General features: G+C 52.0%; 58 protein-coding genes (2 of these 58 cut by a window edge). 5 read left to right on the forward strand and 53 right to left on the reverse strand.

All coding sequences use genetic code 11. The features are described 5' to 3' along the window. A protein-coding gene (locus JXO50_08105; GenBank protein ID MBN2333052.1) for a ferredoxin crosses the window boundary here: on the forward strand, positions 1–255 show its final stretch. The gene continues 273 nt to the left of window position 1, outside the view; only the last 255 of its 528 coding nucleotides appear in the window; the start codon falls outside the window, past its left edge; it ends in the stop codon at positions 253–255. A gap of 12 nt (positions 256–267) precedes the next feature. Here the strand turns inward: JXO50_08105 and recJ are convergent, their stop codons facing one another. The 21 genes from recJ to JXO50_08210 all read right to left on the reverse strand — a co-directional run bounded on the left by recJ (position 268) and on the right by JXO50_08210 (position 20,212). Then, the gene (gene recJ / locus JXO50_08110) at positions 268–1,986 is read right to left on the reverse strand and encodes a single-stranded-DNA-specific exonuclease RecJ (protein ID MBN2333053.1); all 1,719 of its coding nucleotides are present in this window, start codon (positions 1,984–1,986) and stop codon (positions 268–270) included. A gap of 31 nt (positions 1,987–2,017) precedes the next feature. Continuing rightward, a complete protein-coding gene (locus JXO50_08115; GenBank protein MBN2333054.1) occupies positions 2,018–2,854 on the reverse strand; it encodes a DMT family transporter in 837 nt (278 codons plus the stop codon). 37 nt (positions 2,855–2,891) lie between these two features. Continuing rightward, positions 2,892–3,383 carry a pantetheine-phosphate adenylyltransferase gene (gene coaD / locus JXO50_08120; GenBank protein ID MBN2333055.1) on the reverse strand — a complete coding sequence of 164 codons (492 nt, stop codon included), beginning with the start codon at positions 3,381–3,383 and terminating at the stop codon, positions 2,892–2,894. A gap of 4 nt (positions 3,384–3,387) precedes the next feature. Next, positions 3,388–3,945, reverse strand: coding sequence for a 16S rRNA (guanine(966)-N(2))-methyltransferase RsmD (gene rsmD, locus JXO50_08125; protein ID MBN2333056.1), 558 nt, complete (start codon positions 3,943–3,945; stop codon positions 3,388–3,390). Between the two features lie 92 nt (positions 3,946–4,037). Then, positions 4,038–4,316: a PxxKW family cysteine-rich protein gene (locus JXO50_08130; GenBank protein ID MBN2333057.1), complete on the reverse strand. Its 279-nt coding sequence runs from the start codon at positions 4,314–4,316 to the stop codon at positions 4,038–4,040. A gap of 93 nt (positions 4,317–4,409) precedes the next feature. Further along, positions 4,410–5,018: a deoxynucleoside kinase gene (locus JXO50_08135; protein MBN2333058.1), complete on the reverse strand. Its 609-nt coding sequence runs from the start codon at positions 5,016–5,018 to the stop codon at positions 4,410–4,412. Positions 5,019–5,186: 168 nt separating this feature from the next. Further along, entirely contained in the window at positions 5,187–5,912 is a 726-nt protein-coding gene (locus JXO50_08140; protein MBN2333059.1) for an rRNA pseudouridine synthase, read from the reverse strand. Between the two features lie 11 nt (positions 5,913–5,923). Further along, a complete protein-coding gene (gene scpB / locus JXO50_08145; GenBank protein ID MBN2333060.1) occupies positions 5,924–6,496 on the reverse strand; it encodes an SMC-Scp complex subunit ScpB in 573 nt (190 codons plus the stop codon). A gap of 96 nt (positions 6,497–6,592) precedes the next feature. Continuing rightward, positions 6,593–7,429: a segregation/condensation protein A gene (locus JXO50_08150; GenBank protein MBN2333061.1), complete on the reverse strand. Its 837-nt coding sequence runs from the start codon at positions 7,427–7,429 to the stop codon at positions 6,593–6,595. Further along, complete coding sequence (trpS, locus tag JXO50_08155; protein MBN2333062.1) at positions 7,426–8,409, reverse strand: tryptophan--tRNA ligase; 984 nt, start codon at positions 8,407–8,409, stop codon at positions 7,426–7,428. Before trpS ends, JXO50_08150 begins: the two co-directional genes overlap by 4 nt. Positions 8,410–8,467: 58 nt before the next feature. Next, on the reverse strand, positions 8,468–9,121 hold the full coding sequence (locus tag JXO50_08160) for a site-2 protease family protein (GenBank protein MBN2333063.1): 654 nt from the start codon (positions 9,119–9,121) through the stop codon (positions 8,468–8,470). Positions 9,122–9,256: 135 nt separating this feature from the next. After that, positions 9,257–10,600 (reverse strand): phenylacetate--CoA ligase, encoded by a 1,344-nt coding sequence (locus JXO50_08165; GenBank protein MBN2333064.1) that lies wholly within the window; start codon positions 10,598–10,600, stop codon positions 9,257–9,259. A 313-nt stretch (positions 10,601–10,913) separates the two neighbouring features. Beyond that, complete coding sequence (locus tag JXO50_08170) at positions 10,914–11,354, reverse strand: hypothetical protein (protein ID MBN2333065.1); 441 nt, start codon at positions 11,352–11,354, stop codon at positions 10,914–10,916. 260 nt (positions 11,355–11,614) lie between these two features. Further along, entirely contained in the window at positions 11,615–12,070 is a 456-nt protein-coding gene (locus JXO50_08175) for an SH3 domain-containing protein (GenBank protein ID MBN2333066.1), read from the reverse strand. A gap of 94 nt (positions 12,071–12,164) precedes the next feature. After that, positions 12,165–14,042 carry an anaerobic carbon-monoxide dehydrogenase catalytic subunit gene (cooS, locus tag JXO50_08180; GenBank protein ID MBN2333067.1) on the reverse strand — a complete coding sequence of 626 codons (1,878 nt, stop codon included), beginning with the start codon at positions 14,040–14,042 and terminating at the stop codon, positions 12,165–12,167. Between the two features lie 60 nt (positions 14,043–14,102). Further along, positions 14,103–14,705, reverse strand: coding sequence for a 4Fe-4S binding protein (locus JXO50_08185; protein ID MBN2333068.1), 603 nt, complete (start codon positions 14,703–14,705; stop codon positions 14,103–14,105). A gap of 126 nt (positions 14,706–14,831) precedes the next feature. Further along, entirely contained in the window at positions 14,832–16,064 is a 1,233-nt protein-coding gene (locus tag JXO50_08190; protein ID MBN2333069.1) for an NAD(P)/FAD-dependent oxidoreductase, read from the reverse strand. A gap of 260 nt (positions 16,065–16,324) precedes the next feature. Beyond that, on the reverse strand, positions 16,325–16,933 hold the full coding sequence (locus JXO50_08195) for a flagellar brake protein (protein ID MBN2333070.1): 609 nt from the start codon (positions 16,931–16,933) through the stop codon (positions 16,325–16,327). Between the two features lie 17 nt (positions 16,934–16,950). After that, the gene (locus tag JXO50_08200) at positions 16,951–18,375 is read right to left on the reverse strand and encodes a response regulator (GenBank protein ID MBN2333071.1); all 1,425 of its coding nucleotides are present in this window, start codon (positions 18,373–18,375) and stop codon (positions 16,951–16,953) included. Positions 18,376–18,598: 223 nt separating this feature from the next. After that, positions 18,599–18,979, reverse strand: coding sequence for a hypothetical protein (locus JXO50_08205; GenBank protein MBN2333072.1), 381 nt, complete (start codon positions 18,977–18,979; stop codon positions 18,599–18,601). A gap of 9 nt (positions 18,980–18,988) precedes the next feature. Continuing rightward, on the reverse strand, positions 18,989–20,212 hold the full coding sequence (locus tag JXO50_08210) for an FprA family A-type flavoprotein (protein MBN2333073.1): 1,224 nt from the start codon (positions 20,210–20,212) through the stop codon (positions 18,989–18,991). A gap of 448 nt (positions 20,213–20,660) precedes the next feature. Between JXO50_08210 and nfo the strand changes: the two genes are divergently transcribed. Further along, complete coding sequence (gene nfo / locus JXO50_08215) at positions 20,661–21,533, forward strand: deoxyribonuclease IV (GenBank protein MBN2333074.1); 873 nt, start codon at positions 20,661–20,663, stop codon at positions 21,531–21,533. 8 nt (positions 21,534–21,541) lie between these two features. On the opposite strand, the gene JXO50_08220 is transcribed toward nfo, so the two are convergent. From JXO50_08220 to JXO50_08235, 4 genes are read right to left on the reverse strand one after another with little or no spacing between them, the layout of a single operon-like run. After that, on the reverse strand, positions 21,542–22,348 hold the full coding sequence (locus JXO50_08220; GenBank protein MBN2333075.1) for a metal ABC transporter permease: 807 nt from the start codon (positions 22,346–22,348) through the stop codon (positions 21,542–21,544). Between the two features lie 21 nt (positions 22,349–22,369). Then, on the reverse strand, positions 22,370–23,125 hold the full coding sequence (locus tag JXO50_08225; GenBank protein ID MBN2333076.1) for a metal ABC transporter ATP-binding protein: 756 nt from the start codon (positions 23,123–23,125) through the stop codon (positions 22,370–22,372). A 26-nt stretch (positions 23,126–23,151) separates the two neighbouring features. Continuing rightward, on the reverse strand, positions 23,152–23,997 hold the full coding sequence (locus JXO50_08230) for a zinc ABC transporter substrate-binding protein (protein MBN2333077.1): 846 nt from the start codon (positions 23,995–23,997) through the stop codon (positions 23,152–23,154). A gap of 25 nt (positions 23,998–24,022) precedes the next feature. Then, complete coding sequence (locus tag JXO50_08235) at positions 24,023–24,910, reverse strand: class I SAM-dependent methyltransferase (protein MBN2333078.1); 888 nt, start codon at positions 24,908–24,910, stop codon at positions 24,023–24,025. Between the two features lie 334 nt (positions 24,911–25,244). Between JXO50_08235 and JXO50_08240 the strand changes: the two genes are divergently transcribed. Together JXO50_08240 and JXO50_08245 are read left to right on the forward strand one after the other, a co-directional pair. Then, positions 25,245–25,685: a TRAP transporter small permease subunit gene (locus JXO50_08240; GenBank protein MBN2333079.1), complete on the forward strand. Its 441-nt coding sequence runs from the start codon at positions 25,245–25,247 to the stop codon at positions 25,683–25,685. 8 nt (positions 25,686–25,693) lie between these two features. Continuing rightward, positions 25,694–27,016, forward strand: coding sequence for a TRAP transporter large permease subunit (locus JXO50_08245; protein MBN2333080.1), 1,323 nt, complete (start codon positions 25,694–25,696; stop codon positions 27,014–27,016). 80 nt (positions 27,017–27,096) lie between these two features. On the opposite strand, the gene JXO50_08250 is transcribed toward JXO50_08245, so the two are convergent. From JXO50_08250 to JXO50_08270, 5 genes are all read right to left on the reverse strand, one after another. Next, positions 27,097–28,200, reverse strand: coding sequence for a TRAP transporter substrate-binding protein (locus JXO50_08250; protein ID MBN2333081.1), 1,104 nt, complete (start codon positions 28,198–28,200; stop codon positions 27,097–27,099). 129 nt (positions 28,201–28,329) lie between these two features. Then, entirely contained in the window at positions 28,330–29,580 is a 1,251-nt protein-coding gene (locus tag JXO50_08255; GenBank protein ID MBN2333082.1) for an MFS transporter, read from the reverse strand. Positions 29,581–29,685: 105 nt separating this feature from the next. Further along, the gene (locus JXO50_08260) at positions 29,686–30,540 is read right to left on the reverse strand and encodes an amidohydrolase (GenBank protein MBN2333083.1); all 855 of its coding nucleotides are present in this window, start codon (positions 30,538–30,540) and stop codon (positions 29,686–29,688) included. A gap of 136 nt (positions 30,541–30,676) precedes the next feature. Beyond that, a complete protein-coding gene (locus tag JXO50_08265; protein ID MBN2333084.1) occupies positions 30,677–31,471 on the reverse strand; it encodes a hypothetical protein in 795 nt (264 codons plus the stop codon). Between the two features lie 2 nt (positions 31,472–31,473). Beyond that, on the reverse strand, positions 31,474–32,661 hold the full coding sequence (locus JXO50_08270; protein ID MBN2333085.1) for an LL-diaminopimelate aminotransferase: 1,188 nt from the start codon (positions 32,659–32,661) through the stop codon (positions 31,474–31,476). 253 nt (positions 32,662–32,914) lie between these two features. On the opposite strand from JXO50_08270, the gene JXO50_08275 reads away from it, so the two are divergent. Then, positions 32,915–34,426 carry a M48 family metalloprotease gene (locus JXO50_08275; protein ID MBN2333086.1) on the forward strand — a complete coding sequence of 504 codons (1,512 nt, stop codon included), beginning with the start codon at positions 32,915–32,917 and terminating at the stop codon, positions 34,424–34,426. 70 nt (positions 34,427–34,496) lie between these two features. On the opposite strand, the gene JXO50_08280 is transcribed toward JXO50_08275, so the two are convergent. The 23 genes from JXO50_08280 to JXO50_08390 form a co-directional block, all read right to left on the reverse strand. Further along, positions 34,497–34,898, reverse strand: a complete 402-nt coding sequence (locus JXO50_08280) for a cobalamin B12-binding domain-containing protein (GenBank protein MBN2333087.1) — start codon at positions 34,896–34,898, stop codon at positions 34,497–34,499. A 9-nt stretch (positions 34,899–34,907) separates the two neighbouring features. Further along, positions 34,908–36,584, reverse strand: a complete 1,677-nt coding sequence (locus JXO50_08285; GenBank protein MBN2333088.1) for a methylmalonyl-CoA mutase family protein — start codon at positions 36,582–36,584, stop codon at positions 34,908–34,910. Positions 36,585–36,865: 281 nt separating this feature from the next. Then, positions 36,866–38,014, reverse strand: a complete 1,149-nt coding sequence (locus tag JXO50_08290) for an acyl-CoA dehydrogenase family protein (GenBank protein ID MBN2333089.1) — start codon at positions 38,012–38,014, stop codon at positions 36,866–36,868. Between the two features lie 91 nt (positions 38,015–38,105). Next, the gene (locus JXO50_08295; GenBank protein ID MBN2333090.1) at positions 38,106–39,077 is read right to left on the reverse strand and encodes an electron transfer flavoprotein subunit alpha/FixB family protein; all 972 of its coding nucleotides are present in this window, start codon (positions 39,075–39,077) and stop codon (positions 38,106–38,108) included. 8 nt (positions 39,078–39,085) lie between these two features. Then, positions 39,086–39,856, reverse strand: a complete 771-nt coding sequence (locus tag JXO50_08300) for an electron transfer flavoprotein subunit beta/FixA family protein (GenBank protein MBN2333091.1) — start codon at positions 39,854–39,856, stop codon at positions 39,086–39,088. 19 nt (positions 39,857–39,875) lie between these two features. Continuing rightward, positions 39,876–41,015: an acyl-CoA dehydrogenase gene (locus tag JXO50_08305; GenBank protein ID MBN2333092.1), complete on the reverse strand. Its 1,140-nt coding sequence runs from the start codon at positions 41,013–41,015 to the stop codon at positions 39,876–39,878. A gap of 38 nt (positions 41,016–41,053) precedes the next feature. Then, the gene (locus JXO50_08310; GenBank protein MBN2333093.1) at positions 41,054–41,905 is read right to left on the reverse strand and encodes a 3-hydroxybutyryl-CoA dehydrogenase; all 852 of its coding nucleotides are present in this window, start codon (positions 41,903–41,905) and stop codon (positions 41,054–41,056) included. A gap of 73 nt (positions 41,906–41,978) precedes the next feature. After that, a complete protein-coding gene (locus JXO50_08315) occupies positions 41,979–43,259 on the reverse strand; it encodes an acetyl-CoA C-acetyltransferase (GenBank protein ID MBN2333094.1) in 1,281 nt (426 codons plus the stop codon). A 51-nt stretch (positions 43,260–43,310) separates the two neighbouring features. Then, positions 43,311–44,492 carry an acetyl-CoA C-acetyltransferase gene (locus tag JXO50_08320; protein ID MBN2333095.1) on the reverse strand — a complete coding sequence of 394 codons (1,182 nt, stop codon included), beginning with the start codon at positions 44,490–44,492 and terminating at the stop codon, positions 43,311–43,313. 98 nt (positions 44,493–44,590) lie between these two features. After that, positions 44,591–44,824 (reverse strand): CoA transferase, encoded by a 234-nt coding sequence (locus tag JXO50_08325; protein ID MBN2333096.1) that lies wholly within the window; start codon positions 44,822–44,824, stop codon positions 44,591–44,593. A gap of 121 nt (positions 44,825–44,945) precedes the next feature. Continuing rightward, positions 44,946–45,569: a hypothetical protein gene (locus JXO50_08330; protein ID MBN2333097.1), complete on the reverse strand. Its 624-nt coding sequence runs from the start codon at positions 45,567–45,569 to the stop codon at positions 44,946–44,948. 63 nt (positions 45,570–45,632) lie between these two features. Further along, the gene (locus JXO50_08335) at positions 45,633–47,933 is read right to left on the reverse strand and encodes a molybdopterin-dependent oxidoreductase (protein ID MBN2333098.1); all 2,301 of its coding nucleotides are present in this window, start codon (positions 47,931–47,933) and stop codon (positions 45,633–45,635) included. 22 nt (positions 47,934–47,955) lie between these two features. Further along, positions 47,956–48,855, reverse strand: coding sequence for a polysulfide reductase NrfD (gene nrfD, locus JXO50_08340; GenBank protein ID MBN2333099.1), 900 nt, complete (start codon positions 48,853–48,855; stop codon positions 47,956–47,958). After that, the gene (locus tag JXO50_08345; GenBank protein ID MBN2333100.1) at positions 48,843–49,463 is read right to left on the reverse strand and encodes a 4Fe-4S dicluster domain-containing protein; all 621 of its coding nucleotides are present in this window, start codon (positions 49,461–49,463) and stop codon (positions 48,843–48,845) included. Before JXO50_08345 ends, nrfD begins: the two co-directional genes overlap by 13 nt. A 28-nt stretch (positions 49,464–49,491) precedes the next feature. Continuing rightward, positions 49,492–50,436 carry a hypothetical protein gene (locus JXO50_08350; protein ID MBN2333101.1) on the reverse strand — a complete coding sequence of 315 codons (945 nt, stop codon included), beginning with the start codon at positions 50,434–50,436 and terminating at the stop codon, positions 49,492–49,494. Positions 50,437–50,488: 52 nt separating this feature from the next. Next, on the reverse strand, positions 50,489–52,456 hold the full coding sequence (locus JXO50_08355) for a 4Fe-4S dicluster domain-containing protein (GenBank protein MBN2333102.1): 1,968 nt from the start codon (positions 52,454–52,456) through the stop codon (positions 50,489–50,491). 725 nt (positions 52,457–53,181) lie between these two features. Then, entirely contained in the window at positions 53,182–53,610 is a 429-nt protein-coding gene (locus JXO50_08360; protein MBN2333103.1) for an amino acid-binding protein, read from the reverse strand. Positions 53,611–53,664: 54 nt separating this feature from the next. Then, complete coding sequence (locus JXO50_08365) at positions 53,665–54,213, reverse strand: 2-oxoacid:acceptor oxidoreductase family protein (GenBank protein ID MBN2333104.1); 549 nt, start codon at positions 54,211–54,213, stop codon at positions 53,665–53,667. Beyond that, positions 54,210–54,974 carry a 2-oxoglutarate oxidoreductase gene (locus JXO50_08370; GenBank protein ID MBN2333105.1) on the reverse strand — a complete coding sequence of 255 codons (765 nt, stop codon included), beginning with the start codon at positions 54,972–54,974 and terminating at the stop codon, positions 54,210–54,212. Before JXO50_08370 ends, JXO50_08365 begins: the two co-directional genes overlap by 4 nt. 5 nt (positions 54,975–54,979) lie before the next feature. Then, entirely contained in the window at positions 54,980–56,038 is a 1,059-nt protein-coding gene (locus JXO50_08375) for a 3-methyl-2-oxobutanoate dehydrogenase subunit VorB (GenBank protein ID MBN2333106.1), read from the reverse strand. Beyond that, on the reverse strand, positions 56,031–56,255 hold the full coding sequence (locus tag JXO50_08380; GenBank protein MBN2333107.1) for a ferredoxin family protein: 225 nt from the start codon (positions 56,253–56,255) through the stop codon (positions 56,031–56,033). The genes JXO50_08375 and JXO50_08380 overlap by 8 nt, the downstream gene beginning before the upstream one ends. 55 nt (positions 56,256–56,310) lie before the next feature. Continuing rightward, positions 56,311–57,375: a branched-chain amino acid aminotransferase gene (locus JXO50_08385; protein MBN2333108.1), complete on the reverse strand. Its 1,065-nt coding sequence runs from the start codon at positions 57,373–57,375 to the stop codon at positions 56,311–56,313. A 153-nt stretch (positions 57,376–57,528) separates the two neighbouring features. Beyond that, on the reverse strand, positions 57,529–57,671 hold the 3' portion of the coding sequence (locus tag JXO50_08390; protein ID MBN2333109.1) for a DUF4301 family protein. It continues 1,429 nt past the right edge of the window; 143 of the gene's 1,572 nt are visible here — the last part of the coding sequence; its start codon lies off the right edge, out of view; it ends in the stop codon at positions 57,529–57,531.

Here is a 57,671-nt window from a genome sequence, read left to right on the forward strand (position 1 = left end):
CATTGCGGCTATTGCGGCTATCAAAACTGTGGCGCCTGCAAGGAGGCTGATGGCCGCTGCAACTTCAATATTATTGATCTTGGCATTGCCCTTGGCTCAGCGGTATCTGTTGCCGCCTTGCACCATATTGACAACCGGATCATGTTTTCTTTTGGCAAAACAGTCCTGGAGATGGGTCTGCTGCCGGAAGAAACCAGAATCGCCTATGGCATTCCCCTGTCAATCTCCAGTAAAAGCCCGTTTTTTGACCGCTGAAAATGCCAGCTGTCAGCGGATATCTTTAAGGTTGAGCTGGATGGAACGGCTGCCATTCCAGACATTGATCTGAGGGGTAAAGGCGAGGTCAACCACGTCGTCAGACTTGACATTCCGATCTCCCATGGAGAAGCCGATGGCATTGACACTTGCGGTACGGTCGTTTACTGCAAGACGCAGATGATTTTTACCGACAATTGTTGCCCGACCGACCGTCACCCCTTGGGCCGCAAAAACCGGCACCGGATTGCCATAACCAAAGGGTGCCAGCATCTCCAAGTCCTGTAAAAGTTTGAATGATAGATCCTGCAAACGCACCTGGCCGTCAATCTCCAGCTGGGGCTGCAGTTCCCGCTGCTGCATTGCAGCCCCGACCCTGGCATCAAGATGATCACGGAAATCAGCCAGATTATGTTCCTCAATGGAAAACCCCACGGCCATTTGATGGCCGCCGAATTGCTGCAGATAGGCGCTGCTGCCGGTGATCAGCTCAAGGAGATTGATTCCGGGAATACTGCGTCCTGATGCCTTCCCCATCCCCTCGTCATTAAGACTGATCAGCATGGTCGGTTGGAAATAGCGCTCAGCTATTTTAGAGGCAACAATACCAATAACACCTTCATGCCAATCGGCTGAAGCAAGAATGGTAACATGCGTACCTCCATGCTGGGGATCAAGGAACAGCTGACTGTCGATCTCAGTATAGATCTTACTCTCGATCTGTCGCCGCTGGAGGTTGAGCTGCTGCAACCGGTCAGCCAGCTCAGCCGCCAGCAGGGGATCACTGGTGAGCAGCAGCTCCAGCGCATCCTCAACAGAATCGAGCCGGCCGGCGGCATTCAGACGGGGAGCAAGCTTGAACGCAATATCATGGGCAGATATCGTGGTTTCCTTTTTTACCTGACTGACCTCCAGCAGGGCATTAATGCCAACCCGGTGGCCAGCAGCCAGTTCCTCAAGCCCAAAGCTGACAAAAATACGATTGACGCCGACAAGGGGCACCACATCCGCCACCGTACCCAAAGCAACCAGATCAAGATAGCGACGCAGATTAATTTCAACGTGAAGCCGGCCGGCATCTCGTAATGCTCGCCGGCAGGCAATCAGCAGGTTGAATGCAACGCCAACCCCAGCAAGGTTTTTTTCCGGATAGCTACATCCTGGCTGTTTGGGATTAATGATCGCGCAGGCATCGGGAAGCAGAGCAGGCGGTTCATGGTGGTCGGTGACTATCGTATCCATATGGCGGCTGCGGGCAAAAGCCACCTCATCACAGTTGGAGATGCCGCAGTCAACGGTAATCAGCAGGGTAATCCCCTGATCGGCATAGTTCTGCAGCGCCGCCAAGTTCAAGCCATATCCCTCCCGTAGCCGGGAAGGAATGTGGCAGGTTATCTGCATGCCTATCTGACGGAAAAACTGCACCAGCAGAGTGGTTGATGAAATGCCATCAACATCATAGTCGCCGTAAACAAGAACTTTTTCCTGGCGCTCCAAGGCCTGCATCAGGCGGGCAACAGCCTTTTCCATCCCCTTCATCAGGTTGGGATCGGGAAGGTGAGTCAGCGAGGGGAAAAGAAACTTTTCAATCTCCTCCGCCTGATGCAAGCCACGATGCAGCATAACTCCGGCGACGACTGGTGAAATCCCCCATTGTGCGCCGATACTTTCCGCCTGTTTACTGGAGACAACAGCACAGTTCCAGAATGGCTGGTAATTTTTTTTACTCATGCAGTTACCCTTGCGCAAAGTATCCATTCTCTTACCTCCGGTATCCTTTCCAAATGACCAGAAAACCGGCGGCAAAAATCAGCAAGCCGCCAATACTGCTCCCAGCCTGGGGAATCTCTTGTAAAACCAGAGCTCCCAGAACAATCGTACTTACCGGTTCGAGATAGCCAACGACAGCGACGTGCTGGGCTTTGATAACCGACAGTCCGGAAACATACATGAGAGGGGCCAGGGAGCAGTGAATTATGCCCAGCAACAAGACAATGATCCAGTCCACAGGTGGAGTATGAGAAGGCTGCCCGAGAACCACCAGAGGCGCGGTAATCAGAACAATAAAAAAAGCCTGCCAGAAAGCAATGGACACCGGTGACAGCCCCCTGGTAAGTTTTTTGGCCACCAATAACGTGGCGGCATAGGCAATGCCGGAAACAACACCGCAACCGATCCCCAGCGCAGAAGAGTGGTCGGAAAAGAATTTCATGCCCGGGGCAAGAATCAGAAACAATCCCGCTAAGGAAAGGGGTAGGGATATGGCAGTCCAGCGATCCAAAGATTCGTTGAGAAAGAAGGGGGCAAACATGGCAACAAAGACCGGAGCCGTGTAATGACTGAACACTGCATTAGCAATGGTGGTATAACGTATGGCGGAAAAATAGAAAAATAGATTGAGCAGCAGAAAGAAAGCCAACAGCAGTATGGCGCGATAGCTTTCTTGGAGATCGGGCATCAGCTTGGCAATGGCCGGGGGATGAAGACGGGCAAAAACAAGCAGGAACGGCAGAGAAAAAAGTGAGGAAAAAAAGATCACCTGTTGCAGCGGCATCACCATTATTTTAATGATTATGCCCCAAGAGCTCCACAACAGCAAAGCAAGAATTACCTTGAGATATGCCTTACCAACACGCTTATTTAACAGAATGTTTTTCCTTTATCTTCTTTTCAACCAGGGGATGAACCAGATCGGTAACCGTTCCCCCCAAAGAGGCGAGCTCCTTAACGATGCGCGAACTGACATACATATAGGTATCTTTGGACATCATGAAAAACGTTTCCACGCTGGGCGCCAGCTTACGGTTCATTAAGGCCATCTGGAATTCGTATTCAAAGTCGGAAACCGCCCGCAAGCCGCGAATGATGGCATGGGCATTCATTTTCTGCACGTAATTAATCAGCAGCCCGTCAAAGGTTGCCACTTTAATTTTAGGATTATCGGCAAATATCTCACCGATCATCCACATGCGTTCTTTAATCGTAAAGAGACTTTTCTTGTCCTGGTTGCAGGCGACTGCCACCACCACTTCGTCAAACACCTTGGCGCCACGACTGATAATATCGATATGGCCATTGGTTACCGGATCAAACGAGCCAGGGTAGACAGCGATTTTGGTGCAGGACATGATATTACTCCTCTTGGCAGATCATGAAGGTCACTGAGCTATGGCCATAGCGTTTCACTTTCCAGACCATCAACGGGGGGCAGGGACTAACGGAATATCGGTAATCATGCTCCACAACCAAAACCCCATGGGGAGAAAGGATCTTTTCTTTCGCGATTAAATACAAACAACGATCCTGCAAACCGGACTGATAGGGAGGATCCATGAAAATCAGATCAAAGCGTCGGTTAACGGCCCCCTGGGCGGTGATAAATGTACTTGCCGGCGCATGAACAACATGCGCCAGGTCACTGAATCCAGCCCTTTCAAGATGTTGTCGGATCATCGTGCAGCATCGGGCTTCACGGTCGACACACCATACTTCGGCAGCTCCCCGGCTCAATGCTTCAAGAGTCATGATCCCGGTTCCGGCAAACAGATCGGCCACCACAGCTTCCGTTAACCGTTCCAGCCCCAGGACATTAAAAACAGCTTCACGAACCATTGATTTAGTAGGCCGGACGCCGGCAATGGTCACTTCTTTGAGATACAAACCCCGTCTTTTTCCACCGGTAATCCGCATGGTTCCAGCTTAACATCCACCCGTCAAAAAAAAAGGCAGAGGCTTGCGCAGACTCTGCCTTATGAACATCATTCAGCCAGGGGCGCTAGAAACTATCTACCACCACGCTTGGAAGCTTTTAAAGGGTTGATCTTCTTCTTAATCTCTTCAACATTACGTTTGACATGGGTAGCCATGACACAGATACCGCTCTTCCACTTGGCAGCCGGATTGGGAAAGGTTAGGCAATAGGTGGTGTCTTCAACGGTAACCACCTTCGCACATCCCTCGCACTGCTCAACGACCGGATGGCATTCACCATCTTTATAGGAACAACCCGCAGGCTTCATCAAAAAGCACTCATGCCCTTTACGCACAGACTGGCAAATCATCAATATACCTCCAACTTCTGGTTCCCGATAAGTAATTTATTAGGCTGAACTATTTACTGGATTCTCCCGTCATTGTCAAGAATCTTTTGCATTTCAGATGTATTTTTCAATAACCTGACGCACATCAAGCATATCGACCAGATTATGCACATAGTCAAGCTCATCGGTGTTGATAACCACCACTTCTGACAGGTTGTAATCGGCTATCCACTCATCGTAAAGCTGCATCAGCCGCTTCAGGTAGCGCGGCTTGACCTGCTGCTCAAAAGGACGTCCACGGAGCTTGATTCTTTTCCTTATCGTCCGGTAGGGACACGTAAGATAGACCAGCAGGTCGGGAGGAGCAAGGGTTTCGAGCAAAGAAGAATAGAGGTCGTAGTAGGTGTCAAAATCCTTTTTTTTCAGCAAGCGTGACCGATAAAGATTGCGCGCGAAAATTTCAGCATCTTCATAAATTGTCCGATCCTGAACCACTGAGCTGGTAACATCTGCCAGCGCGAGATGACTTTTAAACTTCTGGGTCAGGAAATAAACCTGTGACTTGAAGGCCCAGGTCTTCATGTCCTGATAAAAATCTTTCAGATAAGGATTGGTGCCATACTGCTCATAGTAGGGCGTCAGGGGATAGTGTGAGCACAGGAATTCAACCATGCTTGATTTTCCCGCGCCCATAGTCCCGGCGACAGCGATAAATTTTTTCATGGCAACTACAATCCTTTACCGGTACCGGCGGCTAGGATAAACACCGCACCTAGATGGAATTTTCCTAAAGTTAACATAATATATCTTATCAGACTCTAGCGAAACAGGTGAAACTGCAAAAACATCACATCATAGCCTTAATCAAAGACGTCACAAGCAAAAAAAGTATTAAAGCCCTACTGACTGCCGGACCCTTTGAACCTCGTGAAGCGTGAGCTGACGGTACCGGCCCGGAACAAGGCCGGTCAACGATAAAAATCCGATCCTGGTCCGCACCAGTTTGACCACCCTGAAACCCATGGCCGCCAGCGTCCGCCGGATTTGCCGGTTTCGTCCTTCACGCAGAACCATCTCGAGAATGCTGCGGCGCCTGCCGGCTTCCAGCAGCTTTGTCCGATCCGGTTTCGATATGCCATCTTCAAGCATAATCCCCCGAGCCAGCCGATCCATATCCTGGGAAGAAAAATAGCCGGCAACAGTCACCAGATAGGTTTTTTCCAGCTTATAGCGTGGGTGCATCATCCGATGTGCCAGCTCTCCATCGTTGGTACACAGCAACAGCCCGGACGATTGATAGTCAAGGCGGCCGACCGGATACACCCGGTCACCAATTCCGGTCAATAAATCGGTAACAATTTTCCTGCCCTGGGGATCATCAAGGGTAGTAAGATAACCAGCCGGTTTATGAAGGATGAGATACCGGCGCTGCTGGCCGGTGACTTCCAATTGCTGGCCAGCAACAAGAATCGTGTCTACGGCAGGATCAGCCCTGGTTCCCAGCTCGCGCACCACCTGCCCGTTGACCGTGACGAGACCCTGGACAATCAATTTTTCAGCCTGGCGCCGGGATGCCAGGCCATAAGCCGCAATAATTTTTTGCAAGCGATCCGCCATCCGGCTCCCTTTTACTGGCCGTCGAGCAAGGGCAGTTCTTCGTGGGGATACAAGTCACCAAAGGAATTGATATCAGGCAGGCTTGACAAGCTGGCAAGATTGAAAATCTGCAGAAATTTATCGGTGGTGACATAGAGGAGCGGTGAACCTGGAACGTCTTTTTTGCCACGGATGGCAATGAGCTCTTTGACCAGCAGCAGGCGGATGACCCCGGAGGCATCAACCCCGCGGATGGCTTCAATTTCTGGTCTGGTGATCGGCTGCCGATAAGCAATGATCGCCAGGGTCTCCAGTGCCGCCCTACTGAAGCGAACAGGTTTGCCGGCATTGAACTTGCGAATCCAGGAAGCGTTGTCCAGCTTGGTCACAAAGCGAATTCCACCATCAACACGCTGAATAAGAAACCCCCGGCTACGAAGGCGATATTCCTCCTCCAGCTGACTGACAGCCTCGTCCAACAATTCGCCATTATCATCGATCTCAAGCAATTCATGCAGGTCACCAACAGCAACGGGCTCACTGGAAACCAGCAACAGGCTTTCAACAATATCTTTTATCTGCCGCAGCTCTAACGTGCTGCCCATAGGGCCCCTCCGCACATGACATTACGTTCCGTTCCGCCACCCAAAACCGTCCGCACAGGAAGCTCCAAACCCGCGGAGTTTAACAACCGAAGCAGCTTACGTGCCGGCATGAATGGTCAGCGGCTGCAACGGCGATTCCTGAGCCAGTACTACTCGCTTCTGGCGGCTCATCTCCAGCAAAGCAAAAAAGAGGCTGACTAAAAATGGCCGGTCGGCATGCAGCAGCTCAACCAATTGGGCAAAAGGAATGGATGACTGTTCACCTAAAACCTGGCTGACCTGCTGAAAAATATCATCAAGATCAACAAGTTCCTGGGTAATTTCAAGCTTCTCCTGCCGCTCCTTCTGCCGCTCACAAAGCTGCAGAAAAGCAGCCAGCAAATCACTCAAACTGACAGCATAACGTTCTTCGGCCACCGTCCCGCCTTCGCCCCCCTCCCCAATAGCCTCCTGAACGGCTGATTCAGCCGGCGGCGAAAAGGTATCCCAGCCTGATAGTGGCTGTCCAGCGAGATATTCAGCACCTTTCTTGTAGAGTTCATAGGATTTCAGCCGGGCAATGATCTCTCCCCGGGGGTCCTCTCCCTCTTCAGCACCATCATCCTCATCGACGATCTGCTGCTGCAGCAAAACCCGTGACTTAATCTGAATCAGAGTTGCGGCCATAACCAGATATTCCGAAGCCACCGTCAGGTTTAGCTCACCCATCAGCTCCAGATAGGCCAGATACTGCCTGGTAATAATAACAATGGGAAGATCTTCAATGGCTACCCGGTTTTTTCGTACCAGAAAGAGGAGCAGGTCAAGGGGACCTTCAAAACTGTCCAGCAAAACATAAAACTGCTCCTCCAAGGCATACAAGGCCCGCTGATGGGCAGGAGGGAAGAAAGGTAAATGGGTGGTATCCGTAGAATCGGAAGACAAGGTGGTCATATTTTCATGCCGTCGCGCACCTTCTCCATGGTTGCCACGGCAATGCTGCGGGATCGGGCAATACCGTCGGCAACAATCTCATCCACCAGTTGCGGGCGGACCTCATAATAGCGCCTTTTTTCCTGAACCGGCTCAAGGTGACGCATCAGATTCTGCATAAGGATTTTCTTGCATTCGACGCAGCCAATGGCAGCCCTGGGGCATTCCCGACGAATCCTATCAACCTCTTCACCACTGGAATAAAGCGGGTGCAAAGGAAACATGTTGCATACATCCGGGTCGCCGGGGTCTTTGCGACGGGCCCGCTGGATATCAGTCACCATCTGGCTGACCTTGTTACGAACCGCCTCTTCATCGTCAGCCAGGAAGATGGCGTTCTGATAGCTTTTACTCATCTTCCTGCCGTCCAACCCCATCAGCTTCGGCACCTCGGTCAGGATCGGCTCAGGAATGGGAAAAATTTCACCGTACAGGTAGTTGAAGCGGCGGGTTATTTCCCGGGTTAATTCCACATGGGGCAGCTGATCGACACCGATGGGAACCAAATTAGCCATATAGATAATAATATCAGCAGCCTGGAGAACCGGATAGCCTAAAAACCCATAGGTGGCCGTTTCATCACTCTTCTGTTCATCCTGGCTGTCCTTGAAAGTAGGATTGCGCAGCAGCCATGACAGCGGAGTTATCATCGACAGCAAAAGATGCAGCTCGGCATGCTCCTTGATCTGCGACTGGATAAAAAGGGTTGCTTTTTGTGGGTCAATGCCCACACTCAGCCAGTCAATAAACATATCCCGGGTACTTTCCCTGATAATCTCAGGATGCTGAAATTCACTGGTCAGCGCGTGCCAGTCGGCAGCAAAAAAGAAACAATCATATTTCTCCTGAAAATCAAGCCAGTTGGTGAGCACGCCGTGAAAGTGACCCAGATGGAGTTTGCCGGTGGTCCGCATACCCGAAAGAACCCGTTTTTTTTCAATCGCCATAAACCGCATACCTCAACCATGATATCACTTATTACTATATAAATAAATAGAATTAAAGGAGTTTTACGCCGATCATCATCTGGGCGGAAAAAGAAATAAGCGGCACAATAACCAGTTCGATGACATTGCTGAACAGGAGAAGCATGACAATCAGGAACCCGTAAGGCTCAAGACGGATGAAGATGGCTTCGGAGCTGGCTGGCAGCAGATTTGAGAGGATTCGGCCACCATCAAGGGGAGGAATCGGAATCAGATTGAAGAAACCCAGCGCCAGATTAATGACCACACTGGCCTGAGCCATCATAATCATCGGCATTATTACCATCTCCCCCACCCGTGCCCCCACCACGGTCAGCGGGATGCTGGTCAGTACATGGTAGAAAAACGCACTGAAGGCTGCCAGCAGCAGGTTGGCTGCCGGCCCGGCAACGGCAATCCACAGCATATTGCGCCGCGGATCTGCCAGATTTCCCGGGTTGATGGGAATCGGCTTGGCCCAACCAATCATGCGGGTAATGAAAAAAACCGCCGTTCCCAATAAATCAAGATGGCGCAGGGGGTTAAGGGTCAATCGACCAGCCCGACGGGCCGTATGATCACCAAAATAATCAGCAACATATCCATGGGCTACCTCATGGATGGTAACAGCCATTAAAACCGGCACCGCCATAATGGCAATCTGCTGCATTATTCCTTGCATATCCATCTCATGCTCTCCTGCTGAAGTCGCTGCATACCTATCAAAAAAGGAGATTTCCGTCAATGAGCATCTTGCGGCCGGCAGCGATAGTCAAGCAGATTATAATGAGTCCTGGATATCTTGGTTCATCTGCAATATGTGTTACAATTCCTGATCATCATAGCGGTGATCGATGACCCGTTCACTTTTGCGCTCGGTGCGAGGAAGGCTCTGATAAGCAACCACTTCCACCCGGCAGGTAACCATAATTTTCCGTCTGATCTCATTGACGATGGCGGTTGCCGTACGGCTGCAGTCAACCTCACCGGCACTGGGATTTGCTTCCACTTTGATCAGCATCTCATCACGGCCGTCCGGCCGTCGATCAAGGAAAATCTGGTACTCACTGGAAACTTGTGGAAACAGGGAAAGCAGTTCATCAATCTGCCCCGGGTAGACATTGACCGCTCGATATTTAAAAACCATGTCTGTCCGGCCAAGAATCCGGTCGTGGCGGGGAAAGGGAGAACCACAAGGACATTGCCCTGGCAGCAGACGGCTGACATCCCGGGTCCGGTAGCGAATCAGGGGCGCTGCCTCTTTTCTCAGGGTGGTAACCACCATCTCCCCCATGGTTCCACTCGGAACCGGCTCCAGGGTATGGGGGTCAATAATTTCAACCAGATAATAATCGGACCAGTAATGGATTCCCTGGTGACAGGAACAATCAAGACCGGTACCAGGTCCGTAGAGTTCAGTCATTCCGGGGATATCAAAGACATCGTCAACGCCGAGCAGCTCCTTGATGCGCTGCAGCATGGCACGACTGCTGCGTTCCGATCCCAGGATAACTTTGCGCAAATTCAGTCGATCACGGATTCCCCGTCGATGGACCTCTTCTGCCATGAGCAGACCCATGGACGCCGTACAGCAGAGAACTGTTGACTGAAAATCAATGGCCAGCTCACATTGCATATCCACATTGCCCGGCCCGGTGGGAATAGCCATCGCCCCAAACAGCTCACAGCCTCTTTGGAAACCGGCACCGGCAGTCCATAAGCCGTAACCAACTGCAATCTGGACCCGATCGCTCACCGTTAAACCGGCCATTTCATAGCAGCGGGCAAAAAAGTGTCCCCAGTCCGCAAGATCTTTCTCGGTATAGGCCATAACCTTCTTTTTGCCGGTTGTTCCCGATGAAGCATGAATCCTAACCACTTTCTCATAAGGAACCGACAGCAGCGGGAAGGGATAACCCGCACGCAAATCATCCGCTGCCGTAAAAGGCAATTTGGCCAAGTCCCCTACTCCCTGAATATCACTTGGCTCGATCCCGGCACTCTTAAAACGTTGCCGGTAAAAGGGCGAATGCTCATACACATGGGCTATCGTCCACCGCAGACCCCGTTCCTGCAGTTTTAGCAAGTCATCGGCAGAATAATTGTTCATAAAACGTTGATGCACGCTCTCAACCTCCGGATACAATAACAAAAAGCTGTGGATCATCATGCGTCCACAGCTTACAGGCATATAAAAAAGCCATGGACACCACTCCCTTAAGAGGATTGTCCATGGCCTAACTGACTATTTCCAGGTGGCGGACAACCCTTCAGGAATTGTAACGCCACCACCAATTATCGTTGATCACTTTCCCCCACCATCCCCTCGGCTACTGAAAGAATGCCCCCTCCCCAAGCACCCGGCAAGGAACATCATCCCATAACCAAATTCACCGGTCATGTCAAGGGGATTTCCCCGGCCGGACATTAATCAGCGCTTACCAGAAAAATGCCCGCAACGAACGACGGCCGAGGAAAAACTAATAATACAATATCTTATCTGCGCTGGCCAGCGCTTCCCAGGCATTCGGCAGCTGTACAGGAACAATGAAGTCTTCAATATTTGCGGTATCATCCACGGAGGTGGCAAAGCCGCCAATAACATGGAATGTTGCGCACAAGGCAATGGTAACCCCCAGCTGCTCCTTCTGAAAACGGGCCATCTGCTCCAGGTTGTCAGGCAGATCAGCAGCTGAAAGGCCTTCCAACTGTGACGCAATCAACTCTTTTACTTCGGCCGGAATAGCCAGCTTGGCCAGCTCGCCTTTCTTTGCCATGGCAACCGCAGATGGACCATAAAAAATGGTAACATTGGGGACATTCCCCAGCTTTTTAGCCAGAAAGGCAACGACATAGCTGGCATATTGATTGGCGGCTTCGGTGGTGTTGACAATGAGCAACAAATTTTTCGTTTCCAACATGTTACCATCCTCCTTTTTTCAGTTACAGATTGATAAAAACCCTATTAGCCGAATGGGTTTCACCATACGCCCATTTTCGACCAAAGTCCATGGTAAAAAGCCCTATCTCAGCCGATATTATTCCTGCTCTCCCCTCTAACACCCTAAAAAGGCGCCATGATGTCATCCGACATTTGTCTCAAAAAGCTGGCTTGGAAAATGGCTATACCACCTGCGGACCTTATCTCCCTAGCATGGCAACTGACGGCGGCACCCACTGCTCACCAGACAAGGCTTTGGTAAATCCAGCCTAGATCCCCGTCGGGGTGCTGTACTTTGATCCAGGTATCTTTTTTAGCGATAATTTTAAAGGCAACACCACGATCGGCGGTAAAAACGACCTGATTGCCGGTTCCCGGGCCGGAGCGGATATTGCACTTATCCTTGACGGTAATAACCGTTGGGGTCGAACTGATAAGCTGTCTGTTGATCCAGCCGGTATCTCCCTCATAATCGCTGAACTGGCACCAGGAGCCAGATTTCTTGACAACCTGGAGAGGATAATAATAGCCTACCTGCCAGATAATGTCGTATTCGCTTCCCGGACCTGAGCGGATATTGGCCTTGGGAACCGTGACTGAAAGGCGCTCGGCGTGCACTGCCACTGGCAGGATAAAAAACAGGACACTAAAAAACAGAACAAAAACAACAGATTTTTTCAGTTGCAGAAAAGCCATTCCTCCTCCATGAAAAAACAATAACCAATCATACTGGGAGCCAGCGCCAGCATTTCAGGACCACCGGCACAGCCGATATATCCTCCTCAATCATCTACACCTGCCGATATGGCAGCCCCAGAGCCTTGCGTTTGCCCTCAACATGGCGTTGGATTAGCAACGCCGCTTTTTCAGGATCAGGCTCTACCGCAAAGGTTGCCCCCACCACATCGCTCAGTCCCGAGGTCAGCAGATTGACGACATTCATACTGCCGGTAATCGGCGGCATCGGCCCCAAAACAGTGAAAACACCGGAGGCAACAAAGTAGGCACCGATGGAAACCGCTTTTTCCGAGTACCATTCAGGTGCCGCCCCCGCCAGCGGGAGATCACTGATATCCACCTGCAAAGCATCGGCCAGCGCAGCGGCCAGCACCAGGATACGAACGTTATCCACACAGCTGCCCATATGTAAAACCGGCGGAATCCCCAGGGTCTGGCAGACTTCCCGTAAGCCTGGCCCGGCATATGCTGCCGCTTCAGCCACCTTGAATCCGGCTTTAGCATTGGCAACTGCGGCACAACCGGTATCAACCACCAGATAATCCTGCTCAATAAGCCGCTTGGTCAGGGTTACGTGGCCATAATCATGCTTGATTTTAGGATTATTGCAGCCAACAACCCCCACCGCCCCACGGATTTTACCAGCAGCAATGGCATCAATCAACGGCTTCGGGGTGCCACCCAGAGCGGCAATAATTGCCTCAACGGAAAAGCCACCTACGGAAGGAGTCGGCGTCACCGGAATATACGTTTCTCCTCGCTGGGAAAAATTTTCAATCGCCTTACGCACCAGATCCAGTGCTAAGCGGGCAGCATTATCAGGATGAAATTCATGGTGTTCCATCCCCGGGAAGCGGGCTTTGTCGCTGGTACTGATCATCTTTGTATGGTAGCAGGGAGCCAGGGCACCAAGGGAAGGCATGATGCACTGGTAATCAACAATCATCATCTCCACGGCCCCGGTGCCTACCACCAGCTCGGTCATCAGGTGGTTGCCGGCCACCGGGATGCCATGGCGCATCAGCAGCTCATTGCCGGTGCAGCACAAGCCGGCAAGGTTAATACCCGCCGCTCCCTTTTCCGCTGCCAGAGTCAGCATTTCTTGGGATTCACAGGCCCGCATAATCATCTCCGAAACCACCGGGTTGTGACCGTGGACAATGATATTAACCTGATCTTCCTTGAGAACCCCGACATTGACCTGGTTGGAATTCGGTTGGGGAGTACCGAAGAGGATATCTGATACCTCGGTGGCAATCATGGAACCGCCCCAGCCATCAGAAAGGGCATTACGTAGACCATGGAGCATCAGGCTCTGCCAGCCGTTGTCCACCCCCATGTGGGTACGGTGCATCATCTCCGAAGTTTCCCGATCGATGCCCCGGGGAGCAATGCCGATTCTTTTCCAGAGCTCCTGCCGTTTTGCCGGTGCCCGGCCAGCCATGGTCAAATACCCCTTGCGGGTACCAAACTCATCCTGCATGGCGGCAGCCAGATCACCGGCGATCGCCAAAGCATTCCTGCCCTCGGTTTCAACACCGTATTCCCGGGCCACCCGAAGCAGTTTTTTCTGGTCACGAATAGCATAGCCCGGAGCATTATCAACAGCCACATCAGCCAGAACCTCCACCAGGTCCCGGCCATGGTCGGAATGGGCTGCTGCACCGGCGGCAATCATCCGGCCAAGGTTGCGGGCAACAATAATATCCGCATCTGCCCCACAAACGCCCTTCTGCGGTCCTTCGCCAAACGGATCAATCCGGCAAGGCCCCATGGCGCAGACGCGGCAGCTCAACCCCATCTCACAGTAGCCGCATTGAGGAGTTTGATCAGCCAGCCGCTCCCAGACGGTTTCCACCTGATCATTGGCCATTTTCTGCAGCAGCAACTGGCCGTCCCTGGTAATGGTTCTATGATCATATTTGCCCATGATTTCCTCTCCTTTTTTGTCATTGACTACAGCGGTTTTTATCATGGATGAACCGATAAACTAGCGATCCTCAAGAGAATGGAGACTTTTTTTCATCTCGAGCAACAGTGCAACCCCGGCCGCTGGCGGAAACTGCTGGTCCACTGCGGCCGATACCGAGCGGGCCACGACAGCTGTTTTCCTCTTCAAAGCATCAGCAGACTCTTCAAAGGTCAGGGCGCCTGTCTTGCAAACCTCAACACAGGCAGGCAGCAGCCCATCCTGCTGCCTGACAATGCAGTTGTCACATTTAACCGCGATGGTTTTTTCTGCCGGCGCCAACCAGTCCTGATGATAACGGATGACGCCGAAAGGACAGGCCATGGCACAGGACGCACAGTTGATACAGCGGTCAGGGTCAATGAGGACGGTGCCGCTCTCCGGGTCACGAAATATCGCCCCTGGCAGACAGGCCAGTAAGCATGGTGCCGGGTCACAGTGGCGGCAACGGTTGGGAAACCCCTCCCCCGATAACCCAGCACCCACATGAACTCTTGGTTTCGGCAATGGCATTTCACCAATGGCTCGGTGCATCTCTTTGCTCTGTGAATGGGCGGTGGCACAGGCAAGCATGCACTGCATGCAGCCAACACAACGCTCAGGATGAACTTGAACTTGCTTCATCGTATCCCCCCCTTTAGCAGCAGTGTTGCACGAAGAACGCTCAACCGTTTTCACGGCAAGCGGTCAATACATACTTTCGCTTACGATTGTTCCATCAGTGCCAGCAATTTTCCACTGAAATTGAACTCACCATAACAGCGAACGAACCTGGAAAGTGGAATCCAGCAGCTTCTCTTTTGGAATGGTCAGCGGCAGTCCGCGACGGATAAGGGAAAACAACACCCCTCCCTGGGCAATATCATTAATCAGAATCATACCAACCAGCCGGTCATCGCAAAAAACCATCTTTCGATACTGCCGGCGGCGAGGCATGAGAGAGCTGATAATGGTATAGCGCTTGTCATCGGCCGGGGGGGCAACCAGACCGGCAGTCATGACGTCGAGGGAAAAAATGCGGATAACATTCCGACTGACACTTCCCCGGTAGCATACAGGCCGGCCGGCCATATTCATCCCCGCAGCAATTCCCTGATCAACGGCTTCCGGCCAGATAGCATTCAGAAAACGACAACGGCGGGCAAGGTCAACCAGTTCAGCCACATCACCGGCAGCATATATACCGGGAAAAGAGGTCTCCAGGTGTTCATTGACCACGATTCCCTGGTTGACTGCAATGCGGTCAGCTGAAATAAACTTACAGGCAGGCGCCACCCCCTTGCCGACAACCACCAGTTCACACGGAAGTTCGGTTCCGTCTGCAAGAGCTACGGCATTGACCTTGGCATGACCGGCAAATGCATGTACTTGGCTGCCAACCAGAATCCGCAGGCCATGGTTCTGGAGTTCATGAAGAATCATGTGGCCAGCGGTTTCATCCACCTGCATAGCCAGGGGATAAGCGGAGCCAATCACCATGCTGACATGCAGCCCGCGGCGCAACAGTGCATAAGCAGCTTTAAAACCAACCAGGCCGCCGCCAAGCACCACCGCCCTGTGAACTTGGGGGACGATGGTCAGCATTTTTTGCACATGGGTCAGGGAACGCAGAGGAAAGATATGCTGCAGACCGCTGCCAGGAACAGCAACGCTACGGGGATCGGCACCGGTGGCAATCAGCAAACGGTCGAAAGGAATGATCAGGCCAGCAGCCGTGCTAACCGTACGAGTATCGAGGTCAATGGCAACAACCCGCTCATCGAGTACCGGTCGGATACGCAATTCATCATAAAAGTTTGAGGACCGGATCGGCAGCTGATCCTCGGAGATTGTCCCTTCAAGGACACTACTGATCATCGGACGACAATAGGGAAGTGAATTTTCGGCGGCCACCATGGTAATGGTGCCATGAACATCTTGCCGGCGGATGGCCTCAGCGGCACTGATTCCGGCAATCCCGTTACCAATGATCAGGTAGTTCATCGGCTGCTCCGGATTGCGGTTGGGAAGGAGGAGAACCACCCTTTCCCGGGAAGGATCTCCTGAAGAACCTATGTATTACCCCTGATGGGAAAAAATTTCAACCGCTTTATCCCCTGACACCCTGTTGATCGACAAATTTAGGGAGCAATTGTTCACCGCCGGCGGCGCCTATCATAACGCCACCCCTAGTCATCTAGTGCAGAATAAGGAATAAACGGAGAATAAAAATAGCTCTGTAAGGCAGGAGAACAACTGGTAACTCAAGCACCGGCAGTGGCTAGAAACTTATAAAGCTTAGCTTTAGGCATACCCTCTAACAAGTTGAATTTAATTCCTATTTTCACAGAATCATCATGCATGACTGTTCGCACAATGCCGGCAAGCAAAAGCTCTTCAACCACTCCCGGCAGGCAAAAGGAAATGCCCACCTCCTGGTCAACCGCAAGGGCATTGTTGACCCCCTCCAACTCGCTGTTTTTCATGGCCAGTTGACAACCGCCTTTACTGATATCGACAATCCGGCAATCAAAAAACAATTTACCCGTTTGCAGGCGGGCCGGCAGATAACAGTCAATCCGGGCAAAATTACGCAGGTTATGATCTTCAATGGCTTCGGGATAGCAGATAAAGAGAAGAGGGGCCGGGCTGTCGATCACCCCCATGACCTTAGATTTAAAACCAAAAACACTGCCCCGGTGCAGATATCGGACCACCAGGGAACGGTCAAGAGTAAAGAGTGCTTTGGGATCAGCAGCTGAAGGCAGTTTGACAATCATATACCTGCCCTCTTCCATGCCCACCAGAAAACTTTTGAAACGTCCCGGCGTATTATTATCAAGCTGGATATGTAACGGTGTATAGAGTTCCATGTCAGGCTATAATATTGTCAGCTGAGAGCTGCAATACCTCCCCAGCCATCCACTCCTTCTCTTTTTTCATTGTGCCAGCATTCCAAGAACTGGAGAAAAATAGGGATACATTCAGGGCAAAGCTGGGTGCCTTTCGCCTCTTCAATAATCTGCAAAGCTTTTTCCAAGGGCATACCTTTACGATAGGGACGATCACTGGTCAGAGCATGGAAAGTGTCACCGATGGCAATCATCCTGGCCCACAAAGGGATGGCATCCCCCTTCAAGCCATCAGGATAGCCCTTACCGTCTATTCGTTCATGGTGGTGGAGAACCATGGGGATGATTGCCGCCAGACTGGGTACCGGCCGCAGGATATCAGCACCGACCACCGGATGTCTCTTGATCATGTCATATTCTGCGTCGGTTAATTTTCCGGGCTTAAGGAGAACCTGATCCATGACCCCGATTTTGCCAATATCATGGAGTGTTGCCCCCAGATGGATGATTTCAATTTCCTGAGTGGTGAAATTCATCAATCTGGCCATCCCAACGGCAATTTCGGCCACTGCTTCAGAATGTCCCTGGGTATAGGAGTCACGTGCTTCCAGAGCACAACTCAGACTGGTAATGCTTGCCAGCATCAAGCTTCGCTCTGTTTCCAGCCTTTCCTTCTCTTTATGCAGTAAAAGCAATTTATCCGACAGCAGCTTTTCCACCGTAATAACCAGCTGGTCAAGATTGAACGGCTTCACCAGGTAGGAATCAGCTCCCAACTGCAGCATCCGCCTCATGATCGGTCGCTGGTTATTGGCACTCATAACAACAAAAGGAATAGCGGCGGTCAGGGGATCAGCATGAACCGCCTGACAGAACGACAGACCATCCATTTCTGGCATATCAATATCACTGAGAATCAGGGATGGCAAAGTGGTTCTGAGGGCATCTAGCCCCTTCCTGCCGTTTTCAGCTGTTACCACGGTAAAACCGGCTTCGCTAAGCCCCTTGCGGACAATCGAGAGGATGGTTGATGAATCATCAACCACCAGGATGGTTTGGTCACGTTGAAAGGTAGTCTTATAGAGTAGCTTTTCAATGGTTTGAAGAATTTTCTCCCTGGCTTCGTTTTTCGATAAATAGGCGTCCGCACCAGCCAGAAAACCCTGATCAATATCATTTTCATCATCCAACACGCTGAGAATAATCACTGGGATATGGTGGCGAGAAGGGTCATCCTTGATCAAACGACACATCTCCAGACCATTTTTACAGGGCATCTCAACATCAGTAATGATCAGATCAAAGTGTTCCGTCAGGGCCTTTTTCAATCCTTCCTGACCATCACCGGCATGAACAATCTCCACATCCATCATTTTCAACAGTTGTTTAGTTAAAGCATCCCTCACCACCATACTGTCATCAACTATCAAAATACGGCGGATCTTGGGGCTATAGGTTTTCATTCAGATTGAACTCCTTGAACCGATGCATTCGGCTGTTGCTGCAAATACCCACCTGAGGGCAGACTGCTTTCTACTTATCGGCACAAAATCAGATCTCTTTAGCGTAAATGAAGGCGCTGAGGGAAGGGCTTAACAGGAGACGCCAATGAAAAACCAGCGATTCCCGCGGCAAGCCGCAGAAAGCGCTGGTCACCAGCATAACGCTCAGAAAGGTGAAGGAATATCAGGAGGCAAAGAGGGTCCAATAAATAACGCCATCCTCGCCCTTGAAACCACGCAAAAGTTCCATATGCCTGAGGATGGCAAAATTTTTCTGCAGTTCCTTAAGACCAACGGCCAATTCTTCGGCCAAAGCCACCGGCGTAATGGCCTTTTTATTCGTAATAGTCTCCACCATCTGCTGTTGAATAGGCAGCAAATGAACCTCGGTAGTCAGCTTTGCCTGTTTTGCCGAATGCACAGCCCAGGGATCGCAGGCTTTCAGCGGCGACACAACATCCATATAGCAATCTTCACAGAGCTCCCGGTTGTCAAGCTCCACCAGATCATCGGCACCACACTGAGCCCCGCAGCGATCGCAGGGCATTGTATCTTTTTGCATCATTTCCTCCATTCAGTTAGAAACCGGACAGGCACAAGGGTTGGTAATCCGTATGGCCAGTGCATCGGCCATCATTTGCAGGGCTTGCACCACCTCGGCATCCGGCGCGCCATGGCCGACGACTTCCGGCTGGACAATCTCGGCTTTCATATCCTGCAAATACGCCTCCACTTTAGGCAGGATATTGACATTCCAGCTGTTTTGGGTAAAAACGCCTACCGGATAGCCGGTCTTCTTTTTGCTTTTAAACAACATCAGATAGTATTCCAGCCTCGGGTAGATGTTGGCATCGTAAGTCGGAGCACCAAAAACTATGCCACCGGCATTAAGCATCTCACCAAGGACAGCCCCCGGCTCTGCGGTTGCGGCGTCGAAATAGGCAACCTCCAGACCTTTTTCCAGCAGCCGCTGTTTGACCACCTGGCCCATCCTGTGGGTATTACCCCACATGGAACCGACAACCATAACCACCTTCTGCCCTCTTTGGTTGCTGGCCCACTCCTGGTAGCGGCTGATAATCGCCATGGGGTTTTGACGATAGACCGGTCCATGGGAAGGACAGAGGACAGAAATTCCCATCCCCCCCTTCACCCATTTATCAATGGCCTTAACCACATGCGGCAGGTAGGACGCCACGATGGTTCCCAGATAGCGTCTCGACTCCGGCCAGTATGCCTCCAGATCCCATTGGTCATCAAACAAGCCTTCATCCACAGCCCCGAAGCCACCGAAAGCATCACAGGGAAAGAGCACCTTATCCTCCTCCAGATAAGTGAACATGCTGTCGGGCCAATGCAGCCAGGGATAGCTGAGAAATTTTAAGGTCTTACCTCCGAGGTCGATACGATCGCCATCATTAACCGCTGTTACCCGTTCCCCCACACCGTAAAACTGATCCAGGAAAGATTTCGCTTTAGCAGTACAGAACACTTCGGCCTTGGGACACCGTTCGTAGATCACCGGTATCGACCCACTATGGTCAGGCTCCATATGGTTATGAATGATATAATCAATACTGTCCAAAGGAACAACTTCTTCAATGCGCCTGATGAATTGATCAGCGTAGTCACTCTTCACCAGTTCAATCAAAGCTGTTTTTTCCCGGCCTCGAACCAGATAGGCATTATAGCTCATCCCATGGGGCAATGCCCATAATCCTTCAAACAACGGGGTATCGTGATCGTTGACCCCTACCCAGTAGACACCGTCTATTATTCTGGTTGCACAATCAGGCATAGCTTCCTCCTCTGCCATACATTTATGGTCATGGCTGGTGCACACGCGCCAGCCCCATCTTCAACTACTGTATTTTTACCACTCTTACCATCCATAGTCAACAGTACTCAGCTGGCTACTGTCCACTTTTCATCAACCGTCATCAACCTGGACTGGTGTGTGACGCCAGGGAACACCTGCTGGAGGCGGGCTTGTGCCCTTAAGGGTGCAAATAAAACGTACAAGAAAGTACTCTCAGTGACGAAGGTTGCACGCCAGCAACCTTGACAAGAAGAATGATAATGATATGATATTCATCAGGTCGCCGCTGACCTCCACAGACATAGGCAATGACCTGGAGCTGGCATTGATCAGCTGCGTAATCGCTGGATTACCATGTGATCGTCAGCTCAGAGCTTTTAACCATCTCAACTGACATTGAACTCCGTTGTCTGGAAGAATGAAGTCTATGAAATGGATTGGAGCACATGTAAGTACTGCCGGTGGCGTACAAAACGCCCCACGTAATGCCACGACCATCGGAGCACGGGCCTTCGCCCTGTTCACCAAGAACCAGCGCCGCTGGCAGGCAAAACCACTCACCGATGAACAGGTTGCCCTGTTCCACCACTACATGGCCATTGGACACTTTACACCTGCACAGGTGTTGCCCCATGATAGTTACCTAATCAATCTGGGGCATCCGGGAAAGCAGGAACGGCAACAGTCAGTCGAGGCATTTATTGATGAGATCCGGCGCTGCGCCCAGCTTGGCCTTACTTCTTTAAATATTCATCCGGGAAGTTCCCTGGGCAGAATCAGTGATGATGCCTGTCTGGAAAACATTGCCGCCGGCATCAACCAGGCACTAGAGGTAACCAACGGAATAACCGTCGTTTTGGAAAATACCGCTGGACAGGGCAATAATCTCGGTCATCGGTTTGAACACCTGGCAGCAATTATCGACCTGATCGAAGACCGGGCAAGAATTGGCATCTGCCTTGATACCTGTCATCTGTTTGCTGCCGGCTATGAACTGCGTACCGCGACGGGCTTTGATGAAACCATGGCTGAATTCGACCACATTATCGGTTTCAACTACTTACGGGGTGCCCATCTGAATGATGCCAAAGTCACACTGGGGCAGCGGGTTGACCGCCATGAACGTCTCGGTGAAGGAACTTTGGGTTGGCAGGTATTCAGGCGACTGATGAACGACCCCCGGTTTGACCGCATGCCGCTGATTCTGGAAACCATCGACAGCAGCCGCTGGGCAGCTGAGATCAGGATCCTCTACGACATGATCGAAACAACAAACTGTGACTCGATGGGGCGATTCTGAGGGAAGCGTTACCGGGAAAAACAACACCGACAAGCAGTAAAGAGCAGGTAGACCACCGCCGTCAGTAAAATAATTGTTGCCCCTGAGGTCAGATCAAACAGGAAAGAAAGCAACAGACCACCAACAATACAGCCGATGCTGATGCCCACCGCCAGCAACATCATGTTTCTGATCGATGGAGTCAGTTCTTCGGCTATGGCAGCCGGGATGGTCAACAGGGCAATAATCAGAATCAAGCCCACTACTCTGATCAGCACCACTATCGACAGGGCCACCAGAACCAGCATTGCCCCCTGGATAACCCGCACCGGCAGACCACAGACTTCGGCATATTCAGGATCATAAGAGATGGCCAGCAGTTCATGGTGATAGCGGTAGACAATCATCAGAACCAGCAGGTCGATAACTATAATATATACCAGATCAATGGTTGAAACCGCAAGGATGCTGCCGAACAGATAGCCGAAAAGATCGGCGTGATATCCCGGGGTCAGATCCACCAGAATGATGCCAACTGCCATACCGATCGCCCACATGGCACCAATAATGGTATCGGGACGGCTCTTGCTTATCATACTGATGCCTCCCATAGCCAGCGCGGCGATGACTGAAAAAAGGGCGGTACAGGGAAGCGGCGGCAGGCCGAAATAGTAGGCAACCCCAACCCCGCCAAAAGCGGCATGCGCAATTCCCCCCGCCAGGAAAACCAGCCGGTTGACCACCACCAGGGTGCCGATAACACCGCAGGTAACACTGACCAGCAGGGCGGCCAGCAAGGCATTCTGGAAAAAATCCACGGACAATATCTGTGGCATACAGCCCTGTTCTCCTGTACCTTACGGATGAGGTTTATACAGCCGGTGGGGAAGACCATGGGCTATCAGGTCTACCGGACACTGGTAGGTTGCTTCGAGCATCTCCGGGGTTATGAGGCCTTCGTCATGGGCCACCAGGGTATGATTGACGCAGGCAATTGAGCGGACATACTGGGAAATCACGCCGATATCATGGGTAATGATGACGATGGTCATCTCCCGGTTCAGGACCTGCAGAAGATCATAGACGTTCTGCTGACCCACGCTGTCAATACCGACCGTCGGCTCATCAAGAAAAAGAATCCTGGGATCACGACAGAGAGCCCTGGCCAGGAACACCCGCTGCCGCTGGCCACCGGAAAGCTCTCCTATGGGACATTGACGCTGCTCCCACATTCCCACCCGCTGGAGTTCATCGGCAGCCCGCCGATGGTCTTCCTTGCGATAACGGTAGCCCCGGCAATGAGGCTGCAGCCGGCCCTGGAGGACAATATCCCAGACAGCAATGGGAAAAGAGCGGTCCTCTTTGGCCATCAACTGAGGAACATAGGCCAGATGAGGCCGGGCGTCAACCGGACGTGTGCCCAGTACGGCAACTGTCCCGTTGGCAGGTTTGAGCAAACCGAGAATGAGTTTGACCAGAGTCGTTTTGCCACCCCCATTGGGACCGATGATGCCAAGGAAATCCTGCTCATGAATAGTCAGATTGACATCTTTGAGGACAACCTGGTTGCCATAGGCAAAAGAGAGATTATCAATGGCTACCGCCGGCGGCATGACCCTTGTTGTTTGATCACTGCTCATCAATTACCTTGCCTGAGATGCCAGGCAACCTTTTGCAGGTTTACCAGCCAGTTTTCAGCTAGGGGATCAACTTCTATCACCCTACCCCCCAACTCGCCGGCGAGTAAAGCTGCCCCATTGCCACGATACTGCGGCTGGACAAAAATGGCTTTAATGCCCAGCTTCCTGCTCTGCTCAACCAGCTGGGCAAGATAGCGGGGACCAGGTTCGCTGCCATGGCGTTCAACCGCCAACTGTTGGAGGCCATATGCCCGGGCAAAATAGCCCCAGGAAGGATGAAAGACCAGAAAATATGGGTTGCTCTGCATCGGCGCGGTCAGCAATCGGAGCTCCTCATCAAGTAGGGTCAACCTTTCTTCCCATTGAGCCAGGTTGTTGCGATAGACATCCTGATGGTCGGCATCCAGAACACACAAGGTTTCGGTCATGGTTCGGGATAACTGTTTCACCAGACTGGGGTCCAGCCATATGTGCGGATCAGGAAGAAGATGCTGATGTTTATTTACCGGTTGCCGGTCAAAAGCTGCCGCATTGCCGTTCACCGATATTTTTTCAATGCCCCGGTCCGAGGCAACAAACTGCAGATTCTTATTCACTTGGCCCAGTCGGGGCAGCCAGACCTTCTCAAAAGGTATCCCGATGGTAAAATAGACATGGGCATCTGCCAAGGCCTCCATCTGTGACGGTCGGGGCTCGTAGGTGTGGGGGTCGGCGCCTGGAGGAACCATCACCGCCACATCCACCAGCTCGCCAGCCAGCTGCTCGACAAAAAACTTCTGAGGCAGGATACTGACGACAACCCGCATGGGGGCAGCCAGTACAGTGGCCGGGAAGAACGTTGCCAAGAAAAACCAGCAAAAGAAAAAAATCCTAAACCGCTGCGGTCGCCTGGTCATCATCCGGCCGTCCTACCTGCTTATCAAGGATGAGGCACCCTTTTCTGACCCTGGTATCATAGGAAACCATTCCCTGGGAATCACCAAAGGAGCTGATATAGGCAGACACGGCATCCTTCTCAGCCCCGGTCAGGGACCGCTGGAACTCCAGATGCCAGATAGTATGGTCAATAACATGAGCCACCGTGTCCTGGCGTTTCCAGGTGGCATGCTGGAAGGAGATCTGCGGGGAATAGCCCAGTGCATAGAGATAATTGAAAATCGCCACGATATCCAACGGATCCCAGACATACGGCTCATCATAAACCAGCTGGTGACAGTGATTGTACATGGGGTTCTCCCGAATACCGGCCCAGTAGGCAAGGGCCAGGTAACGGGATGACATGGACAGCAACCGGTCAACACTGGCCAGATCATTGAGGATGGGACTCATGGAGACAAAGACCAGGTCAAAGGTTTCAGGAGGATCATACTGATAAAAGTCAGCACAGATGACCTCCAGGTTGGCTGTCTGACGCTCCTTTTTCTTCGCCAGCAGCTGTTCGATCATCTTCGGAGAAACATCAACGGCGACCACCCGCTTGCAGCTTTTGGCAAAATCGAAACAATGAGTTCCCGGGCCACAGGCAATATCAACAACGGAATAACCAGGCTGAAGAATCTGCTGATCGTGCAGTTGGTTGGTTATCCATTGTTGGTCGGCAACAAAATCATCAGCATTTTCAAACTTGTGATAGTGGTCGGCCAGATCATCCCACTTTTTAGCCGTTGTTATTTTGCGGTTTTCAAAACTTTTCCGCCGTTTTTCGGCATAAATCCGCCAGAATTCCGGAGTGAACGGGTCATGTTCGACAGATAGCATGGTTTTATCCCTCCTATAATGATACACCGCCCTGAAGGCAGAGGTTTTTTCTGGCTTGCAATATCGGGCAACACAGCAAAAGTCAACCGCTTTTCATTTTTTTACCGCAGCCCAATGGAGGCAACGTAAAAAAACAACGAAAAATTCCTTGTAACTTGCTGGTTTTTATTATAAGTTTTGCCACTCATGTATATATTGCAATTCTGGCATACGTATCGCAGTAACAGCCCGCATCAGGAGGTGGAGAGCGTTGAATTTCCTTAAAAAGATTTCCCAGTCAATTGACTATTGCATTGAAAAGATCGGCCTCGCTGTTGCCTGGCTGACGACGCTCATGGTCCTCAATGTTTTTTATGACGTGATCATGCGCTACGTGTTTCACCGGGGCAATATCGCCGTCCAGGAAATGGAATGGCACCTGTTCTCGATTATTTTCCTCATCGGCGCGGCCTACGCCCTGAAAAAGGATGCCCATGTCCGGGTTGATATCATCTATACTCGCCTGAGCACCAAGCAGAAGGCTTGGATCGATTTTTTCGGCACCTTTCTGTTTCTCATTCCTTTTTCTCTCATCGTCATCTATGCCAACAAAAACTTTGTCGGCTCATCCTGGTCGATGCGGGAAATTTCCCCCGATCCCGGCGGACTGCCAGCCCGCTACCTGCTGAAAGCCATGATTCCCCTAGGGTTTTCGCTGGTTATCATTCAAGGTGTTTCCCAGGCGATAAAAAATTTTCTGGTCATCATCGGCAAAGAGAATGAGGTGGCCAGCTAATGGAATTCATCAATGAATATATGTCCCTGATCATGTTCGCCTCGGTTTTTTTCCTGCTGCTGCTAGGTTATCCGGTTGCCTTCACCATCGGCGGCGTCTCATTGTTTTTCGGTCTCATCGGTTTCGGTCCCCAGTTTTTCAACCTCCTGCCCTTACGCATCTGGGGCACCATGAGTAATTTCACCCTGCTGGCCGTACCATTGTTCATCTACATGGGGGTCATGCTGGAACGCTCGGGGCTGGCGGAAGAACTGCTGGAAACCATGGGCTTGGTGTTCGCCAGGGTGCGCGGCGGCCTGGCTATCTCCGTCATCATTGTCGGCGCCCTGCTCGGGGCTTCCACCGGCATCGTCGGGGCCACCGTGGTTACCATGGGCCTTTTGTCACTGCCGACGATGCTGAAAAGAAACTACAGCAAAGCGCTGGCCACCGGCACCGTGGCGGCATCCGGAACCCTGGGGCAGATCATCCCCCCCAGCATTGTCCTGGTCCTCCTGGGGGATATCATGAACGTGCCCATCGGCGACCTGTTCGTTGGTGCCGTCATCCCCGGACTTATTCTCGTTGTTCTCTACATGCTCTACGTGTTTATCATCTCGTCCATCAAGCCCGAGTGGGCCCCCCCAATTCCTGCTGAGGAGTTGGCCGGCATCTCCAAAAAGCAGATGCGTCAGCGGGTTCTTAAGGCCTTCCTGCCGCCCCTTTTCCTGATGGTTGCCGTTCTCGGTTCCATCTTTGCCGGCATTGCCTCCCCCACTGAGGCGGCGGCAGTAGGAGCGGTGGGCGCCACCCTGCTGACCGCCATGCAGAAAAAATTGAACCTGGATACCCTGATGGATGTCATGAAAGGGACCACCAACCTGACCTGCATGGTATTCATCATCCTCGTGGGCGCTACGACCCTGGGACTGGTCTTCAGGGGGCTGAACGGCGATGCCCTGGTTCGGGAGCTCATTGGTGCCCTGCCCTTCGGCAAATGGGGCATCCTCTCCATCGTCATGACGGTTATTTTCTTTGCCGGCTTCTTCCTTGACTTTATCGAGATCACCTTTATCCACGTACCGGTTCTGGCCCCCATTATGCTCACCATGGGCGTCAACCCCCTGTGGCTGGCGGTCCTGATTGCTGTCAATCTGCAGACTTCCTTTCTGACGCCGCCGTTTGGCTTCTCCCTTTTCTACCTCAAGGGAGTCGCCCCTCCAGGTGTGCAAACCATCGATATTTACAAGGGCATCATTCCCTTTGTGATCATCCAGGTAATCGCTCTGGTGATCATTGCCCTCATCCCTGAAACCATCACCTGGCTGCCCCATGTTTTGCTGGGGGATTAGCTCAGGAGGCGGTGAAAATTCAGTGCATAAAAAAAGCGGGGCAGTCAGCCCCGCTTTTTTTATGCGTTATTGATAGTCCTTCAGCTCTTTATATTGCAGCTCTTAAATTGATGGTACTGTTCTTCGGAAACCTTGTTCCATTCCACCATGCTCTTTTTGAAGGCCAGGAAATGATCGTAGACTTTCCTGGTCAAGGGATCACCGTCGGCAATCTCATTCAAGATTTTATCTGATATATCCTTGAGACCGCACAGAACCGGCTCCGGAAACTTCCTCAGCTGAACATTGTGTTTCTCCACCAGTTCCTTCAGATAGGCATTATTCTTGGCTTCAAACTCGGACAGGCTCCACATGTTGGAACGGTAGCAGGCAGTCTCGATAATTGCCTGGAGATCCTTGGGCAGCGCTTCAAATTTCTGTTTATTGACCATGCAGTCAAGGGAGGTTCCCGGTTCATGCCAGCCTGGATAGTAGTAGAATTTGGCAGCTTTATAGAAGCCCATTTTGTTGTCATGATAGGGGCCGACCCACTCGGTGGCATCGATAACGCCACGGTCGAGGTTGGTATAGATCTCGCCGCCGGCCACCAGGATGGCATTGCCGCCGGCTTCGGCCAGCACCTTGCCGCCCAATCCGGGGATGCGCATCTTCAGGCCTTTGAGATCATCCATGGTGTTGATTTCCTTGTTAAACCAGCCACCCATCTGGACACCGGTATTACCGGCCAGAAAACCCTTCAGGTTGAATTTGCCATAGACTTCATCCCACAATTCCTGACCGCCGCCGCTGTAGATCCAGGCGTTCTGGGACTGGGCATTAAAGCCGAAAGGCACGGCGGCAAAAAACTGGGTCGCCGGATGTTTGCCGGCCCAGTAGTAGGCAGCCCCATGGCCCATTTCGACGGTGCCGGAACTGACCGCATCAAAAACACCCAAGGGCGGCACCAGCTCACCACCACCATAGACAGTGATTTTCAGCCGGCCGTCGGACATCTCTTCAGCCCACTTGGCGATATTGTCAGCTGATTCACCCAGTACCGGAAAGTGCGGGGGCCAAGTGGTTACCATCTTCCAGTTGTAGGTTTTTGGTTTGGCAGCCCGGGCTTTGCGCGGCCGCAAAGACAATGCGGCACCAGCCGCAACGACTCCAGCTCCCAACTTTTTGATGAACTTACGTCTCTGCATTGATTACCTCCTTCACAGGGTCCATGTTAAGCTGAACAAAACAATATTATAAAATGAATATAACGTCATATCAACCATAGAATATCAAACCTGTCAAGGAAAAATCAGCCTCAAGACAAGACTCCACAATCAACGCTCCCCTTCCTGCGAGCGGCAATAACCGATTAACGCTGCGGCAACCGCCGCAAAGCAGAAAAGAAAGGCAGAGCGGTAGGCGGCAAATGGATAGACGGAATCAACGGCAGGATAGATCTTGATAATAAAGCCCATGAGATGCTGAATGAGAGCGGCACCGCCAATGGCAAAAAAATTGATGCTTGACATAACTGTTGCCGACATGGCCAGGGGAAAGGACTCCTTGATGTGGGCATAGCCGATAATACCGCTGGAACCGGCAAACCCAAAAAGGAAAAACAGCAGATAGAGACTCAAGGAAGACAGGTTCTGCACCGCCAGCAGAACGGCAATAACCAGGGCATAGCCGCCCATCCCGGCCAGGATCACCTTCTTGCGCGACCGGATAACCGCATCGGAAAGCCACCCCAGCAGGGGGCCGCCGCAGATAAAGCCGATGGCTATCATCCCCAGGATACTCCCTGCTTTGGCAGGCGACAAACCATAAACATCCATCAGGTACGGCCCACCCCACAGTCCCTGGATGCCGATAAAGGTGCCAAACCAGCAGAACTCCAGCAGGGCAATAAGCCAGAAGTTCCCGGTAGCCAGGAGGATCATGAAGCTTTTCCTGATGCTGATTCCCTCAGCCAGCGATTCCCGGGCTGAGCAGCAAGATAATGAGTTATCTTGCTGCCGCCCCTGGGGGGGATAATCGCGAACCCAGAAAAAAATTGCTGTTATTGAGGCAACCGTCAACAGGCTGAGGATCAGAAAGGTGGTCCGCCAGCCAAGCCAGGCGGAAGCCATGGCCAACGGCACGGTGGCGGTGAGGGCCCCGACATTGCCGATGGCCATGGCCAGAGCCGACATCATGGCAAACTCGTCTTTGTGGAACCAATGAGCAATAATTTTCAGGGTACCCATGTAAGCAACCGACACCCCGAGGCCAATGAGGCCACGCCCCAGAACGGCCAGCAGGAACGTTGGTGCAATGGCAAAGATGACCGCCCCGGCCGCCGCCACCAGGCCCATGAAAAAAGCCATGATCCTCGGACCCAGACGATCGAGGGCCGGACCTATGGGAAACTGGGCCACGGCAAAGGTGTAAAAATAGATACTGCTCAGCAGACCGAGATTAGCCGGGCCAATGGCAAAATCATGCACCAGATCGGGGGCGATAACCGCCGTTGAACAGCGGTAGAAATAGGAAAGAAAATAGAAGCTGATGACAACGCAGAAGATGAACCACTTATTGGTGCGCATAGGAGAAAACACCCGACAACAAGAGAGCTATGATCCGGAATGTCGGGGATTTATTCTCAGTGGTTCTGGGCACCCCGTACAGACTGAGGATGATGGCTGGTTGGACTAAGCGTCAACGGTAATCCCGAAGAGGCGGGCGGCATTGAGGCCGCAGATCAGGGCTTTTTGTTCCCGGCTAATACCAGCCTGTTCCATTTCGGCAAAATAGCGGGAAGGTTTCAGCAGAGGATAATCGGTCCCCAGCAGAATATGGTCATAACCGATCATCTCCCCAACGGCATGGTAGATCATGGGTTTATAGAGATAGGGAGAAGCCGCCGTATCATAATAGAGGTTGGCGACCACCTCATCCATCTCCCGCTTCAGCAGGTGGAAAAAGGGAAACCCGCCACCCCAATGGGCAAAAATGGTCGGCACATCACCATAAAGCCGGAGAAAGCTGTCCAGGTTGCGCAGCATCACATCGCATTTGCCCGGGTACTGGTGCCCCACCGGTTCATTGGTATGGAGCATTAAAGGCCGGCCGGCTGTCCGGAGGACCTCAATGACCGGGAAAAAAGCGTTGACAACTTCCTGAGTAAATCCCTCTATATAGAAGGCAAGCTCCCCCACCCCTTGCAGACCGGCGGCCAAACAACGTTCCGCCTCGGCAGCCGCTTCCGAAGGATCGTCAAAACCAAAACACGCCAGGCCAATCAACCGGTCAGGATAGGTTCTCACCTTTTCAAGAATATAATCATTGCATAAGCGGGCAACGCCCATATCCCGCCAGGGAAAACCGAACACCACAGCCCGGTCGACACCCTCTTCGGCCATACTGTTCAGCAGATCCTCCGCCAGCACCAGCTTAGATTGTGGTGACTCGTAGAGCAGCTTGAACTCCGGCTCCCCGGCAAAAAACCTATCCCGGTTGCTGACAATCTCAGGGGGGAAGAGGTGTACATGACTGTCGATAATCATGATGGTCATCCCTTTAGCATTGATGGACTCGCAGAGCGAGCGTAGATACTCTCCGGCAGCATCACTGACATACCCCTGCTGGCAGGTTATCCGGCAACAGGAAATGTCTGAAGCTCTCCGGATTCCTAGCCTGCGACTACCGCTGTGGCATGCCTTGCTGCAGGTATGGTTGCGGCGCTTGCCCGGGGTATGGCAAGGCCGGCGACACGGCTTGCGTTGGAAAAGCAAAAAAATCTTCGGAAAGAACGCCGAGTGACTGGCCACTGAAGAGAGAGATCATTTTCAGCTGGACTTTACTTTGCCCGTTGACAAGGACAAGGTACGGTTGAACGATGAGTCCGTAGCGACCCGCCTGATTCACCTCATTTCGCAGTCGATCAACGTCAGGCTGGGAGACAGGCGCTATACCCTGAATCTTGATGGTTGGCATGGAACCCAGCTGCAGAGCGATGACTTCGGTCATCTCGCCGGTTAACGCCTGAAAACCGGTAAGATTCTTGACCGGCGTTACATAGGCCATCACCGGGACCGGAATCATCACTTCATCGCCGACAGCAAACTCCTTCTGCTGGTCAACAATCAGCGCCCGGGATACGCTGCCGGCAGATTCCAGGATAGAAATCACCCCTTTGGGCGTTCTGGCAAAAACTTTTTCCACATCCGTCACCCTGCGTTCACTGGTATCGAAAACCACCAACTCGGCACCAGGTCCGGCAGTAGCCGCAGAACTGAACTCCACAACAACCTCATGTTCTGCCGCCAAAACGACGACAATCCGTCCCTGACTAAAGAGATTGCTTTCCACTTGGTCAAAGAGCGATACGACGGCATCGGCAAGCGTTCCCGCCCGTCCCATCGACACACCTGCCACCAGGAAGGCCATGGGAACAATCAGATAACAGATCATACATTTACTGATACTTCGCAGCATGGCTATCCCCTTTGGCCGATTACTTTGACAATGCGATCACCGGCTTCCTGGAGGCGCTCCTCAGGGACAGTCAGCGAAATACGGAAAAAACCCTCCCCGGAGGCACCAAAACCGCTGCCAGGGGTAACCACAACCCCGGTCTGCTCCAGCAGCATGGTCGCCACCGAGGCCGAATCCATCCCTGAAGGATTCTTAATCCAGAGATAAAAGGTTGCTTTGGGAGACGCAACCGTAAAACCCGCTTTTCTCAGGGAGTCGACCATGAAGTCCCGGCGCTGCCGGTAAAGGGAACTCAGCTCGGCCACACACTGCTGGTCAGCACTGAGGGCAATGATCGCCGCCTCCTGCACAGCCTGAAAAGCACCGGAATCAATATTGGTTTTCACCTTGCCAAGACCATTGATCGCCCGGGCATTACCGGCGGCAAAACCGATCCGCCAACCGGTCATGTTGTAGGTTTTTGAAAGTGAATGAAACTCAATGCCCACCTCCATCGCTCCGGGAATCTGGAGAAAGCTTAGTGGACGATAGCCGTCATAGGCCACTTCCGTATAGGCGGCATCATGGCAGACAATGATGTTGTATTGCCTGGCAAAGGCAATGACCTCTTCGAAAAACTCCCGGCCGGCAATGGCGCCAGTGGGATTGTTGGGATAATTGATAAACAGCAGTTTAGCCTTTTCGGCCACCTCAGCTGGTATGCGCTGCAGGTCGGGGAGAAAATTATTCTCCTCCAGCAGCGGCATGGCATAGGGTATTCCACCGGCAAACGCGGTTGCCACCGCATACACCGGATAGCCTGGATCAGGAACCAAGACATAATCACCCGGATTAACATAAGCCAAAGGCATATGGGCGATCCCCTCCTTGGAGCCAATCAATGACAGCACTTCGCTTGCCGGATCAAGGGCTATATTGAAACGGCGACGACACCACTGGGCAGCAGCCTCTCGAAAAGCCGGCATCCCCGCGTAGGAGGGATAACGGTGATGTTCCTTTCTGAGAACGGCCTGCTGCATGGCACTGACAATGTGACCCGGCGTCGGCAGGTCAGGATCTCCCACCCCCAGATCTATGATGTCTACTCCCTTGGCCCGGACTTCGGCTTTCTTCTTATCAATGGCGGCAAACAGATAGGGCGGCAATTGGTTAATCCGCTCGGCATAGGGTACACTGAATGATGATTCCACCTTTTCCACCTCTTTTTTAAAAAAAATTCCAATTACCCATGACCAGGATCCTGAAAACAAAATCCAGCCAAGACCAGCTGGACTTCACCATTGCCGGAACGCCATTGCAAAGGCTTTTAAAATCAGGTAACATGGTATAAACTAATGTTTTTTACGGTATCCCCTCTTACCAAATTCATTACCGGCTTGCAAGGTTTTTCATAAAATGGGGGTTGGCAGCAAAGCGATGGCTTCCTGGGTTACACTTCGACAGATGATGAAGCGAGACATCATGAGGATATCCTTTTCTCATCTCACCATCACCACCCTTCCTCAGCTGCGAGGATATTCAATCTGTATTCTTTTCGCCATACTGATTTCACTGTTGTCTTCCTGTGCGGTCAATCCGGTGACCGGCTCACCGGAACTGATGATCTACAGCGATGAGCAGGAAGTGTCCATGGGCCAGAAAGCCCATCCCCAGGTAGTGCAGGAGTATGGCTATTACAATGATCGGCAGATACAGGATTATGTCTCCGCTGTTGGCCGCCGGGTAAGCAGCCACTGTGAACGACAGTCCCTTAACTACCATTTTACGGTCATCGATGCCCCCATTCTCAACGCTTTTGCCCTCCCCGGTGGCTACGTCTATGTCAGCCGGGGACTTTTGGCTGAATGCAACAATGAAGCCCAACTGGCGGCGGTCATCGGCCATGAACTGGGGCATGTGAACGGCCGGCACAACATGAAGAGACTGCAGGCGGCGCTGGGAATGAATATCTTCAGCGTCGCAGTTGGAGCCGCCACCGGCTCTTCCGCCTGGCAACAGGTCAGCGGCACCCTCTTCGGGCTCATCGGCCAGAAATACAGCCGCAGCCAGGAGCGGGAGGCCGATGACCTTGGCACCCGCTATACGGCCATGGCTGGCTATGACCCTGGCCAGATGAGCAGCTTTCTCGGCCGTCTACGGGAGCTGCACAGTCAGGAACCGGCTGGTCTAGAAGCAATTATGGCCTCCCATCCCCTGACCTCGGAAAGGGTCACCAGAACAGCATTTCTGGCCAGCCAACTGCAAAAACAATATCCACGGGCGATAGAAATTAATCGGCAGTCATACCTGCAGGCAATCGACGGCCTGCAGACCGGACCTGACGTACGCGCAGGTTTTGTGCTCGGCAACACCTACACCAACAGTTTTTGCCGGATCAGGTTCACTATCCCGGCTGAAATGACGCTCAAACCTCTGAAGAATGGTTTTATCATGACTGACAGCGGCAAGCAGGAGCTGGTATTCATCTATCAGGAGATGGAGCGCTATCTACCGCCAGCGGTCATGGCCGATGGATTCATGGAAAAATATGCCACCCGCCTCCAGGCTGAAGAAGGTATTACCATCAATCAGTCGGCAGGAATCACCAGGGATTATCAGGTGAAGAACAAACAGGGCACCTGGCAGCAGATCAAGCTTGCCGCTTTTACCGGTCAGGATTTTGGCTACCTGTTTCTGGCCTTTACCCCCCACGCCAGTAAACCTGCGTTCCTGCAGCAGCACTTGGCCATGCTATCCCGACAACAAGCTGAAAAAGTCAACATCCCCCGGCTGCAGATCTACACTGTTCGTCAGGGTGATACGTTGGCGACCATTGCCGACCATTTTTTTCAGTCGCCTGCTGAAGCAAAAAATATTGCCGGCTATAATGGCCTGGGGGAAGAGTACCCGGCCCATAAATCGTTGCCCACCGGCATGCAGCTGAAAATAATCCCCGCCTATGGGCGGGATACCTGAGCCACCGATAAAAAACGGGTACTCGACAATGAGTACCCGCACTCGGCATTACGACCACCTACCATCATGATCAGGACTGGTTGACGTTCTTTTTAATCCATTCCACCGTGTCATTCACCGGTGAACCAGGAGTAAATATCTCCTTGATGCCGGCTTTCTTGAGTTCTACAATATCCTCTTCAGGAATAATCCCACCGCCGAACACCGGGATGTCTTCAGCCCCCTTTTCGCCCAGCAATTCAAGAATCCGGGGGAAAAGATACATGTGAGCACCGGCCAGGCTGCTGACCCCGATCACATCAACATCTTCCTGGATAGCCGTAGCCACCAACTGTTCCGGCGTCTGGTGGAGACCGGTATACACCACCTCAAAACCCGCATCCCGCAAGGCGCGGGCGACAACTTTGGCTCCGCGGTCATGGCCGTCCAGCCCGGGTTTACCAATGAGTACCTTAATTTTATCCGCTGCCATACTAGCCTCCTAAAACATTCCCGGATCGGTGTAACGACCAAAGACATTCCGCCAGGTATCACAGATCTCCTGCTGGGTCACATATGACTTGACTGCTTCAACCAGGTGCGGCATAAGGTTTTCCCCGTTCCGACTGGCTGCTTCAATAGCCTGGAGGCACGTCTGCACTTTGGCATTGTCACGCTCACTTTTAACCTTTTCCAACCGCCGGAGCTGACGTTTTTCCACCACCGGATCAATTCTCAGCAGTTCGATGGGCAGGTTCTCCTCCATCTGGTACTTGTTAACCCCGACAACAATCTTCTCGCCATCATCAATCTGCTTCTGGTAGGTATAGGCGGCATCGGCAATTTCCTTCTGAGGAAATCCAACCTCAATTGCTTTCAGTATGCCTCCCATATCATCAATTTTATTAATATAATCCATAGCCAACTGTTCCATTTTATTGGTCAGCGACTCAACAAAATAGGATCCGGCCAAGGGGTCGATGGTGTTGGTAACCCCGATCTCTTCACCGATGATCTGCTGGGTGCGCAGAGCGATGGTTACCGCATGCTCGGTCGGCAGCGCCAGCACCTCATCCAGGGAGTTGGTATGCAGTGATTGGGTACCTCCCAGCACTGCGGAAAGACCCTGATAGGCGGTGCGCACCACATTGTTATAGGGTTGCTGGGCAGTCAAAGAGCAACCGGCAGTCTGGGTATGAAAACGCAACAACAGAGAACGGGGGTCCTTGGCTTTAAAACGTTCCTTCATCACCCGGGCCCAGATGCGGCGGGCAGCCCGATACTTGGCAATCTCTTCAAAAAAATCCACATGAGCATTAAAGAAGAATGACAGGCGCGGGGCAAAAGCATCAACATCCAGCCCTCGATCAATGCAGGCCTGCACATAACCAATACCGTCAGCCAAGGTAAAAGCCAGCTCCTGGGCCGCGGTGGATCCTGCCTCACGAATGTGATAGCCGCTGATGCTGATGGTGTTCCAGCGCGGCACCTCATTGGTGCAATATTCCACGGTATCGGCAATAATCCGCATTGATGGTTCCGGCGGCAGCATGAAGGTTTTCTGAGCGATGAACTCTTTGAGCATATCGTTCTGGATGGTACCACCGATCTTGTCTTTGCCAACTCCCTGTTTCTCGGCCACCGCCACATACATGGCCAGCATGATCGAGGCCGGTGGATTGATGGTCATGGATGTGGTTACCTGATCAAGGGGAATCTTGTCAAAGAGGATTTCCATATCCGCCAAAGTATCGATAGCCACCCCGCATTTACCCACTTCACCCCTGGCCATGTGGCTATCGGAATCATAGCCCATCAGGGTCGGCATATCAAACGCCGTACTCAGACCGGTCTCGCCATGATCCATGAGATAATGAAACCGGGCGTTGGTGTCCTCTGCTCCACCAAGACCGGCAAATTGACGCATGGTCCACAGGCGGCCGCGATACATGGTCGGCTGCACCCCTCTGGTATACGGATACTGGGCAGGGTTGCCGAGATCACGGTCATAATCAAAACCCTGCAGGTCCTCGGGAGTATAAAGTTTCTTGATCGGCTCATTGGAAACTGTGGTAAACTGCGACAGGCGCTCAGGATGTTTGGCAATCGCCTTGGCATAGATGGCTTCCCAGGCCTGCTGCCGCTCACTGGTTCGTGTCGTCGCTTTATCGCTTGACATCAATTTTTCCTCCTGAAAAACAAGATAGCTGCTTTACTGCGTAACAGTAGGGCACCATACACTTTTTTTCAGCGCCGGGCAACCATTTGCTCTCCCTGCGCCTCATGATAACAACCAGCAACAACCAACACAAAAAACATCAGCAGCAGACAGAAAGAGAACTGCCATACGACCATCTCAAACCGGCTGCCAAGATGGAACATGCCACTCTGCAAAAGGATAAAACCTGATTCTACAATAAACTACAGCTGATCTGCCAACATATGCAAACGTGTGCTTCTTCAGGAAGCAACAAGAACATTACGGGCAATAACCAGGCGCTGAATTTCAGATGTTCCTTCATAAATGGTCGTCACTCGGGCATCACGGTAGAGCCGCTCCACCGGATATTCGGCAATATAGCCGTTGCCGCCCAGAATTTGAATGGCCCGGTAGCACGCCTGGTTTGCCCGTTCACTGGCCAATAGCTTAGCCATGGATGCTTCCATGGTAAAGGGCAGCTTGTTCTGCTTCAGCCAAGCAGCCTGTAAAACCATCAACTGGGCACTTTTCAATTCACTGTAGGTATCGGCAAGCTGCCACTGTATAGCTTGAAAAGAGGCAATGGGTTCATTGAACTGCATCCTCTCCTTGGCATAGTCCCGGGCATAATCAATCGCCTCCAGACCGATACCAATGGCCATGGAACCGATGCCTATACGGCCGCCGTCAAGAGCCATCAGGGCGATTTTGATACCTTCACCCTCCTTACCCAGCATGTTTTCGGCCGGCACCAGGCAGTCCTCAAGCACCAGCTCATTGGTTGCCGAACCCCGCTGGCCCATTTTTTCTTCCGCTTTGCCTATGGTCAGTCCGGGAGTACCCTTCTCAACCAGAAAAGCACTCAAACGACGGTTCTTTGGTGCTTCCTTATCGGTCACCGCCCAGATCACCAACACACCTGAATATTCAGCACTGGTGATGAAAATCTTACTGCCGTTCAGACGAAAGTGATCCCCTTCCCTGACCGCATAGGTTTTCATGCCCCCAAGATCGGAGCCAGCCATGGATTCGGTCAAACCAAAGGCACCGGCAGAATATTCGCCGCTGCAGAGCCTGGTAACATATTTCTTTTTCTGCTCTTCGGTACCGAAGCTGCAGATCACTTCAGCAACCATGTTGGTCACCGACATGGTAACTGCGGTTGCTGAACAGGCTCGTCCCACCTCGGTCATTGCCAGGCTGTAAGGCAACACCCCGACTGCGGCACCGCCATACGTTTCAGGGATGTTCATGCCCATCAGACCAAGCTCAGCCATCTTGGCAAGATTGCCCAGGTCCATCCGATGTTCCCGATCAAGAATAGGTGCTTGTGGTTTCAGCTCGGTTTCAGCAAAGTGGCGAACCACCTCCTGAATCATTCTTTCATCGTCGGTCAATGAGAAGTCCATAGCATTCCTCTACAAAATGACAACAGCTCACGATCATCAAGAGAGGGAGTCCCTCAACGTGATGATCGTGAGCTGATTGCGTCATCGATAATTAATTAGCCACTTCTTTCAGCTTTTCAATCAATGCGGGAATGATCTTATTCAGATCACCCTCAATGCCGAAATCAGCAACGTTGAAAATATTTGCTTCCGGATCTTTATTGATCCCAACAATGCATTTTGAAGACCCCATGCCAGCCAAGTGCTGGATGGCACCGGAAATACCGCAGGCAATATAGAGGTTGGGGCTGACCACCTTACCGGTCTGGCCGACCTGCGCCTGATGCTCCCGCCAGCCGGCATCGACGGCAGCACGGGATGAACCAACAGCACCACCAAGGGTGTCTGCCAACTGCTCAATAAGGGCAAATCCTTCAGGACTGCCCAGGCCACGGCCACCGGAACAGATAATATCAGCTTCCGTCAGTTCTGGGCGATCTCCGCTTTGCATTTTAACTTCCTTGACGGTGATACGAGCTGCGGGAATATCCGTCGCGAAATCAACCACAGCCGCAGCCCCTTCACTTTCCGCAACGGCAAAGACATTGGGACGCAGGGTGGCAATTTTCACCGGTGAATTAATTTTATAGGTCGCGATGGCCTTGCCGGCATAGATAGGATGAACAAAGGAAAAGTCACCATCGGCAAAAGCAATATCGAGACAATCGGAAACAAGACCGGCATCAAGACGGGCGGCAACCCGGGGTGCCAGATCCTTGCCGATGGCGCTATGGCCAAAGAGCACCAACGTCGGATTTTCCTGCTGGATGTAGGCAGCAACCACCGTTGCATAGGCATCGGTGGTATACTCAGCCAGCGCCCCATCATTGGCCACCGCAATTTCATCGGGACCAAACTTTTTAAGCTCATCAGCCAAACCAGTAACATTGTCTCCCACCAGCAGGACTTTCAGCGAATCGCCGGCTGCAGCGGCAAGACGTTTTCCTTCACTTACAACCTCGGAAGTGATTTTACGAAGGGCACCGCCCCTTTGTTCAGCAAATACGACAATACTCATTATTATACCCTCCTTTAAATCACCTTGGCTTCATTTTTCAATAAGGCAACCAGTTTGGCAACAACCTCATCAACTTCACCGGTAAGCACCTGTCCAGCCTTGCGAGCCGGCGGCAGTTCTGCGGACACCAACTCTGTCTTGGCAGCCACATCGTCAGCATTCAACCCCAGATCTGCCAGACTGACTACTTTCAATTCCTTGCGTTTGGCTTTCATAATCCCCGGCAGAGAAGGGTAACGCACTTCATTGAGACCTTTCTGAGCTGAAAAAAGCGCCGGCAGCTGGACGTCAAGAATTTCGGTACCGCCATCAATCTCCCTGGTAACCGTCGCCTGACCATCACCAAGCTCAAAACCAATAACCACATTGGCCTGGGGCAGATCAAGCTTTTCCGCCAGCCGGGAAGGCACCTGGGCGGCACCATCATCGACAGCTTCCTTGCCGCAGAAAATCAGGTCATACTCCATATCAGCAAGCAGCTTGGCCAACGCCACTGAACAAGCGGCACTGTCAGCATTTGCCAACGCCGGATCCTGAATCAGCACGGCCCGGTCGGCACCCATGGCCAGGCAATAGCGCAGGGCTTCCTGGGTTTTGTCGCCACCGACGGAAACCACCACCACCTCACCACCGTTTTTCTCCTTCAGACGGATAGACTGTTCAACGGCGTACTCATCGTACGGATTAACGATCAGGTTCACCCCCTGATCAGACACCTGGCCATCATTAATGACTATTTTGGCTTCCGTGTCAAAGGTTTGCTTGATGCAGGCTACGATGTTCACTATACTACCTCCTCTGTTGTTATTTTAGAACATTAGCTGAAATGACCAGACGCATAACTTCGCTGGTACCTTCATAAATTTCAGTGATCTTCGCATCACGAAAATACCGTTCAAGCGGATAATCGGTGGTGTATCCATAGCCGCCGAGAATCTGAATCCCCTTGGTGGCCGCTTTCATGGCCGTTTCCGAGGCCATCAGCTTGGCCATCGCCGCTTCCTTGCCAAAGGGCAGTTTCTGATCTTTCAGATAGGCCGCCCGGTGGGTCAACAGACGGGCCGCTTCATACTCGGTAGTCAAATCGGCAATCATCCACTGAATAGCCTGCAGGTCGGCGATGGGTTTGCCGAACTGGACCCTCTCTTTGGCATAGGCAGCGGCATCTTCAATTGCCGCCCGGGCAATACCCAGGGCCTGTGAGGCAATGCCGATGCGGCCGCCGTCCAGGGTTGCCAAAGCAATTTTAAAGCCCTGTCCCAGTTCACCCAGCAAATTCGCCTTGGGAATGCGGCAGTCTTCAAAAACCAGTTCGGCGGTGGAGGAACCGTGAATGCCAAGCTTATCTTCCAGCGTTCCCACCTTGAAACCAGGGTTGTCAAGATCGACAATAAAAGCGGACAGACCACGATGCCCCTTGCTCTTGTCCGTCACCGCGATAATGACCGCATAGTCCGCTTCATTACCGTTGGTGATAAAAATTTTCTGGCCGTTCAGCACCCACTCGTCACCATCAAGAACGGCGGCGGTCGATACGTTGGCGGCATCGGAGCCGGCATTGGCCTCGGTGAGCCCCAGGCATCCCAGTTTGCGGCCGCTGGCCATATCGGCAAGATAGGTTTTTTTCTGATCTTCGGTGCCAAAGAGTTTAATCGGCTCACAGGCCAGGGAGTTGTTCACGGACACAATTACCCCGGTTGAAGCGCAGTGGCGGGAAATTTCCTCAATGGCAATGGCATAACAGACATTGGTCATTCCGGAACCCTCATATTCCGGCGGCACGGTAACCCCCATCAGCCCCAGCTCCGCCATTTTCTCGACAGTCTGTTTGGGAAAGCGATGGTGCCGATCGACATCGGCGGCCAGGGGTTTGACGGTTTTTTCGGCAAAATCCCTGGTCATCTGCAGCATCATCCGCTCTTCTTCAGTATAGGAAAAGTCCATAGGTGCTCCTTACAGTGTACTGGCAGTTAGACTGACCGTTAGTTATACTCATAAAAACCGCGGCCCACCTTGCGTCCAAGGAACCCGGCATCAACATATTTCTTCAGCAGGGGGCAGGGACGGTACTTGGAATCTCCCAGGCCCTCATGCAGCACCTGCATAATCGCCAGACAGGTATCCAACCCGATAAGGTCAGCCAGAGCCAGCGGACCCATGGGATGGTTCATCCCCAGCTTCATCACCGTATCAATATCTTCCGGCTTGCCAACACCCTCGTAGAGACAGTAAACCGCCTCGTTGATCATCGGCAGCAGAATGCGGTTGGCAATAAAGCCGGGATAATCGTTGGCTTCACAGGGGGTTTTACCCATTTTTTCGGCCAGTTCCTTAACCGCCGCATAAGTTCCATCGTCGGTGGCCAGCCCCCGGATAATTTCCACCAGTTTCATTACCGGCACCGGGTTCATGAAATGCATGCCGATCATTTTAGCCGGCCGCTTGGTGGCCGAAGCAATCCTGGTAATGGAAATGGAAGAGGTATTGGATGCCAGAATTGCATGGGCCGGACAAATCTGATCCAGCTTGGCAAAGATATCCAGCTTGATCTTCTCATTTTCGGTCGCCGCTTCAACCACAATATCCGCATCTTTCATTGATCCCAGATCAGTGGTTGTCGTGATGCGGGCTAGAATGGCGTCCATCTCATCCTGGGCCATTTTACCCTTTTCAACCGAGCGGGACAGGTTTTTGGTAATGGTTTTCAGTCCCCGGGCAACAAACTCATCGGCAATATCATGCATAATCACCCGCATGCCGGCTGCCGCCGCAACCTGTGCGATACCATTGCCCATCTGCCCGGCACCGACAACCCCGAAAGTTTCAATAGCCATGATTCATCTCCTCCTCAGACATCTACAAAAGATTTATTTCCAGTCAGTATTATTGACTATCCGACGGCACAGCCTACGGCCTTTCGATAACCATGGCCGCACCCTGACCACCGCCGATGCACAGCGAAGCCAGGCCTCGCTTGGCATTGTTCTGCTCCAGGGCGGTAAGCAGGGTTACCAGGATCCGGGCACCTGAACAGCCAATGGGATGGCCGAGGGAAATCCCGCTGCCGTAGATGTTGGTCTTCGAGAGATCGAGATCAAGTTCACGCACGCAGGCCAGCGCCTGGGACGCGAACGCCTCATTCAGTTCGAAGAACTCGATATCAGCAAGCGACATATTGAGTTTGGTCATCAACTTGCGGATTGCCGGAATCGGCCCCAAGCCCATGTAAGCCGGATCAATGCCGCCAAAATCATAGCCCTTGATAACCGCCTTGATGGGCAGCCCGAGACTTTCCGCCTTCTCACGGGACATGAGCAGGAGAGCGGCGGCGGCATCGTTGATGCCTGAAGCATTACCGGCGGTGACGGTGCCGCCTTTTTTGAAGACGGTGGCCAACTTGGCCATTTTTTCCAGGGTGGTATCCATGGGGCGCTCATCAGTGACAAATGCCAGGGGATCTTTTTTCCGCTGCGGCACCATCACCGGAACAATCTCGCTGGCAAAGATGCCATTGTTAATGGCCGCCAACGCCCGCTGATGGCTGGCAAGCGCCAGTTCATCCTGGTCCTCCCGGGAAATGTCATACAACTCGGCAATGTTCTCCGCGGTCACACCCATATGGTAGCCATAAAAAATTTCCCACAGACCATCATGCACCATCAGATCAACCATCTCAGCATTAAACATCCGGGCTCCCCAGCGGGCACCGGGCATGGCATAGGGAATCTGGCTCATGTTTTCCATGCCGCCGGCAATGACCACCTCGGCATCCCCGGCAGCAATGGCCTGTGACGCCAGCGCCACCGCCTTCATTCCTGAAGCGCAGACCTTGTTGACGGTATAAGCGCCGGCTTCCTTGGAAATGCCGGCCTTAACGCACGCCTGGCGGGCGGTATTCTGACCCTGGGCACTGGGAACCACATTGCCCATGATAACCTCATCGACCTGCACCGCCTTCAATGACTGATCCCAGGTGTTGTACTTATCGTCAACACCACATGCCTTTCCCTTGAGCTGATCAGGGGTTGCGGCCAGAAACTGGTCGCCGGCCTGGGGCCGCAGGGACACTTTTTCCAAAACACCCCTGATGACAGTTGCGCCAAGATCAACGACAGGGACATCCTTCAATGATCCCCCGAACGTACCGATTGCTGTCCTTACTGCACTGACGATCACCACTTCTTTCATCTCTACGGCCTCCCTCATACCTTTGCCACGCTAGGTGCTAAATTATCTGGATTATGAAATATTCTCAATGATCATGGATACCGCTTCGCCGCCACCAAGGCAGAGCGATGCCATACCGAACCGTGCATCACGATCTTTCATGGCATAAATCAGGGTCGTCAGGACCCGGGTCCCGGAACAGCCGATGGGATGGCCCAAGGCCACCGCTCCGCCGTGGACGTTCACTCTGGCCATATCAATGCCAAGCTCCTTGACGATTGCTACCGACGAGGTGGCAAACGCTTCATTGATCTCATGAATATCAATCTCCTCAAGCTTCATCCCTGCCCTTTGCAGAACTTTGGGAATGGAATTGATGGGGGCCACCAGGACATCTTCGAGGGGAACACCGGCTGCCCCCTGAGCTACAATTCTCGCCAAAGGCTTAAGCCCAAGGGCAGCGGCTTTTTCCCCGGACATCACCAAAGTACAGCTGGCTCCATCACTGATTTTAGAAGCATTGCCAGCAGTTACCAAACCATCTTTCTTGAAGGCCGGCCGCAGCTTTTCCAAATTGGCAAGAGTGGTTTTCCGGGGGCCTTCATCCGTATCGACAACATAAGGATCACCTTTCCGGGGTTTGATGGTCACCGGCATAATCTCAGCTTTGAACTTGCCGGCCGCCTGAGCCGCCAGCGCCTTATCGTTGGAATCAATGGAAAACTGATCCATCTCTTCCCGGCTGATACCGAACTTTTCGCTGACCAGCTCTGCCGTGTAGCCCATGTGATAATCGTTAACCACATCCCAGAGGCCGTCATGCACCATGCCGTCAACAAGCTTCCAGTCCCCCATCCTCATGCCCTGGCGGGAAACCGGCAGATAATGGGGAATGGTACTCATACTTTCCATTCCCCCGGCGGCAATAATGTCAGCATCGCCGCACTTAATGGCCTGTTCAGCCAGCATCACTGCTTTTAAACCGGAACCACAAACTTTATTAACCGTGATCGCCCCGCCAGCCATAGGCAGGCCGGCTTTGATCATCGCCTGCCGGCCGGGGTTCTGCCCCAGGCCGATGGGCACCACGTTGCCCATAATTACTTCATCCACCAGCTCTTTGCCGATCCCGGCCCGTTTGATTGCCTCGACAATAACCAAGGCGCCAAGCTCCGTGGCGGTGAAAGATGACAGGCCGCCTTGAAAATTTCCAATTGCGGTTCGCACAGCACTGACAATCACGACATCGTTCATCTCTGTTTATCTCCTTAAAAATCCTTCAAATTTGCAAGCCTTTCATGCCTGCTTCAGACCACACCCTGCTGACGGAAAGAATCAATGGCCGCGGCGTCTCAACCCAACGCCGCCAGGACCTCATCAGTATGCTCTCCCAACCAGGGAGGAAAGAAATGGAAGGTCCATTGCTCACCGTCAAACATAATGGCGGAATTTAACTGGCGGACGACCCCGCCGCCGGGGAGCGGCAGATCGTAAAACATCTGCCGGGCCTTGAAATGATCATCGTCAGCCACCTCCGCCAGGCTCCTGACCGGCTCGCAGCGGATATTCTTGCCAGCCAGAATTATTTCCCGGCAAGCTGCCGTTCTGGATTATCAGTTAACGTAAGGTGTAGGATGGAGGTTGTGAAAAAAGGACGATGAGCAAGGCCAGGTCAAGGCTGACTTCCCCATAATCCTTTTTCACCTACTACTTTGTGTCTGCTTTTTCAAGGTCTTTTTGTTCATCCACCAATTTTACAAAATGGCACAGCTCACACTTGTCATCGCGCCGGTCTGCCAGGTGGCATTCACCGGTGAAACAGCCATGCATCCGGGGGCGATTGGTCTCGATAGAAAATTTATCATGGGTTACTGAAACGTGACAGGCTAAGCAATTATCAATCTTTACTTTCTCTCCTTTAAAGTGTTTTTTATGGGATATTTTTACGATTCTGGTCTTTTTTACTTCGTTCAGCTGGGGAATCTCAGCGTGGCAGCGAAGACAATTATCATGAATCCGTTGCTGACTGGCAAGAAATTTTTCCGGTATAACAAGGCTGCGGTAGTGATTAAACAGTGTATCATCCGGAGCCGGAAAAGCACCACGATGCTGGCTGTGACACTCATAACAGGTAACCGTCTGGGGATGAAATTTTGCCTCATGCCACTGCCGGTAAATAACCGGATGGCATGACTGGCAGAGGCTCTCATGGGTATTAGAGACGCGCGAAATAGCAAAAAAAACAACGACGCCAACCATCAGTACTGCCAGCACTAGGCTTGTTTTTAACCATGTGGGCAAAAACTTGAAAAAAGAAAAATCAATTTTCATCTACATTCCCCCTGAGTGAAGAACATCTTCTGCAGGATACTAGAGCAATCCCAAGAACTTCAGCTAACCTTTAATGACTCGAATGAGTGGATTGATCAGGGTTATTCCCGGAGCTTGACCAATCTGCTGGCCACGCAGAATGGGATTGATATGACAGCCATTACCTTTATCTTTCCACCAGACAGGCTCTTTCTTGTCCCAACAGTCGAGACGGAAGGTAAAAGGCATAAAAAGCAATGCTTTACGGCTGAGTAATGATTTAGTCATCGGATCAACCTGGGAGATCGGCTGTGCAGTGGCTACCCGCCCCATATGGGTATGCCCATGGCCGGCGGCCATAGCCGCACACCCGGGATGAATTGCTTCGGTTATCCAGGCCCGTGCATTGACGGTGCCAAGAGCAGTCCGCACCTTAATGGCATCCCCTTCAGCAATACCCAGATGCTTTGCCCGGCGAGGATGAATCCAAAGCGGGTTATCATGGCGTAACTCCACCAGGTATTTACTGTTGCCAGTCCGGGAATCAAGCACATGCCAATCGAAAGGAATCAGGAAAAAATCCGTTTCTCCATAGGCTTCCGGCGGTGTCAGCTGGGTGTTGCCCAGATCACCAACCCGCAGTCTGGCTGACTGACTGGCAGCGTTATTCTTATTCGTGACAACAAAAAAGCCGGTTTTTTTCAGATAGGCAAGTCCGCCGGAAACCTCCAGACCTGGCACCTGTTTTACCAGTGCCTCAAGGTAGGAAATAATGGAGTCATGGCTGAAAGGCCCGGTCGAAGCCTCACCCGCCAGTTTCCTGCCAAGATCAAGGACAATCTGATTGAACTCCCTGCCACTTGCCACCGGCGCCATGGAGGGATCAAAAAGCTCAAGCTTTTTAATCTTCGCCTGGCGCAGCAGCAAAATCTCATCCGTTGGCCGTGAAACCGGTTGACGCAACGATACGCACCACTGCTTCCGGTTCAGTCGCTGACTATAGAGCCCCCATGATTCCAGTTCTGTAGCCACCGGCAGAATCAGGTCGGCATAGCGGGAAGTTTCGTGCACATGGGTATCCATGGCAACATAAAAGGATATGCGCCGCAGATCCTCCAGCAGCGCCGTGGGCAGTTTTCCATCATAGGTTTGATAGACCGGATTGGCCTGATAGGAAATCAAGACCTGGGCAGCTCCCCTGTCTTTTAGCTTTTGAAAAAACCAGCCGGTTGAAACCGTATTTTCCACCGATGATGCCGGCTCTGCTCCCAGGGTTACCGGCTGTTCATAGCTGAGGGCATCCTGGAGCCGTACAGCTCCGCATAGGACGTTCAGCAATTCTATGGCGCAGGCATTTTCCCACCCATGTTCTGCATGGAAGACTTCCGTGCCAAAGATAACCACCGCCGGCTGTCGATGACTGAGCTGATACGCCATGTCATTGATCGCCTTGACCGGCAGCTCACAGTTTTTACCGACTGCCTCCGGCGTAAACACCTCCAGGTGGGTCAGCAGATCAGCAGCTTTCATGCCCGTCTCGGCAAGGGATTTGCGATCATACCAGCCGTTGATGAGCATCACCCGGGCAACGGCCTTGGCAACATCGCCATAATGCTGGGGTTGCACCGGATGCCATGCATTACTTTTACCACCTGTCTGGGATAGTCTGGCCGCCACGGTAACCAACGTCAGACCATTTTCCACCAACCCGTCAACCAATGAACGCACCTCGGTAACATAAGCATCACCGGTACGAAAAGGGTCATCGGCAAAATTGAGGATATAACGACAGTCTTGATACTTACGGTAGCAGACAGGGGTACCATAGAGTTGCTGCCGGAAACGCTTCAGCAGAAAGTCGCGGCTGGTTTCAACCTTGGTTGCCCGTGGGAAAAGGCTGAGAAAGGACTCAGTAAGCAATTCATCCTGACCATTGACATAGGCCAAGTTGGCTCCCTGAGAAGCATAAACCGGCGCCAGTTTTTCAGTCAACAGAGCGTAGGCTTCCTCCCAAGAAACCGCCTTCCACTTGCCTGCCCCCCGCTCACCATCACGAAGCAACGGGGTCAGGACCCGGTCGGGATCATAGAGACGATCAAGCTGGCCATAAGCCTTGGCGCATAACTTGCCACCGGCCATCGGATGATCCCCATTGCCGAGCATCATCACTACCCGGTCCCCTTCCCGGAAGGTCATCAACCCACAATGATTGTCACACAGCGAACAGGTTGTGGGATTGGGATTGCGATTTTTCCGGGTTACCTTGGCCGATTGCTCATTCCAGGGTTTCCGGCGCATCCGGGCCAGTTTCAGGCGATCAGGCAATACCAGTGAAGTACCACCCCAGGCACCGAGCTGCAAAAACTTTCTTCTATCAACTTTCACAAAGGCCTCCTGCACATCCCTGCTACATCAATGGCAATGCCTGGCCACCGTAAACGGTAACAATCCGCATCACCAGGATACCAATCATATTCATTATGGCCGCCAAAATAAGGAAAAAGTTATTTTCCCGCAACTTGGGGGTCATGACAATAACCATGGGAATGACTTTACCAACCAGATTCTCCATGATGACGAACCAGAAAGCCATCTTGCCAAAGAGCATGAAATGGGCAACTTCCTGGGCTTCCAGCTTGGAATAGATAAGAACGGAATAATCACAGAATACCAAGAAAAGATCAACAAGCAGCAGCCAGCCAAGAATCTTGGCCAGGGTACGGATCAGCTCCAGATTGATCTCTTTACTTTCAGTAAAAAAGCGGTCACGAATCATAATCAGGAGAATCATCATGGAAATCCCTGATACCATGGCCGAGAAGAGAAAAACGATCGGCATCAGACCTGTATTCCAGTAGTCCCGGGCAACACCCAGGGCCAAAATCCAGCCCGTATAGCCATGGACAGCCAAAGCCAGCGGAATCCCCAGAGTGCCAAAGAATTTGGTCCATTTCTTATTACCCTTGAACATGAAAATCCCGTAGATTATGGAGTTCAGGGGATAGAGCATGATCAGAAATGCTCCATAGGTCATCGCTGAGGTGGGATTCAGATAGACAAAATGGTTCCACACCGATTTTATCGGCCAGCCAACCTGCATCAGCAGAAACATGGGGGCCAGCAGAAGGAGCAGGACAGCGGCAACCACACCCATTTTCCCGGCCGGCTTGAACATGTCAAATCCAAAACCATAGGAAAGGGTCGAAATCATGAAAGACCCGGCACTTAAACCGGTACAATAGAAATAGTAGGAGATCAGGAAAGCCATGGCCGTCTGATACTGGACATCATAGACTATTTTTCCCATACGAGTCTAACCTCCTCCTTGATTTCCATCGTTGCATGGTCCAGACCAATATAGTAGACCCGCGGGGCGGTACCGATATCAACCTTCAGTCCTTGAACCGGTTTACTTGCCACCAGTTTGGCCACCTCACTATGGGAATCATTGAGATTGCCGAAGACCCGGGCTGAGGTGGGACAGGCTTCAACACAGGCCGGCTGCAATCCCTCATCTACCCGGTGGTAGCAGAAGTCGCATTTATCAATCATGCCCTTGGTAGGATGAATATAGCGCACCTCATAAGGACAGGCAGCCATGCAGTAGCGGCAGCCGACGCAGCGGTGGGGGTCAACCATGACGATCCCATCTTCCCGCTGATAGGCAGCCTTGACCGGACAGACCTTGACGCATACCGGATTTGCGCAATGGTTGCACAGGGTTGGGCGAAATGAGCGCACCACCACCGGGTACTGCCCTTTTTCAATTTCTTTAACCCACGAACGCCACATGCCTAAAGGCACATCGTTCTGCACTTTACAGGCAATTTCGCAGGTATGGCAGCCGACACATTTTTCCAGGTCGATCACCATCCCCCACCGGGGCAGATCAGTTCTTGTTTTCTCCGTCGACATAACGTTTTAGCCTCAACTTATTGGGCGGTTACTGGTTTTCTTCTTTCTGATAATATGCGGCAATTTTTCGCAGGCCGGCATACAGCCCCCACAAGGCCAGCAGGGTAATAATACCGGCCACCACAAACCCGTACAGATTACGCATGCTCCAGACGCCAAACTGCTTATCATGATCCGGAAACAGGTGAAATGAGCCAAACATCAGCCCGGCCTTTTGAATCTTCTTTTCATGGCACTTCTGACAGGGCGCCTTAGTCAACTCCTTTTCGCCATGGGCAGCATCGCCCTGGTGACAATCAACGCAGGCTTCCTTAGTAAAGGTAAACCGCTGATCTGCCTTGCGGTGTGCCTGGACTCTGAAGGTCGCCATCCGGCTCAACAGACCGGTCACCTGCCGCTCTTTATGACAGCGAGAACAGGTTTTCTTAAGGTTCTGCCGATGGACGGTGGAAGCAGGATTCTTGGCCCCCAGAGGATAATGGATTGTGTGACAATCATAGCAGTTAGGGGCATTTTCCTTGCCGGCAACCCAGGCTTTGCCATGAGCTCCTTGCAGATAGGCGTCACTCATCAGCTTTTTCTCAGGAATCTTCAAGCCTTTTTCCTTGATCCGCTCCTTGGCTTTATAGGGATACAACCCCTCAAGTTCGGAATGGCACGCCAGACAATTGACTTTTGGATAGCCGGCCCGCAGATGGGTCTTGTTGTCAGAACCTTCATGACAATCCATACAAACCAGCTTCTGCCCGTGGAGAGTCTGCTTAAACCGCTCCTGGTCGATGAACAAAGACCGCGCCTCACCCTGCAAGCCGCCGGCCGCCAGATTGACTTCCTTGTGGCACTTGAAACAGTCCTCGTTGGTCAGGGCAGCATACCCAGACCCAACCAGCAGACCAATCAACAGGGTTGACATAACCATCAGCCTGACATACCGGCCATAACGCTGCATCAGGGAGACCATTGTCCTCACCATTCCCCTACACCCCTCTATCTACGCTACCATACCACACCCGGCTGACCACCGATCAACCCAGTGCCTTTTCCACCATTTCAATAATATCATACACCTTGACATCTGCTTCTCGGTCATAGGTTTTCAGACCGTCTTCAAACATCACCATACAGAACGGACAGGCGGTAACCGCAATCTGGGGATTTTTTTCCAGCGCCTGCGACACCCGCTCTTCATTGATCCGCTTACCGATGGTTTCTTCCATCCACATGCGGCCGCCGCCGGCACCGCAACAATAACCGCGCTTCAGACGGCGATCCATCTCCACCAACTGCAGACCGGGAATATCGCTGAGAATAGCCCGTGGCTGACTGAAAATTTCATTGTAGCGACCAAGATAACAGGAATCATGATAGGTTACCCGGGCCGGCAACGCATGCGTCAACGGCAGACGTCCTTCCTGCAGCAGTTGATGGAGATATTCGGTATGATGCAGCACCTCATAGTGGCCACCAAACTGCTGATAATCCTTTTTAATCGTATTGTAGCCATGGGGGCACATGACAACAATCTTCTTTACCCCATAGCCATTCATCACTTCGATATTTTCCATCGCCATCATCTGGAAAAGATACTCATTGCCCATTTTCCGGGCAGAATCACCGCAGCATTTTTCCTCGGTTCCCAAAATTCCGAATGAAATCCCGGCTCGTTGCAAAATCTTAACGAATGAACGGGCAACCCTTTTGTAGCGATCGTCAAAGGAACCGGCACACCCTATCCACAAAAGGATCTCCACCTCATTGTCTTCAGCCAGGGTTTTAATCTCCAGATCCTTGCACCAGTTGGCCCGGTCAGCCCAGCCGATACCCCAGGGATTGCTGTTATTCTCCATGTTCTTAAAGACAGTCTGCACTTCAGCCGGAAAGCTGCTCTCCATCAGTACTAAGTTGCGCCTCAGATCCACCACCTTGTCAATCTGTTCGACATACATGGGGCAGACCTCCATGCATGCCCGACAGGTGGTACAAGCCCAGATTTCATCTTCCGTAAGATAGCCACCAATCAACGGCTTTTCATCGTCCGGTATTCCGTAGCTCAAATCCTCTCCCTGGGCCTGGAGATGTTTGATGGTCTTAACCTTATCGTAAAGGCAGCTGCGAATATCCTGAACCAGTTTTTTCGGTGACAGAGGCTTTTCACTGAGAAATGCGGGGCAATTATCCTGGCAGCGACCACAGCGGATGCAGGCATCGGAGTCCATCAACTGCTTCCAGGTAAATTGATGGACATGGGCGACACCGAAACTCTCGGCATTCTCAATATCAAGAGCACTCACCACACCCTTGGGAAGCAGCGACCGATAATAGGCATTCAGGGTTCCGGTAACCAGATGCAGCAGCTTGGTATACGGCAAAGTACCAATCAAGGCAATAACAGCATAAAAATGAATCCGCCACACCCAACGGATAGCAGCGGCATCAATGGCAGCACCAAAAGGAGCAAAACCGCGGGCCAGAACACTACCTACCGGGGCAAAAACTGTCCCATCTGGATCAATAACCGAAAGGCGCAATCCTTCAACGACAAAACCGCTGACAAAAATAAAGGCCAGCCAGCAGAGCAACAGAACATCTTCGCCACCACGGTCATCAAGACGTTCCGGCCTGGCGCCATAGCGGCGATAAACAGCCAATGCCAGCCCGACTAGCGCAAGAACGCCAACCACATCGAGGATGAACGAAACGAGTCCGGCAGCCAGGGGTGGCAGGGTAAAAAAGAACGCCTGGGCAAAAACCACAAAGAGGAAAGGAACCAAAAATCCGAAGAAGATAAACAGGTGCATAATCCCGGGATTACCTTCCTCAAGAATGCGATCATGGCCCACAACAGAAGACAAAACCATGGCGAAGCGACGCGAACGATCTCCCGAACGTTCTTCAGCTTCACCAATCTTCCAAACAGACCATTTTCTGGCAATACCGTAGATGAGGACCACTGTAAAAAACAGCAGAACCAGCACATCCATAGAATTCAGCATAACCTACTTCCCTTCAATAACACTTATTGAAAATCTCTGCCCTGAGCACCTAAGCCAGTATTAGAAAGCAAAATTCACGCCAGCATCAAACAAATAGCAGCACAAAAGACTGAATAGTTATTCATAAAAGGACAGCCACCCAATACCTAAAAAAAATCTCCTTGTCAAGGGCCTATAAAAACATTTTACCATCATGCCGGGTAAAGGATGTTTTTCAGTTAACGTTAACTGAGGAATAATGGCAAAAAAAGACGCCTTGGCAACCCCACAGACGTCGCGTCATTTATCACAAAGCCCATTTCAGTGTCAAGGTTTTTTTCACCTCGCCAAAGGGCAAAATCGCCGGAAGAGGCAGATATCATTTAGATAAAATAGCCCAGAGAAAGCCTTTAACGTGGCCGGACATTACCAACTCAAAGGAGTATCTGTATATTATAAATAGTGTTTTACTTAACTGGTGCAACACCTAAATCAGGGGATGAGCAAAATGCTCAATTTTTCACCAACAGCGGAAAAATTTCACCAGTCTCAGCGGTTCCGTTCTCTCTTTCCAGGAAGAGCAGTAACCCAGAGGCGATGAAGTGCGTGGCAGTAGCCCCTTTCGAAAACCGAATGGATGCCGCCAATAAAAAACCCACCATGAGCACATCTGGTGGGCCTGCTTTTCCTGCCCTCAGCAACCGGGGACTGGTACAAGTTAAGCTGTCACGAAGGGCAAACAACGGTCATGTCTTGTAGATTTCAACATTGAAGGTTTTTATCCACTGTTGCCGCAAGACTTTTTTAGCCGCCTGGATATCATCCACCTCAATAATCAGAATGGCATCATCACCTTTCAAAGTTATAAAAGGATAAAGAGTCTCCACATTGACCCCACCCTCCTTGAGGGCTCGCAGTACCACATTGAGCCCCCCGGGATGATCCGGAGTCCCAATCGCGATAACCTCCCGGGTATCCACGGTAAAACCATTGGCCTGCAGGACGTTGCATGCCTGATCGGGGCTGTCGACAATGGCATTGAGCAGTGGGGGGGACACCACGGCTGAAGCCATGATCCCTTTTATATTGATGTGCTCCTTCTCCAATATCTCACAGACCTGGTTAAGCCGGCCGGGGGTATTATCGATAGTTATGGTAAGTTGAGTAATTGACATGGTTCCTTCCTTTACATTAAGAATAACTTACAAGAACTGCAGAGTGCAAAAGTTCTAATCATCCCGGTTGGTATCAATGAAATCATACCCTTTGGCAACGGCTGCACAACTGGCTTTGGCCAGAGCGGGTTTTTTCCCCATGAGGAATTCGATGCTTTCAAAAACATAATCCAGCGAAAGGATGGTACTGAGCTTTACCAGCCCACCAAGAACAATCATATTTACCGAACGTTCGTTGCCCATTTCCCTGGCCATATCGTTGGCCGGCATGGGATACATCTCAATATCACCACGGAAAGGAACATCGTCAACAATCGACGAGTTGTAAAGCAGTTGGCCTCCCGAAACCAGCCTGCTGATGAAGGCCACGGTGGAAGGCTGATTCATGGCCACCACCAGATCAGGCGCCGATGCCACCGGCGAGGCAATTTCTTCATCACCAATACTGACGGTACAGTTTGCTGTGCCACCACGCATGGCAGCCCCATACGCCGGCAGATAGGTCGCATGATAGCCTTGGAACATGGCCGCGTTGCCCAGCACGTTGCCAAGAGTCAACACGCCCTGGCCGCCGGAGCCGGCACAAAGTATTTTCAAGATCATCCTTTTGTCTTCCTCTTCTCTTCCCGTTTATCAGTTAGCAGCCCGGGTTTGTACTCTTTTGACATCTCCTCCTCGATCCACTTGCAGGATTGAACAGGAGTCATTTTCCAGTTGGTGGGACACGGAGAAAGTACTTCAACAATGGAATATCCCAACCCATCAATCTGGGTTTGGAAGGCATTTGTAATCGCTTTTTTGGTTTTTCTGATGCCACCGGGAGTTGACAGGGTTACGCGTTCAGCATACACCACCCCAGGAAAGGCAGCCACCACATCGGTGATATGTAACGGGTAACCATCAAATTCAGGATCACGACCGATGGGGCTGGTGGTGGTATTCTGGCCGATAATGGTGGTTGGAGCCATCTGGCCGCCGGTCATGCCATAGACCGCGTTATTGATAAACACGACGGTCATATTCTCACCCCGATTGGCGGAGTGGATCGTTTCCGCCGTACCGATGGCCGAAAGGTCACCATCACCCTGGTAGCTGATCACAAACAAATTGGGATTTGCTCTTTTGGCGCCGGTGGCAATGGCGGTTCCCCGGCCGTGGGCCGATTCTATGACATCAATATCAAAATAGTGATAGGCAAGCACGGCACAACCCGCCGGACAGACCAGCAGCGCCCTTTTACCTACATCCAGCTCTTCAAGAACCTCGGCAACGATCCGATGAACGATGCCATGGCCGCAGCCGGGACAGTAATGGGTTACCACATCTTGCTTATAGTATTTGGGCCATTTGTTTTTTAGCTTCATGGGACCTACTTATAATTGCGCTGATACTGGCGGTTAATAACCCGGGCAAACTCCACAGGGGTCGGAATCACCCCTCCTGGACGGCCATGGAATGCCACCTCCGCCCGCCCGTTCAGAGCCAGCTTGACATCCTCGACCATCTGGCCGGTACTCATTTCAAAAACCAGGAAATGTTTGATCCGATGGGCAATTTCCCGCATGATCTTGTCGGGAAAGGGAAAAAGCGTAATGGGCCGGATCAAGCCCACCGGCACCCCGTCCTTGCGGGCTCGCTTTATGGCCCCTTTGGCAATCCGCGCCGTCGTCCCATAGGCGACAACCGCAAATTCGGCATCCTCCATCATATAGAGCTCATAACGAACTTCTCTGGCGGCGATTTCCTGATATTTACGCACCAGTTTCCAGTTATGACGCTCCATCTCCAAGCCATCAAGAATCAGCGATGCCAGGTAACGGCTTGGGCCGTCACCCCGCCCTTTCAGGGCCCATTCTTTTTCGGGAAAGGTTTTGACCGGCTCAGGGAAAACCACCGGCTCTTTCATCTGCCCCATCATGCCATCACCAATAACCAATACGGGAGTCCGATAGGTATCCGCCAGATCAAAGGCAGCAATGGTCAAATCAGCCAGCTCCTGCACAGATGCCGGCGCCAGGACCGGCGTCCGGTAATCACCATGGCCGCCGCCCCGGGTTGATTGGAAATAATCACCCTGAGCCGGAGCGATATTGCCCAGGCCGGGGCCACCACGCATCATGTTGACCACCACCGCCGGCAGTTCAAAGCCGGCCAAAAAGGAAAGTCCTTCCTGTTTCAAGCTGATTCCGGGACTCGATGACGAGGTCATGACCCGGGCACCGGTGGCCGCAGCACCCACCACCATATTGATGGCTGCCGTTTCACTTTCAGACTGGACAAAAACCCCACCTGCCTGACGCAGGTTGGCCGCCATATATTCGCCCAACTCATTCTGGGGGGTGATCGGATAACCAAAATAACACTTGCAGCCGGCCCTGATGGCCGCCTCACCAATGGTATGGTTACCACTCATAAACACTTTATTCACTGTACACCTCAACCGCGACATCAGGGCAAACCATGGTGCAGACCATACAACCAACGCAGGCTTCCGGTTTCACCGGCTCGGCGTAATGGTATCCCATCCGGTTTAACTGTGGCGAGACCCCAAGGACCTCCTGTTTGCAGAATTCAATGCAGAGACCGCAACCCTTGCAAAAGTCACGTCGAATCTCCACTTTAAAGACCTTCTCTTTTTTACTCATCAATCAACCTTATGGTAAGCTGTTTATAACCACCAGCCGGGAAGAGGGCGGCAATTCAGATAACCGGCTCAATCCAGCCCAGTGCATCTTCACCCTGGCCATATTGAAGGGCTTGAATGGTTTCAAAAAATCTCTTTGCCAAAGGCCCTACTTCACCGTTGCCAACCGTGATGACCTGTTCGCCATATTTCAGCTCGCCCACCGGAGAGATAACCGCCGCCGTCCCGGAACCGAAAATTTCCGTCAGCCGACCGTCACCATGGGCCGCCACAACCTCGTCGATACTGATCTTCCGTTCGACCACCTTCAGAGCCCACCGTTTGGCCAGGGTAATAACCGAATCACGGGTAATGCCCGGCAGGATGCTGCCGCTGAGCATAGGGGTAACCAGCTCGCCATCGATGACAAAGAAGATATTCATCGCCCCCACTTCCTCAACGTATATCTGCTCAACGGCATCGAGCCAGAGAACCTGGGTATAACCGGCCTTATGGGCCTTGTCGCCGGCCAGCAGGCTGGCAGCGTAATTACCCATGGTTTTGGTATCACCGACACCGCCGCGGACCGCCCGCACATGCTCCCGGGTAACCATGATTTTCACCGGGTTAAACCCTTCAGGATAATAGGCACCCACCGGCGACAAAATGATAAAAAAGCGGTAGGTATTGGAAGCCCGGACCCCAAGAAAATTATCCGTGGCAATGATGGTGGGCCGGATATACAGGGAGGTGCCAGGAGCTCCCGGCACCCAGTCCTTCTCAATTCTGAGCAGCTCTTTCAGGGCTTCAAGAATAAAAGCTTCATCGACTGGGGGAATGGAGAGCTTATGATTCGAATAGTTGAGCCGCTTGAAATTTTCCTGCGGCCGGAACAACTGGATGTGACCATCCGCCGTCCGGTAAGCTTTCAGACCCTCAAAAACCCCCTGACCATAATGAAGCACCATGGTGGAAGGATCAAGCACAAAAGGGGCATAGGGCTCGATGCGCGGGTTATGCCATCCCAGCTTAGGATTATAGTCCATATTGAACATATAATCGGTAAAGCTGGTACCAAAGCCCAAGTTGTTCTCATCCGGTTTAGCCTTCAGCGCAGCCGCTTTGGTAAAGGTAATGTTAATGGTCGCCTCCTACCTGAGCACGATGGTTAGCATGACCCCGTAACAACGGGATACCCACCCGATTTACGAGCGAGAAGTTTTACCACTCTGTTTCATGGAGTGTCAAGCAGAATCTGCCTGGATGATTGGCCTGCAAGGCTTTGCAACCCTCTCCTAAGCCGGCTGATGCTCCGGCCGCAAAAGATCGAAAACCGTTTTCACCGGATTAAAGGTACTCGCCGGCACCTCAACAAAGACACTGTTCCAACCGGCCATGGCCCCATTCCACAAACCGGGGTGCTCCAAAGCTTTCAGAT

The sequence above is a fragment of the Candidatus Anaeroferrophillus wilburensis genome, from assembly GCA_016934315.1.
GTDB lineage: Bacteria > Desulfobacterota > Anaeroferrophillalia > Anaeroferrophillales > Anaeroferrophillaceae > Anaeroferrophillus > Anaeroferrophillus wilburensis.

Bases quoted from the DNA above. Each gene is read 5' to 3' on its own strand.
- JXO50_08290 (MBN2333089.1), bottom strand. From the start codon at position 38,014: ATGGACTTCTCATTGACCGACGATGAAAGAATGATTCAGGAGGTGGTT.
- coaD (MBN2333055.1), bottom strand. From the start codon at position 3,383: ATGTCCTGCACCAAAATCGCTGTCTACCCTGGCTCGTTTGATCCGGTA.
- JXO50_08255 (MBN2333082.1), bottom strand. From the start codon at position 29,580: ATGCGCACCAATAAGTGGTTCATCTTCTGCGTTGTCATCAGCTTCTAT.
- JXO50_08170 (MBN2333065.1), bottom strand. From the start codon at position 11,354: ATGTTGGAAACGAAAAATTTGTTGCTCATTGTCAACACCACCGAAGCC.
- JXO50_08355 (MBN2333102.1), bottom strand. From the start codon at position 52,456: ATGCTGAATTCTATGGATGTGCTGGTTCTGCTGTTTTTTACAGTGGTC.
- JXO50_08315 (MBN2333094.1), bottom strand. From the start codon at position 43,259: ATGAAAGAAGTGGTGATCGTCAGTGCAGTAAGGACAGCAATCGGTACG.
- JXO50_08345 (MBN2333100.1), bottom strand. From the start codon at position 49,463: ATGTCGACGGAGAAAACAAGAACTGATCTGCCCCGGTGGGGGATGGTG.
- JXO50_08285 (MBN2333088.1), bottom strand. From the start codon at position 36,584: ATGTCAAGCGATAAAGCGACGACACGAACCAGTGAGCGGCAGCAGGCC.
- JXO50_08240 (MBN2333079.1), top strand. From the start codon at position 25,245: ATGGTCCTCAATGTTTTTTATGACGTGATCATGCGCTACGTGTTTCAC.
- JXO50_08150 (MBN2333061.1), bottom strand. From the start codon at position 7,429: ATGACCACCTTGTCTTCCGATTCTACGGATACCACCCATTTACCTTTC.
- rsmD (MBN2333056.1), bottom strand. From the start codon at position 3,945: ATGCGGATTACCGGTGGAAAAAGACGGGGTTTGTATCTCAAAGAAGTG.
- JXO50_08185 (MBN2333068.1), bottom strand. From the start codon at position 14,705: ATGAAGCAAGTTCAAGTTCATCCTGAGCGTTGTGTTGGCTGCATGCAG.
- JXO50_08235 (MBN2333078.1), bottom strand. From the start codon at position 24,910: ATGCTATCTGTCGAACATGACCCGTTCACTCCGGAATTCTGGCGGATT.
- JXO50_08365 (MBN2333104.1), bottom strand. From the start codon at position 54,213: ATGATCTTGAAAATACTTTGTGCCGGCTCCGGCGGCCAGGGCGTGTTG.
- JXO50_08310 (MBN2333093.1), bottom strand. From the start codon at position 41,905: ATGGCTATTGAAACTTTCGGGGTTGTCGGTGCCGGGCAGATGGGCAAT.
- JXO50_08220 (MBN2333075.1), bottom strand. From the start codon at position 22,348: ATGCCACAGATATTGTCCGTGGATTTTTTCCAGAATGCCTTGCTGGCC.
- JXO50_08225 (MBN2333076.1), bottom strand. From the start codon at position 23,125: ATGCCGCCGGCGGTAGCCATTGATAATCTCTCTTTTGCCTATGGCAAC.
- JXO50_08210 (MBN2333073.1), bottom strand. From the start codon at position 20,212: ATGCCTGATTGTGCAACCAGAATAATAGACGGTGTCTACTGGGTAGGG.
- recJ (MBN2333053.1), bottom strand. From the start codon at position 1,986: ATGAGTAAAAAAAATTACCAGCCATTCTGGAACTGTGCTGTTGTCTCC.
- JXO50_08250 (MBN2333081.1), bottom strand. From the start codon at position 28,200: ATGCAGAGACGTAAGTTCATCAAAAAGTTGGGAGCTGGAGTCGTTGCG.
- scpB (MBN2333060.1), bottom strand. From the start codon at position 6,496: ATGGGCAGCACGTTAGAGCTGCGGCAGATAAAAGATATTGTTGAAAGC.
- JXO50_08195 (MBN2333070.1), bottom strand. From the start codon at position 16,933: ATGGAACTCTATACACCGTTACATATCCAGCTTGATAATAATACGCCG.
- JXO50_08205 (MBN2333072.1), bottom strand. From the start codon at position 18,979: ATGATGCAAAAAGATACAATGCCCTGCGATCGCTGCGGGGCTCAGTGT.
- JXO50_08190 (MBN2333069.1), bottom strand. From the start codon at position 16,064: ATGAACTACCTGATCATTGGTAACGGGATTGCCGGAATCAGTGCCGCT.
- JXO50_08380 (MBN2333107.1), bottom strand. From the start codon at position 56,255: ATGAGTAAAAAAGAGAAGGTCTTTAAAGTGGAGATTCGACGTGACTTT.
- JXO50_08165 (MBN2333064.1), bottom strand. From the start codon at position 10,600: ATGATCCACAGCTTTTTGTTATTGTATCCGGAGGTTGAGAGCGTGCAT.
- JXO50_08280 (MBN2333087.1), bottom strand. From the start codon at position 34,898: ATGGCAGCGGATAAAATTAAGGTACTCATTGGTAAACCCGGGCTGGAC.
- JXO50_08160 (MBN2333063.1), bottom strand. From the start codon at position 9,121: ATGGATATGCAAGGAATAATGCAGCAGATTGCCATTATGGCGGTGCCG.
- nfo (MBN2333074.1), top strand. From the start codon at position 20,661: ATGAAATGGATTGGAGCACATGTAAGTACTGCCGGTGGCGTACAAAAC.
- cooS (MBN2333067.1), bottom strand. From the start codon at position 14,042: ATGGGCAAATATGATCATAGAACCATTACCAGGGACGGCCAGTTGCTG.
- JXO50_08275 (MBN2333086.1), top strand. From the start codon at position 32,915: ATGATGAAGCGAGACATCATGAGGATATCCTTTTCTCATCTCACCATC.
- JXO50_08135 (MBN2333058.1), bottom strand. From the start codon at position 5,018: ATGAAAAAATTTATCGCTGTCGCCGGGACTATGGGCGCGGGAAAATCA.
- JXO50_08330 (MBN2333097.1), bottom strand. From the start codon at position 45,569: ATGAAAATTGATTTTTCTTTTTTCAAGTTTTTGCCCACATGGTTAAAA.
- JXO50_08140 (MBN2333059.1), bottom strand. From the start codon at position 5,912: ATGGCGGATCGCTTGCAAAAAATTATTGCGGCTTATGGCCTGGCATCC.
- JXO50_08320 (MBN2333095.1), bottom strand. From the start codon at position 44,492: ATGAACGATGTCGTGATTGTCAGTGCTGTGCGAACCGCAATTGGAAAT.
- JXO50_08175 (MBN2333066.1), bottom strand. From the start codon at position 12,070: ATGGCTTTTCTGCAACTGAAAAAATCTGTTGTTTTTGTTCTGTTTTTT.
- JXO50_08130 (MBN2333057.1), bottom strand. From the start codon at position 4,316: ATGATTTGCCAGTCTGTGCGTAAAGGGCATGAGTGCTTTTTGATGAAG.
- JXO50_08350 (MBN2333101.1), bottom strand. From the start codon at position 50,436: ATGGTGAGGACAATGGTCTCCCTGATGCAGCGTTATGGCCGGTATGTC.
- JXO50_08265 (MBN2333084.1), bottom strand. From the start codon at position 31,471: ATGCTGCGAAGTATCAGTAAATGTATGATCTGTTATCTGATTGTTCCC.
- JXO50_08305 (MBN2333092.1), bottom strand. From the start codon at position 41,015: ATGGACTTTTCCTATACTGAAGAAGAGCGGATGATGCTGCAGATGACC.
- JXO50_08260 (MBN2333083.1), bottom strand. From the start codon at position 30,540: ATGATTATCGACAGTCATGTACACCTCTTCCCCCCTGAGATTGTCAGC.
- JXO50_08200 (MBN2333071.1), bottom strand. From the start codon at position 18,375: ATGAAAACCTATAGCCCCAAGATCCGCCGTATTTTGATAGTTGATGAC.
- JXO50_08370 (MBN2333105.1), bottom strand. From the start codon at position 54,974: ATGAAGCTAAAAAACAAATGGCCCAAATACTATAAGCAAGATGTGGTA.
- nrfD (MBN2333099.1), bottom strand. From the start codon at position 48,855: ATGGGAAAAATAGTCTATGATGTCCAGTATCAGACGGCCATGGCTTTC.
- JXO50_08360 (MBN2333103.1), bottom strand. From the start codon at position 53,610: ATGTCAATTACTCAACTTACCATAACTATCGATAATACCCCCGGCCGG.